We start from the raw sequence: 54,650 nt of genomic DNA on the forward strand, positions 1-54,650 counted from the left end.
CCATCGGGTCTGCCGCCGGGCCCGTGCGGGCCGCCGGGCCCTCGACCCCCCGGGGCGGATCGGGCCGACGAGGCTTCGCCGCGGATGCCGGATACCTGGATCTGGCCTTGTCGCACCGTGGCCGAGACGATCGCGCGCTCTTCGCCGGTCACCGCAACCGACAAGGCGGTTGCGGGCGTCGTCAAGCCCGACCCGAACTGCACCGCGCCATCGGCGAGCGCCACGTAATCCTCGATGGACAGCTCGGCCGGATGTCCGGCGAGGATCTGCGCAAAGGCCGGCCGCGCCCTAGCGACGACCAAGCGGCCCTCCGACACTCGGCCGTCGAGCCGAAGCCGTTGGCCGAGCAGTGTCGGGTCGAGACCGGCGATCGGCAGCGCGCCGATCCACACGGCGCCATCGGCCTCAAGGCGCGGAATGCCGGCCACCATGGCGCGCCCCGCCGGCCGCCGCGCCACGAGGCTCGCCACGATCGTGCCGTCGAGGCGGCGCAGACCGCTCACCGCCACCCACTGGCCTACGGTCAAGCGCCGGCCGGTCCGGGTCGGCGCCCAGCCGACCGGCTGGCCCAACACCGTCAACCCGTCGGGGGTCGCCGCCTCGATCGGTCCCGTGACCTCGCTGAAGGCTTCGATCGATCGCGTCGCCAGCCGTTCGCCGCGATGATGGCGGGCCAGCACATGCACCACGTGGCCGATCTCGAGATCCTGCAGCCGGGCCGGACGGTCGTCGATGCGGACCCGCACCGAACGGGGAAAGGTGATGCGCAAACCGTTCACCACGATGCTGCCGAAGCGACGGATGGTGCCGATCACGCCCGTGCCGCCGATGCCGCGATCGCCGGGCTCGGTTTCGGGTGGCAGGACGCCCGTGCCGCCCATCCCGCGATCGCCGGACGGCCGCTCCTGGGCGCTGGCCGGGCCGACGATAGCGGCTGCCCCGAGGGTCGCATGGAGGAGGCGTCGCCGCGACCAGGCCCGAGGCCGTGTCATGGGCCGGGCCTTGCGGACTGCGCGGCCTCGGCCTTCGGATCGACGACGTCCGGCACTTCGTCGGCAAAGACGTAGACGCCAAAATTCCAGCGCCAGTGTCCGCCGCCATCCTGGTCGCAGGCCTCGTGGGCGTCGCGGTTGGCTTCGCGCAAGGCCGTCAGGGCCAGGGTGCGGGACAGCGCCTCCAGTCGACGTGCCGTCGCGGCCGACAGCCGGTCGTAATGCACCGAGCGTTCCAGGAAGCGCGGTGCGTCGCCGCCGACATTGGCCACGGCGGCGGCGATATGGTCGTGCAGGTTGCGACCGAAATAATGCAGCTGTTCGTCGTCGCCGTCGCGCGGCACGAAGGCCGTCTCGACCAGCGTCACGTCCCCCTGGGGGTCGAGCACCACGATCCGGCGGTCGAGCCATTCGTCCAGAATGGCGCGGGGTCGCACGTCCCGGGTCACCGCAGTGACGAGAGTTTCGAAGGAGGGCATCCCAGGCGGCGCCACCCGGGGCAGCGCCATGGGCCCTCCGGCGTGGTCCAGGAAGGCCGCATCGGCCATCCAGCGGGCCAGGATGCGGCTTGTCTGCGACAAGCTGGCCGGAACCACATTGACCGGCGACCCGGCCCCACGCAGCCGGCGCACCTCCTTCCGGTGGATGCCGGTCAGCAGGCTGACGCGGCTGTCGGTCTGGTCCTTGCCGGCCAGGGCGAAATCATATTCGGCGACATTGACGTAGAGTTCGCGCAACACGTCGCTCAAGGCCGGATAGGTCATGCCGCGCTGCACGCAGAGACGCACGAGCGGACGCAACAGCCGAACGAGTGCGGCCTGCAGCTTTGTCCCGGGCAGGGGAGAGGATGTCGGAGACTCTGGCACGAGCGGGATGATAAGCCACAGTTTCGCAAAGCGAAAGCGCCGTGGGGCTTCGTCCCACAGCCTGCTTCGTCAAGTGTGAATCAGAGTCTCTATGCTTCGGCCTGTTGCGCCTTTGCCGGCGTCATCCGGCGACCTTGTCGGCCATTGCGGCCCCGCGGCGCCCCATGGGCTTGCCGCCGCCTTCCGTCGTATCCTGGGGCGTCTGGTGTTCCATCTCGGCATTCACCTCGGCCCCGATCAGCACCACCGTGGTGGAGATCCAGATCCACGTCATGAAGCCGATGGCGGCGCCGAGCGACCCGTAGGTCTCGTTGTAGGTGCCGAACTTCGCCACGTACCAGGAAAACAACATCGAGGCCACGACCCAGGCCACGGCCGCCAGGCCGCTGCCCCAGGTCACCCAACGCCATTGCGGCGCGCGCCGGCTGGGACCAACCCGGTAAAGCACTGCCAGTGCCAGCATGATGAGGCACAACAACAACGGCCAGCGCGCCAGGCTGATGGTGGTCTCGAGCACGCTGCCCAGCCCGACGAGATTCAACACCACCGGGATCACCACCACGGCGCCGAGCGCCAGGATCACGATCGCGAGCCCCCCGAGCGTGCAGAGAAGCGACACGGCGTTCAGCCGGATGAAGCTGCGCTTTTCCTTTTCGTCGTAGACGATGTTCAGCGCGTCGAACATGGCCTTGACGCCCGCATTGGCACTCCAGAGCGCCACCCCGAGGCCCGCCACGAAGCCGAAGCCGAGAGACCCATGCGGCTTCGAGGCGATGCGCTTCACCTGCTCGCCGATGATGTCGAGCGCGCCGCTCGGCATCAGATTTGCCAGGGAAGCGAGCTGATCCGAGATCGTGACCGGATCGGCCAGCAGCCCGTAAAGCGACACCAGCGCCGTGATGGCCGGGAACAGGGCCAGAAGCGCATAAAAGGTCACGCCCGCCGCAACCGCCAGCACGCGGTCGTTGCTGAGTTCGCCATAGACCCGCCAAAGGATGTCCTTCCAGCTCCGCGCCGTGAAGGCGGCCGGTGTGTCGGCGGCCTCGCCATGCCGGCCCTCGGCGGCTTGACCGCGCTCCTGGCCGGGAGCATCGCCCCTGGGAAGGCCGGCGCCGAGGCTGGTCCGGGGAGTGGAGGCGGCGCCCGCAGGCACGAGGGGCCGCCGGGCCAGAACCGCCACCGCCAAGCCCATGGCCAGCGCCGAACCCCAGGTTGCGGCGGCGGGAGGGCGGGTGTTGGCGGGATCTGGCATCAAGGGTTGTCCATGGTTCGAGGCTACGGCAACGGTCTTCAGGCGGCAGGTGTCGCGGCGTCACGGCCTGGGTGGGGAACGCCGCTCCCGGCTGCGACGTTGCCTGGAACGATAAAGATCTGCCGCTGGAGTGTTCGACGATGGGTTCGGAACCGATTCGCTATCACGACGGCCTCGAAACGGTGCAGGCCGACGAGGCGCAGATCCATGCCGAGATGATCGAAACGTTCAACAAAATCCAGAACATCACGGCGAAGGACTACGGACGCGCCGTGCGGGGCGTTCACGCCAAGAGCCATGGGGTGTTGGTTGGGCGGCTCGCGGTGCTGCCGAACCTGCCGCCCGCCTATGCGCAGGGTTTTTGTGCCAGCCCGGGCCAGCACGACGTGGTGCTGCGGCTGTCCACCAACCCCGGCGACATCCTGGACGACAGCGTGTCGACACCGCGCGGCCTGGCCGTGAAGGTGATGGGGGTGGAGGGCGAGCGTCTGCCCGGCGAGGACGGCACCAGCCAGGACTTTGTGATGGCCAATGCGCCGGGCTTCACGGCCCCCGATGCCAAGGCCTTCCTGCGGAGCCTGAAGCTTTTGGCCACCACCACCGATACGCCACAGATCTTCAAGAAGGGATTGTCGGCGGTGCTGCGCAACGTGGAGGCGGCGCTCGAGGCGGTCGGCACCAAGAGTCCGACGTTGATCAGCCTCGGCGGCCATCCGGAAACACATATTCTCGGCGAAACCTTCTACAGCCAGGTGCCGCTGCGCTGGGGCGACTATGTGGCCAAGGTGGCGGTGGCGCCGCTGTCGCCGGGTCTGACGGAGCTGACCGGCGCGCCGCTCGACGTCAATGGTGTTCCCGACGGATTGCGCAACGCGGTCTCGAACTTCTTCGCCGTGCATGCCGGCACCTGGGAGGTGCGGGTCCAACTGTTGACCGATCTCGACACCATGCCGATCGAGGATGCCTCGAAGGTCTGGTCGGAGGACGAAAGCCCATACGTTCCCGTGGCGCGCATCGACGTCGCCCGCCAGGACAGCTGGAGCGACGGCAAGATCAGGAGCGTCGACGAAGGCGCCTCCTTCAATCCGTGGCATTGCCTCGCGGCGCATCGGCCGCTCGGCTCCATCATGCGGGCCCGACGGGCCATCTATCCGAAGTCGGCGGCCTTCCGCGCGGCCCACAACGGCTGCCCCATTCACGAGCTTGCCAGCGCGGCGGAAGTCGGCGAGTAGCCTCCCCTGGCCTGGGGCCGCGGCCCGCCACCCTGAAAGGTTTCGCATGTCGCGTCCGCCGTTGCCGCCCTTCGTGGCCGACACTGCCGCCCGCAAGGCCCGTATGGCCGAGGACGCCTGGAACACGCGCGATCCCGAGCGCGTCGCGGGCGCCTATACGGCCGACAGCCAATGGCGCAACCGCGCCGAATTCCTGCAAGGCCACGACGAGATCGTGGCGTTCCTCCGCCGCAAGTGGAGTCGCGAGCACGAGTATCGCCTGATCAAGGAGGTGTGGGCCCATGCGGGCAACCGGATCGCGGTGCGGTTCGCCTATGAATGGCATGACGAGGCCGAACAATGGTTCCGGTCCTACGGCAACGAGAATTGGGAGTTCGATGCCGCCGGGCTGATGCGCCGGCGCATCGCCTCCATCAATGACCTGCCGATCGCGGAGCGGGACCGTCTCTACCGTTGGCCCCTCGGGCCGCGGCCGGAAAACCATCCCGGCCTCAGCCAACTGGGCCTGTAGAGCGAGGCGCGCCAGCGTCAGAGCAGGTTGAGGCTGCCGAAACGCCCATGAGCGTAGACGAGGCCTTCGCCGCTGCCGAGCTCGCCCTGCACATCCCGCACCGTGCCCAGCACGATGGCATGGCTATGCCGCTCGATCACCTCTTCGACGTCGCAGTCGATGATCGCCAGGGCGCCCTTGAGGCCCTGGGCGCCTGACCCCATCGTGATCCATTCGGCCCCGGCGTAGCGGTCCGGTCCCCGAGCGCCGCCAATGCCGGCGAACCGCGCCGCCACATCGGTCTGGTCGGCATGCAGGACGTTGACGCAGAAATGCCGTCGCCCGGCGATCACCGGCCAGGACGAGGAGGCGCGATTGACGGCGATCAACATGGTGGGCGGGTCCATCGACAGCGACACGGCCGATGTGGCGGTCAGCCCGGTGCGCTCCGGGCCGATGCCGGCCGTGATCACCACGACGCCCCCAGCCAGCCGACGCATCGCATCCTTGAGCGACAGCACGTCGCCCGGCGGGGCATCGAGGGTGCGGAGGGGCTGGTTCATCTCGGGTGATCTCGAGAGGGAAAGGATGACGCCGAGGCGACCCGATCCCGAGCCAGGCATCTCGCATCAGCCCAACATGGTCGCCCCATGGAGTCAACGGCGTTCCGGCGCCGGCGCCCGTCCGCCATCCAGCCATGCGTCCGCCGGCTGCGTGCCGCTTGGCTGCACCGATCCCCTGGCTTATCGAGCGCTGGGCCGCAGCGTCGGTGTCTTGCCGCCGTGCGGATGCCGGTCCAACTATGCACCGTCAACACGAGGCTTGTCGCGGCACCGGGCCGGTGCGGCGACGCAGGATAGAAGAACCGCGTCCCGATGAGCCAGACCAGCTACGACCCCACGCTCGTGGTGCTGTCGGTCGTGATCGCGGTGATCGCCTCCTATACGGCGCTCGACCTTGCGGGACACGTGCAGGGCGCCTCGCGGCGCCAGCGCTGGGGCTGGATCGCCGGCGCCTCGCTGGCCATGGGCGGCGGCATCTGGTCGATGCATTTCGTCGGCATGCTGGCGTTCCGCATGGGGATGCCGGTGCTCTACGACCTCGGCGTGACGGTGGTGTCCTTTGCGATCGCGGTCGGCGTGACCGCAGCGGCCTTTGCCTGGGTCAGCTTGGCGGGCCGGAGCTGGAAGGCGATTGCGATCAGCGGGCCGATGATGGGGCTCGGTGTCGCGGCCATGCACTATACCGGCATGACGGCGATGCAGATCCCCGGCAATCTGGCGTTCAGCGGGCCGGTGGTGCTGGTTTCGGTGTTGATCGCCGTCACGGCCGCCACCGTGGCGCTGTGGCTCACCACCCGTCCGAACGGCGTTTGGCAGAAGGCCGTCGCGGCCAATGTGATGGGCTTCGCGGTGGCCGGCATGCATTATACCGGCATGGCGGCCGCCACCTTCACGGCGGAGGCGCATGGCGCCAGCATGGCGGCCCACCCGGGCGGCGTCAGCCTCGGCCAGCAGAACCTCGCGCTTTATGTGGCGGGCGCCACCTTTCTGATCCTGTTCGTGGCCATGCTGGCCTCCTCGTATGACCAGCAGCGCACCAGCCGCGCCCTGAAGGCCAGCGAGTCGCGGTTCCGGGCAGCCGCCGAGGCGGTCGGCGACATCATCTGGACCAACAGCCCGGATGGACGCATGGATGGCTCGCAGCCGGATTGGCAGGCCTTCACGGGCCAGATCGAAGCCGAATATCAGGGGTTCGGCTGGGCCAAGGCGCTGCACCCGGACGACGTCGAGCCCTCGATCGCGGCCTGGAATGCCGCCGTGGCGGGGCGGCGAACCTTTGTGTTCGAGCATCGGGTGCGCCGCCATGACGGCATCTATCGGACCTTTGCGGTGCGGGCCGTGCCGGTGCTGGAAAGCGGCGCCACCATCCACGAATGGGTGGGCGTGCATGCCGACATCACCGAGCGTCACGAGTTCGAAGCCGCCCTGAAGAACGCCCGCGACGAGGCCGAACAGGCGAACCTCGCCAAATCGGCCTTCATCGCCAACATGAGCCACGAGCTCCGCACCCCGCTCTCCGCCATCATCGGTTACAGCGAAATGCTGCTGGAAGAGTTCGAGGAAGACGAGGACACGCTCGGCTTCGCGGGCGACATGCGCAAGATCGAAGGCAATGCGCGCCACCTGCTCGGGCTCATCAACGACGTGCTCGACCTGTCGAAGGTCGAAAGCGGCAAGATGGACGTCTTCGCCGAGGACCTCGACGTGGCGACAGTGGTGAGCGATGTGGCCGCGACCGTGGGACCGCTTGTCGACAAGAAGCACAACCGGCTCGTCCTCGACATCGCGCCCGATCTCGGCGGCATGCATTCCGACCTGACCAAGCTGCGCCAGATGCTGCTGAACCTTCTCAGCAACGCCGCCAAATTCACCGAGAACGGCAGCGTGACGCTGTCGGCCAAGCGGGCCAGCGACGCCGGCGCGCCCGTTCTGGTGTTCCGGGTGACCGACACCGGCATCGGCATGACGCCCGAACAGCTCACCAAGCTGTTCCAGCGCTTCACCCAGGCCGACAATTCGACGACGCGCCGCTTCGGCGGCACGGGGCTCGGCTTGTCCCTGACCCAGGCCTTCGCGGCCATGCTGGGTGGCACGGTCAGCGTGGAAAGCCGGGCCGGGGAGGGGACCACCTTCGAGCTCCGCCTGCCCGCCACCTATGTGGCGCCGGCCGTGATACCGGCGGGCGGCGACCCGCTGCCGCTGCCGGACGAGGGTGCCGAAGCGCGGCCCCTCGTGCTGGTGATCGACGACGATCCCGACCAGCGGGCCCTGATGACGAAGTTCCTGCACCGCGAAGGCTTCACGGTGCAGACGGCGGCCGAGGGCGATACCGGTCTGGCGCTGGCCCGCAACCTGAAGCCGCATGCGATCCTGCTCGACGTGATGATGCCCGGCATCGACGGCTGGTCGGTGTTGAGCGCCCTCAAGGCCGATCCGGCCCTCGATCACATCCCGGTCATCATGGTGACCTTCGTGGAGCAGCGCGCGCTGGCGGCTTCGCTGGGCGCCGCCGATTATGTGATGAAGCCGGTGCGCTGGGACCGCTTCAAGAGCGTCATGGACCGGTTCCGGCCGCCCGAAAGCGACGTGCTGGTGATCGACGACGATGCCGACACGCGGGCCCGCATCCGCAAGGCGCTGGAACGCGACGGCTGGTCGGTCACGGAAGCCGAGAACGGCCAGGACGGTCTCGCCAAGCTCGCGGGCTTACGCCCCGGCATCGTGCTACTCGACCTCACCATGCCGGTGATGGACGGCTTCACGTTTCTCGAAACCATGCGGGGCATGCCGGAATGCGCCGCCATCCCGGTGGTGGTGTTGACGGCGCTCGACCTTACCCGGGAAGACCGTCGGCGCCTTCATGGCGCGAGCCAGATCCTGCACAAGGGCGACGTCAGCCTGCGGACCCTGGCCGAGCGCCTGAAAGGATTGCCGGAAGCGGTCGCGCCCTGAGCCGCGACGGGGGCTGGCGCGGTTTCGGCCGGCTTGCCTTGTGACTGATGGCCATCCTGTCGCCCGGCTCGGGGGCCTGGCGCCGACCCTGGCCTCGGGGCCGTCCCGCAGCCTGGATGGAGGCACAAGGCGCGGCGGTGTCCCGCCGCGCCGATCGTCAGTGTTGGGGTGGGCGCCCGTCCCTGGCCAACGCCTCCTGCACCAGTTCGCCGAGCAGCGTCTCGACGACCGTTTCTTCCGGCAATTCCCCCTTCCGGGCGCAGATCACGGCTGTCTCGAACCGCACCATGACCGAGACCGCCTTTCCGGTTCCCATGACCCTGAACCGCCCTGTGAACCTCCGTCCGGCTCGTGTGACGGTCGCATCCTGCATCAGCATCGGTGGCCTCCTCTCGCTGTCGCATCGTGAGGCGGTCGGCATATCCGAGTCGCACCGCCGATGGGGTCGCGATCGATGCGTCGGGGATCAAACATCGGTGAGTTGACAGGCGTGCCGCCTGTCGGACCTCAGGGCCGACGACGTCTTCAGCTCACTGAACGGAATCGCCGACCTGATCGGTCATAGGAAGAAGATGGGGATTGTTTTGGCGGAGGGAGCGGGATTCGAACCCGCGATACGGTTTCCCGTATACACACTTTCCAGGCGTGCGCCTTCAACCACTCGGCCACCCCTCCGGCCTGCCCAGACGCGGCCGCAAGCGGCCGGTGGGGGCGGAATGGCGGCACTATAGTCGGGACGGTCGGGAGCGCAACCGCGATCGCGTCCGGCCTGGCAAAATTCGTCGCGGTGCCTGACGTCCAGCGCGGGCGTCCTTACATTGTCATCATGGCCGCGCATCGGCCGCGATGAGGAGTTCTGCCATGTTGTCGTTCTTGCGCAAATCCGCTGGTCTGCCGGCGCCCGGCCAGGCGCTGCCGGGCCGCTCCGCGCCCGTGCCGACCGCCGAGCGCAGCCGCGTCGGCGGCCACCATGCCCTGCAGGGGCCTTATCCGGCCGGCATCGAGGTCGCGTATTTCGGCATGGGATGCTTTTGGGGGGCCGAACGCCTGTTCTGGCGCCTGGGCGACGGCATCCACGTCACGGCCGTGGGCTACCAGGGGGGCGAAACCCCGAACCCGACCTATGAGGAAGTGTGCTCGGGCGGCACGGGCCACACCGAGATCGTGATGGTAGCGTTCAATCCCGCCAAGCTGTCCTACGAGGCGCTGCTGAAGGCCTTTTGGGAGAACCATGACCCGACGCAGGGCATGCGCCAGGGCAACGACGTCGGCACGCAATACCGCTCGGCCATCTACACCACCACGCCGGCTCAGGCCGAGGCGGCGGAACGCTCGCGCGATGCCTATGCGGATGCCCTGAAGAGCCGCGGCATGGGCCCGGTCAGCACCGAGATCCGGCCGGCCCCCGCCTTCTTCTTTGCCGAGGACTACCACCAGCAATACCTCGACCGGGTGCCGCACGGTTATTGCAACCTCGCCGGCACGGGCGTGAGCTGCCCGATCGGCCTCGGGGTCGCGGCCGCCTAGAAACCGGTCGGGCCAAGTGGAAACCACTTGGCCCGACCAGGCAGCCGACCACGAAGGGATGCGACAATCCGTGTGGTTCAGCGAGAGCCACATACACTCGCGCGCGAAACGCCCATGCGCCCCGCTTTCGGCTCAGGGTGCGACCAGAACCTGTCGGCACGCTGCCGGCAGGCCCGCCATGGTCAGCGGCGGTGCCGGTCGGGCATTGGGGTTCAGTCGCGGGTGCAGCACTTGCGGCCGGAACCATGCGGTCAACGAGGCATCGCAGCCGTCGCCCGGCCGGGTGGGGGCCTGGGCCTGGCAGGAGCTGTCGCCGGCCGGGCAGGCGATGCGGACGTGGAAATGGTAGTTGTGGCCGTACATGGGCCGCACCTTGGTGAGCCAGGTCCGGTCGCCCCGGGCGTCGCGGCAGATCGCCTTCTTGATGGCCGGGTTGACGAAGATGCGCTCCACCTCGGGTTGCTCGGCCGCCGCCTCGATCAGCGCCATATGGGCCGGCGTCCATTTGGCCGGATCGACGTCGAGCCCGTCGGGCCGCACAACATTGGTGGCCGACATGAACTCGCGCTCGGCCCGCGTCAGCGTGCGGTCCGGCATCGGCGACAGCCAGATATCGGCATCGAGCCCGACCTGATGGGAAGCATGACCGGTCAACATCGGGCCACCGCGCGGCTGGGAGATGTCTCCCACCAGAATGCCGGGCCAACCGTTGACGGCGGGAACAGTCTTGGCGAAGCGCTCGAGAAAGCCGATCAGGGCCGGGTTGCCCCAATTGCGGTTGCGCGACAGGCGCATCACCTGCCAGGCCTCGCCATCGACCGGCAGCGCTTGCGCGCCCGCAAGGCAACCATGGGCATAAAAGCCGATCGAGCGTGACTGCAGATCGACGGGCGCCTCGACGCGGCCGAACAATTGCTTGGCGGCGAGCTTCGGATCGGCCGGATTGGCGAGCGCCGGGAGCGGCTGCGGGTCGAGGGTGCCACGATCCTGCGCCCGGGCGGAGCCCAGGCAGGCCAGCAGGCCGAAGGCGGCCAGCAATGCTTTCGATCCCATCCGCACCCGCTTCGCCTTGTCGTCGTTGCAGCCTCTAGCTGGCCGGCATGTCGGCAAGATGGCGGAAGTCGGCCACCACGGATTCGTAGACCGCGCGCTTGAACGGGATGATGAGCTCCGGCAGGCGCTCGATCGCTTCCCAGCGCCAGGCAGCGAATTCCGGCTTGTGGCCGCCCGCGGGCGCCAGGATGTTGATCTCGGTCTCCTGGCCCTCGAAGCGGAAGGCGAACCATTTCTGCGTCTGGCCCTTGTAGCGGCCGCGCCAGCTGCGCTTGGAAATGTCGACCGGCAGGTCGTAGTTGAGCCAGCGTGGAGACTCGGCCAGCAGCGTCACCGAAGACACGTTGGTTTCTTCGCGCAATTCCCGCAGGGCCGCGTCGCGGGGCGCTTCGCCCGGGTCGATGCCGCCCTGCGGCATCTGCCATTCGTGCCCGGCCAGGGCCGGATCGAGCACGCGCTTGCTGCGCCGCCGTCCGACGAAAACCTCTCCCTTCGGGTTGAAGAGCGCGATGCCGACGCAAGGGCGGTAGGATAGGTGACGCATTGGGACCACTCGAGGTTGCCGCATTGTCGCCCGAAGGCTGTCCGCCCCCAAGAACAAAGTTCGAGCCGGTCGCGACCCTGCGGATCAAGCGCATGGGATCGTTGAAGTCGCGTTAACGTATTGAAAAGCATGTTGCATCGGGCGCCTAACGCGCGACGCCGGTGTGGGCCGCGGGATGCAATCTGCGACAGGTTTGGGCGGGCGTGCTCGGGATCGCCACTTTGGCGGGCGACGGCGCCTCCGCGTGGGCTCGGCTTATGGCGCCGCCGCCTTCGGTTGAGCCAAGCCTTCGACAAGGATGGCCGCCGCGCCTGCCTCCGCTTTGGCGTGAGGATCGGCACGCACCATCCCGGCGTCTTTGTCTGCGCGGAATGGGTCGGCGCCCTTGCCGGCCGCCGCCGTCCTGTGAAACAGACACCCGGGCCGGATCCCGCCGGCCGGGATCCTGGTTCATGCGATGCAACATCTGCGGCGGCACCGGCTTCGACGACATGCCGAAGCGCCCCGCCGTGCGCTGCCGCACCTGCGGTTCGTTGGAACGGGGTCGCGTGGCGGCGCTCTATCTCAACGGGTCGGATCGCCCGAAGCGTGGCGCCGCGGTGCTGCATTTTGCGCCCGAACGCGGCTTGTCGGGCCTGCTGGCCGAGGCGGCCGGCCCGGGCTACCGCGCCGTCGACATCGATCCGAGCCTTTACCCGCATGTGGCGGCGGAGCGCTTCGACCTGTGCCGCGACCTCGACACACTGGGGGAAGGGCGCTTCGACCTGATCGTGCACAACCACGTGCTCGAGCATATCGAGTGCAACTACACGGTTGTGCTGGCGCGGCTCGTCAAAGCCTTGAAGCCGGATGGGCTGATGCTGTTCAGCCTACCCATTCTGCCGGGCGGCTTCGGCGACGAACTGCTCGACGGCGACCACGATGCCAAGCTCGCGCGGTTCGGCCCGTCGCTGCACGTGCGGCGCTTTGGTACCGCCACGTTGCAGCAAACGCTTGGAATGGTGGTGCGCATCCCGGAACGCTACGACTTGACGGCACTCTTCCCCGAGACGCAACTCGCGGACGCCAATATTCCGGCCCACCATTGGCGGGCCTTCACGGGTGCGAGCGTCTTTCGCGTCGGACGCCGCGACCTGCTGATTTGAGCCGCGCCTACAGCTCGAGCCGGCCGTGCTCGCCGATGTTGCCGGGTTTCTGGCCGGTCAGTAGGGCCTTGGCATAGGCGAACAGGACCACGGCCTTGCCGTTCGGCGCATCCCAATATTCGGCCTCATGGATCGTCACCTTGAGCAGTGCGATCTCGGGATCGTCCGGGCCTTTCGGGAACCAGCCGCGGGCCGAAGCCGTCCAGTGCGCCTTGATGGTGTCCTTGTCGGTGATCACCTCGGTGTCGCCCCGCAAAGCGATGTAGAGCTGCTTGCCTTCGTCGGCGTAGGTCAGGAGCGTGTCCCGGTCCCGCTCGAGGTCCATCACCTTGCCGGAATGGTCGTTCGACAGGAAGTACAGCGCTCCGTCGAAGTCGATGTCGCTGGTCGCCATGGGACGGCTGTGGAAGTGGCCGTCGCCGCCGCGCGTCGACATCATGGCGATGCGCACGTCCTTCAGCAGCTCCATCAGGCGCTGCTTCGAGCCGGGTTCGGGGTCGCTCATCGGGGATCTCCGTTTGGGTGTGCGAAAGGCAATCCCAGGGCTGCGGTTCGGTTCCGGTTTCCGGCGGACCCCGAGGCGCGGCAGAGTGAACGGCACGCCACAACCCCACCCCCTGGCGCCCGACGGCAAATCACCCTAGATATTGTTTCGCGGAGCTGCGGGGCGCGTGAGGACATGTACTCCCGGGGCCTTATCGATCCTGAGGGAGCTGTCCCTGACCTCGCTCGTGGGCTTGGTTATATGGCGCCCACCTACGTTGTAGGTTCCCGGGGTCGAAATCCCACGGCCATTGTGGCCCCGCACTCGTTTCCGCTCCGACGGGCCGGGGTGTCCGGCCGTCGCCGCCGCGCCAGGCGGGAGACCACGCAAGGCCCGCTGCCCCGATGGCGCCATCCCCCAAAGTCGAGATCCGCGCCGCGGCGCTGAGCCGTCGCGCCGCCGTCCCGCCAGCCGAGCGCGAGGCCTTTGCGGCGCGCCTAGCCACTGTGGGGCCGGGCCTTGTGCGCAGCGCCGTCGACCCGACTGCCGATCCCGTGGTTGCGGCTTTTCTGCCGATCCGTGACGAGCCCGATACGGGCGCGCTCCTGGCTGTGCTGCATCGCATCGGGCTCGTCACGGTTCTGCCGGTCGCGGGCGCGCCGGGAACGCCGCTCACGTTCCGGCGCTGGGCACCCGGCGATCCGCTCGAGGTGGGGACCTGGGGGCTGCGTCATCCGCCGGCCACCGCGGACACGGTGGTGCCCGACGTTTTGTTCGTGCCGGTCGCGGCGTTCGACCGTCGTGGCGCCCGCATCGGCTACGGCGGCGGTTATTACGACGCGACCCTGGCGGCGCTGCGGCAGACCCGCCGGGTCCAAGCCATCGGCGTGGCGTTCGTCTGCCAGGAAGAACTCTACCTGCCTTGCGAAGACCACGACGAGCCGCTCGACCTCGTGGTGACCGAGCGCGGCATCATCCTGTGCGAGGCCTGAACGATGCGATTGTTGTTCGTCGGCGATGTGATGGGCCGCTCCGGCCGGGCCGCGATCGCGGCGGAGATGCCGCGCCTGCGGCGTGAGCTCAGGGCCGATGCGGTGGTGGTGAACGGCGAGAACGCGGCCGGCGGCTTCGGCATCACGGAAGCCATCTGCGCCGAGATCCTCGATGCCGGCGCCGATGCCGTGACGCTCGGCAACCACGCCTGGGACCAGCGCGAGGCGCTGGTCTTCATCGAGCGGCAGCCGCGCCTGATCCGGCCGCTGAATTTCCCCAAGGGGGCGCCCGGCCGAGGCGCCAACCTGATCGAACTCGCCAACGGCCAGCGCCTGTTGGTGATCAATGCCATGGGTCGCGTCTTCATGGACGCCCTCGACGATCCTTTCGCGGCGATCGAGCGGGAGGTGGAGATGTGCGGCCTCGGTGCGGCTGCCGATGCCATCCTGGTCGACCTGCATGCCGAGGCGACGAGCGAGAAGCAGGCCATGGGGCATTTTCTCGACGGCCGCGTCAGCCTCGTGGTCGGCACCCACACCCATATCCCCACGGCGGACCACCAGATCCTGCCGGGCGGCACCGGCTACCAGACCGACGCCGGCATGACGGGTGATTTCGACAGTGTGATCGGGGTCGACAAGGAAGAGCCGATCCGCCGTTTCCTGACCAAGCTGCCGGGCAGCCGCTACGAGCCGGCCGCAGGGCCGGCGACGCTCTGCGGCGTGCTGGTGGAAACGGACGACCGCACCGGTCTCGCCCGCCGCATCGGCCCGCTGCGGGTCGGCGGCCGGCTGGCGCCGACGATGCCGGACTTCTGAGGCGGTCGCATCCTGCGCCATGGCTGCACCCCGCGCACCCCCACGCGAGGTGCGAACCCCTGGTCCGCCGATCCGAATCGTAGGAGGGCGATGGGCCCTGGCGCAAGCTGGGACATCACGGTGCAGCCTGATTCCTCCAGGCTGTGACCCGAACGACTCAGCCGATTGGACGGCCTCCTCAGGCCGAGGCTGATATCCGCTTGCGTGCGCTGTAACCGATCGCTGCTAGGGCCAGGAGAGCCGCACCAAACATCGGCGCGGCGGCCGGGAGCGGCACGGCTGAGATGGAGCCGAAGCCCTGTAGCGAGCTGAGGCTGAAATCGACCTCGTATCCACCAGTCCCGATGCCTGCCGGACCGGACGGAACCCCGATCAGCTTGCCGAAACCACTGACGCTGACCGGGCCGAAGCTCTGCTCGGGGTCGACGGGGATGTTGGCCAGGATCGAGGCAGCCGACAGGATGAGGCCGCCGTCCGAGGCCTGCTGGAACGGTCCGAACTGGTTGAACGAGGTGCCAACGTTCACGTTGATCGACGAGGTCGTCCCATCGTTGTTGATCAGGGAGGTCACGGGATAGTCGTTCGTGAAATATCCCTTGTCGTGGCCGATCTGCGCCTGCGCGTGCTGCAGGGCGATGGCGAGGTCGGTCTGTTGTGCGCTGATGTAGAAGGCACTGGCGCTACTGCCGTCGACCGTGATCGTAATTGCGTTGTGCTTCAAGTAATCGGCAGCGACGTTTTGCGTGTTCGTTGTATCGGTCACAGTTCCGCGAAAGACATACTGAAAGGCTTCTGCCTTGCCGGTCCAACCGCATAAGCTGAGACCCATGGCGAATGCGATTGCAATTTTGGTCTTCATTTCAAGATCCCCCCAGCCAATATGCCCAGGTTGAAACGTATTTTAACGTCCTGGAAAGTCAAACCGCCATCGGGTGAGCAGCGCGTGATCCCCAACTCCTTGCCGCTTTCGGTCCCTCATGCGCTTGCGAGGCGGATCCTGACGCGCCTGTTCTGCTTGCCCTTCTTCTCGATTCCCGTGACCTCGACGGGGCCGATCTCGCCGGTATGGCCCACGTGGGTGCCGCCGCAAGGCTGCAGGTCGAGCCCGGCGATCTCGATCAGGCGGACCTGGCCGGTGCCCATCGGCGGCTTCACTGACATGGTCTTCACGAGGCCGGGGTCGGCCAGAAGCGCCGCGTCGCTGATCAAGCGAGACGTCACGGCGGCGTTTTGGGCGATCAGCGCGTTCAGGCGCACCGCGATGTCGGCCTTGTCGAGGCCCGCGTCCGGAATGTCGAAGTCGAGGCGGCCGTCGCCGTCGCCGATGGCGCCACCCGCCACTGGATAGGGCAGCACCACGGTCAGCAGGTGCAGGGCCGTGTGGATCCGCATCCGCTTCCAGCGTGTGTCCCAGTCGATGGCGGCCACCACCGCGTCGCCGACCGCAAGGGGTGGGGCGTCCGCGGCCGGGACGTGCACGACCGTTCGCTTGTCGGCGCCGTAGCGGGTGGTGGCGATCGGCACCACGCGGCCGTCGGAGGCCGTCAGGTGCCCCGCGTCGCCCATCTGGCCGCCGCCCTGCGGGTAGAACACCGTGCGGTCGAGCTGCAGCCCGCCGTCGGGCTCGACCGCGGTGACGATCGCCTCGACGCTCCGCAAGGTGACGTCATCGCGGAAGACCAGATGCGTCACAGCAGGGTGCCGATGTCGAGGGTGGGGCTGCGGGTCAGCCAGTCCGGCACTGGCAGGTTCTTTTCGCGCAGGAAAGCGGGGTTGAAGAGCTTCGACTGGTAACGGGCGCCCGAGTCGCACAAGATCGTCACGATCGTGTGGCCGGGGCCGAGCGCCCGGGCGAGCCGGATGGCACCCGCGACGTTGATGCCTGACGAGCCGCCGAGCAGCAGCCCCTCATGCTCGGCCAGCGCAAAGACGATCTCGACCGCTTCGGCGTCGCCGATCTGATAAGCATGGTCGACGCGGAGGCCTTCGAGATTGGCCGTGATGCGGCCCTGGCCGATACCTTCGGTGATGGATGAACCCTCGGCCTTCAAGGTGCCCTGCGTATAGAAGCTGTAGAGCGCCGCGCCCATCGGGTCGGCCAAGCCGATCGACACCTGCGGGTTGCGTTCCCTCAGGGCCTGGCCGACGCCCGCCAGCGTGCCGCCCGAGCCGACCGCGCAGATGAAGCCGTCGATCGTGCCGTCCGTTTGCTCCCAGATCTCGGGGCCTGTGGTGCGGTAATGCCCGTCGCGATTGGCGACGTTGTCGAATTGGTTGGCCCAGATGGCGCCGCCCGGCCGGTCGGCCAGGGTCGCGGCCAGGCGGCCCGAAAGCTTCACGTAATTGTTCGGGTGGGAATAAGGCAGCGCCGGGACCTCGATGAGCTCGGCGCCGCTCAGCCGCAGCATGTCCTTTTTTTCCTGGCTCTGCGTTTCGGGGATGACGATCACGGTCCTGAACCCCAGGGCGCTGGCCACGAGGCAGAGCCCGATCCCGGTGTTGCCGGCCGTGCCTTCGACGATGGTGCCGCCCGCTTTCAAGGTGCCGCGCGCGACCGCGTCTTCCACCATGGCGAGCGCCGCCCGATCCTTGACGGAACCGCCGGGGTTCATGAACTCGGCCTTGCCGAGGATCGTACAGCCGGTCGCCTCCGAGGCGTGCCGCAGCTTGATCAAGGGCGTGTGGCCGATGGCCTCCAGCACGTTGGCTTTGCTGTCCATGGATCGCGGTCCGGCGTGGATGGAGGTCGAACCCTAGTGGTCGGCACCGTGATCGGCAACGCCGGGCGGCTTCGAAACGTGTGAAGCCTCGCCTGACGAGCAGCCGAACGTTGCTCAAGCCGGCAAGGGTCCGTTAGGATTGGGCATGTCGATGTCTGACCGATCCGCTTCCCGTCCGCCGCTGCATTACGCCTGGGTCGTCATGGGCGTCACTTTCGCGGTGTTGCTCGTCGGGGCCGGCATCCGGGCGACGCCCGGCATTCTGATCGTGCCGCTCGAGCGCGAGTTCGGGTGGTCGCCCGCCACCATCAGCGCCGCCGTGGCGGTCAACATCCTGCTCTACGGGCTGCTCGGCCCCTTCGCGGTGGCCATCATGGAGCGCTTCGGCCTACGCCGCACGGTGGTGAGTGCGCTGGCGGTGTTGACCATCGGGGTTGCGAGCACCTCAGCCATCACCCGACCCTGGCAACTCGTCGCGCTTTGGGGCGTCGTGGTGGGCTCCGGTACCGGCATGGTGGCGCTCGTCTTCGGCGCCACGGTGGCGAACCGCTGGTTTGCCACCAACCGTGGGCTCGTGCTGGGGCTGCTGACGGCCAGCAGCGCCACCGGCCAGTTGATCTTCCTGCCGCTGTTGGCGCGCCTCGGCGAGTCCTTCGGCTGGCGTGCCGTGTCGCTGACGGTGGCCGGCGCCGCCCTGCTGCTGATCCCCTTCGTGGCGCTGTTACTGCGCGACCGGCCCGCCGATCTGGGCCTGCCGCCTTATGGTGGCACGACGGTCGAGCCGCGCGTCGTGTCGACCGTCAACCCGGCCGTGCGGGCCGTGAAGGCGCTGCGCACCGGCCTCGGCTCGCGCGACTGGTGGCTGCTGGCCGGCTCGTTCTTCGTCTGCGGCGCCTCCACCAACGGCCTCATCGGCACCCACCTGATCCCGGCCTGCGTCGACCATGGTATCCCTGAGGTGCAGGCGGCCGGGCTGCTGGCCCTGATGGGCATCTTCGACTTTTTCGGCACCACGGCCTCGGGCTGGTTGACCGACCGGGTCGACAGCCGCCTGCTGTTGTTCTGCTACTACGGCCTGCGGGGGCTTTCGCTGATGTTCCTGCCGTTTTCGTTCGACTACAGCTTCGCCGGCCTGTCGCTCTTCGCGGTGTTCTATGGGCTCGACTGGATCGCCACCGTGCCGCCCACGGTGCGGCTGGCTGAGAAAAGCTTCGGCAAGGAGAACGCCGCCCTGATGTTCGGCTGGATCGCAGCGGCCCATCAGGTCGGTGCCGCTTCGGCGGCCTGGACGGCGGGCTTCGTCCGCACCGCCACGGGCAGCTACCTCGGCGCCTTCGTAGGGGCCGGCATCCTGTGCCTCGGCGCCAGTCTGATGGTGTTGTTCGTCGGCTTCGGTCCGCAGGGCCGGGCGGCATCAGGCCGGTCGGCGTCCGGTTCCACGGCTCCGAGTCCGGCCGCCTGACGGTCAGGGCGCCCGGGAGTTCCACACCAGTCGAGGCGATCTTGCGGGCGAAGCCTGCCTGTTGTTCAAGGCGCTTATGGCACTGACCGAAGTGCAGAGGCGCGCCGGGGACGGCATCCCGACACGATTTCACCGTCCGCAGCAGCCTGCCTCAACAAAAACCCGGCCGGAGCCGGGTCGGGTTTAATGCCAGAACAGGAACAGAAGGATGATCACCGGGATCGGAACACCGATCAGCCACAGTAGAATCGAACGACCCATCACAAACCCTCCCATCATTGCTGGGAAAAGCGCCATCCGCTGCGGGAAGTTCCCAACCCGGTGCCTTCGGGAAGGCGCCTCGGATCGCTTGGTTAAAACGGATGGTACTGGAACGCCCAGGTTTCGCTCAGGCTGACATCGCCGTGCTTCAGCACGCAGCGCAACTCCACCGGTTCCGGGCCGGTCACCACCAGATCGAACTGGGCGCGCCAATGGCCCGCCACGCCGTCCGGCACCGCCTCGGTATATTGGTAATCGGTGAAGCGGCCGCGCGAACACCACAGCTCCATCTGCGGCTTGACGCCGAACGGCAACGACCCGAGCGGGCCGCCCAGGAACTCCACCATGAATTTGCGCACGCCGGCCGGGCGCGGCAGGCCGGGCTGTCCGCCACGGCCGAGCCGCGTCGCGACGCAGCGCGCCAGTGGGCCCGGATAGGGCTCCTCGGCCACCCAATGCAGCTTGTAATGGATGTCGTAGCTCTTGCCCGCCGTGGCGGGCTCGGCCGGCACCCACATGGCCACCACATTGTCGTGGATCTCGTCGTCGGTCGGAATCTCGATGAGCTGCACGGCGCCCCGGCCCCAATCGCCGAGCGGCTCCACCCAGACGCTGGGGCGTTTCTCGTAATAAACGCCGTCGAGGTAATGGTCGAAGGCGCGGTCGCGCTGCAGCGTGCCGAACCCCTTGGGCGAGGTATCCGCGAAAGCCGAGGCCATGGTGCGCGGCGGATCGTTGAGCGGTCGCCAGATCCGCTCTCCCGACCCGGTCCACAAAGCGAGGCCATCGGAATCATGCACCTCCGGGCGCCAGTCGATCGCGGTCGGCTTCGCGGTATCGGAAAACCAGTACATCGTGGTCAGCGGCGCAATGCCGAGGCGGCTCACGTCGCGGCGCAGGTGCAGCGTGTGCTCGATGTCCATCAGCACGCTTTTCGTGCGGGTCATCGTGAACTTATAGGCGCCCGTCACCGACGGCCCGTCGAGCAGCGCGTAAAGCACCAGCGTATCGGCGTCGGTCTTGGGCGTCTCGACGTAGAAGTGCGTGAAGTCCGGGAATTCCTCGTTGATGCCCGCCACCGCGACGTCGATCGCGATGCCGCGAGCCGACTGGCCATATTGGTAGAGTTCGCCGATGGCGCGGAAATAGGAGGCGCCCAGGAAGGCGGCCCAATCGTTGTTGTGCCAGTCGAGCGAGCCGCCGCGCGGCTCCTGCACCCGGAATCCCGCGAAGCCGACGCCCGGCGGCAGGTCGCGGGCCGGCGAGTCGGCCGGCATGTGGAACATGTCGCCGTTCGAGATGATGGCGCGGGCCTGGCCCTCCGCCACCACGTGCATCTCGACCGCCTTGCGGAAAAATTTGCCGATGTGGAAGAACGTCACCGGGAACCGGCCGGGGCCGTCCACGAACAGAGCCTGATCGGTGTTGAAGGTGATCTTGCCCCATTGCTCGTAGTCGATCTTGTCGACGACGGCCGGATCGGGTTCGCGCGGGGCCTGGTAGGGACTGGCCGCCATGGCGCGGGCCGTCGCCTTCAGGGTGTCGAACGAGAAATCCTCCGGGGCCCCGAGCTTGAGGGCGCTCTGGGCAAAGGCCGGCAGGCCGCCGCCGATCAGCAATCCCGCCGCGCTCGCGGCCGTCAGGGCCTTGACGAAATCGCGACGGTCGATGGAGCCCGACATAGACAACCCTGGTGGAACGAGGAGGAAAGCCGCGAACTGCCGGTCAGCCGCGGATGGGCTCGACCTTGGCGGCGGCGCGCATGAAGAAATACAGCAGCACGAAGCCCGCGAGGCCGAACAGGATCTCGACGCCACGGGCGAACGAGGCCGGCAGCTGGAACAGGCCGCCGAGCGCCCAGCCGGCCGCCCAGGACAGGCCCACGGTTTCAGTGCCAACCAAAATCGCGACGCAGGCGAGCGTCGTGAAATTCGTCCAGTTGATCGGCTTCTGCATGCGCGCGGCGGGTCCTGTGCCCGGCGGCCCTATCACGGCGCGGCCCTGGCGGGCAAGCGATGCCGGGCGGGCGTCCGACCGCGCGGAACCCGAAGCGCGGTCTTGGCCATATCGTCGCGGCCGGAACCCTGGCGGCGGTGTCAGGGTCTCCTTTGTCGAATGGCTCCGGCCCGTGGTGGCGGCGAGGGCCGGCGTTCGAGGACACACCATGCTGGACGACGACGACGCCGAGGTCCACGAGATCGTCGATCCCCGCGACGCCGCCGAAAGCGCCGGCCTCATCTATGTGACGGACGACATGCCGGGCATCAGCCGGCACAAGGTCGGCGACACCTTCGCCTTCAAGACCAGCAAGGGTGTCGATATCACCGACCCCGCCGTGATCGACCGCATCCGCCATCTGGCGATCCCGCCGGCCTACCGGGACGTGTGGATCTGTTCCAAGCCGAACGGACACCTGCAGGCGACGGGCCGCGACGACCGTGGCCGCAAGCAATACCGCTACCACCCCGCCTTCCGGGAGGTGCGCGACAGCGTCAAATTCGAGCACATGACGGATTTCGCCTCGGTGCTGCCGACCATCCGGGCGACCGTCAAGAAACACATGGGCCTGCACGGCCTGCCGCGCCAGAAGGTGCTGGCCACCGTCGTGTACCTGCTCGAGACGACGCTGATCCGGGTCGGCAACGAAGGCTATGCCAAGGACAACCAGAGCTATGGCCTGACCACCCTGCGCGACCCGCATGTCGCGGTCGAAGGGTCCAGCCTGCACTTCGAATTCAAGGGCAAGAGCAACAAGGTCTGGAACCTGCACGTGCACGACAAGCGCGCCGCCAGGATCGTGCATGCCTGCCAGGACCTGCCGGGCCAGCACCTGTTCCAATATCTCGACCACGACGGGGCGCAGCACTCCGTGTCGTCGCATGACGTGAACGACTACCTGCACGAGATCACCGGCCACGCCATCACGGCCAAGGACTTCCGCACCTGGGCCGGCACCGTGCTGGCGGCCCTGGCGTTGCATGAGTTCGAGGCCTTCGACACCGAAGCCCATGCCAAGAAGAACCTGCGCACGGCCATCGAGCACGTGGCGTCGCGGCTCGGCAACACGCCGACCATCTGCCGCAAATGCTACATCCACCCCGAGGTGGTGAAGACCTATCTGTCGGGTGAGCTGCGGCTGCAGATCCAGGAACGGGTCGAGGCCGAACTGCGCGACAACCTCGCCCACCTGACCGGCGAGGAGGCGGCCGTGCTGGCCATGCTGGAAGCGCGGCTCGAGCGAGACGCCGCCGGAAAGCCGCCGGTCGCCAAGCCCAAGCCGCCAAAGCCGAGCCGCAAGGCCAAGGCCAATCCGCCCGGCTGACGCCTTACGGAAACTTCATGGCCGGCGATGGCCCCCCGGCTTGCCGGTTTGCCGCCAACGGGCCATATTTCACAATACGATCGGATGCACCTGCGTCCTGTTCTCCGCGCCCCACACGGCGGCGCGTTTCGTGATCTGAGGGGATTTCATGTCCGACTTCGACCGCAACGGGTCGATCCGCTGGGGTGCACAGGCCCGGGCTGGCGCCGCCGAGATCGACCAGGGCCTGCGTGGCTACATGCTGGGCGTCTACAACAACATGGTGATCGGCCTCGCCATCACGGGGATGGTGGCGCTCGGCGTCAACATGCTGGCCGTGGCGCCGGCCGGCGAAGGCATTGCGGTGCGTGGCATGCACGTGGCACTGACGCAGTTCGGGGCCGCGCTTTACCTGAGCCCGCTGCGTTATGTGGTGATGCTGGCGCCGCTGGCCTTCATCTTCTTCTTCCAGTTCCGCGTCGACCGCATGTCGGCCGCGAGCGCCCGCAACATGTTCCTGGCCTTCTCGGCCACCATGGGCTTGTCGCTGTCGTCGATTCTGCTGGTCTACACCGGTGCATCGGTGGCCAACGCCTTCTTCGTGACGGCCGCGACCTTCGGTGGCCTCAGCCTCTACGGCTACACGACAAAGCGTAACCTGTCGGCCATTGGCTCGTTTCTGGTGATGGGGCTGATCGGCTTGGTGATCGCCAGCCTGGTCAACGTCTTCCTGCAGAGCTCGGCGTTCCAGTTCGGCCTGTCGATCCTCAGCGTGCTCATCTTCTCGGGCCTGACGGCTTGGGACACGCAGGCCATCAAGGAAATGTATTACGAGGGCGACGGCCACGAGATGACGGCCAAGAAGTCGGTCAATGGCGCCCTGATGCTGTATCTCGACTTCATCAACATCTTCCAGAGCCTGCTGTATCTGATGGGCAACCGGAACAATTGAGGCTCTGAAGCCCCATCGAAATCGAAAAGCCCCGGAGCGATCCGGGGCTTTTTTCGTTCAAAAATCGCTATTGGAACTCGGTTCGTAGCGAAGCATGCCGGCGACCCGATCCAGGCCACCGGGGTCTGCCGGATGGTTCTGCCCATCATTGACCGGCACCTCCCGGAATGCGAAGGGGCTGAGGCCCAGGCAGGCCACGTTGACGCCGAATTGGGTTGGGTTGGATCGCCGACGGTGATGGGTGTAGATCCCGCAGCGCGAACAAAAATGGTGCTCGGCCACCAGGCTGTTGAACCGGTAGGTCGATAGCATTTCCTGTCCGGCCAGCACGGTGAGGTCTTGCGTGGCGGCCGACACCACGACGGCGCCGCGCATGCCGCAATACGAGCAGTCGCAGCGTCGGGCAGCCTCGAGGCCGCCACTCAACCGGACGCTGAAGCGCACCGCGCCACAATGGCAGGCACCCTCAATCGAGGCGGTTCCCGTCTCGATGGTGCCCATGGCCTTGGGTTCGATGGTCATCTCACACCACGCTCAGCTTCGGCTTGCCTTCCAGCACCCGCAGCACCTGCACCAGCTCATGCCCGCGCTTCAGCACGAAGCCGGTCGCGTTGACGACCGCATAGGCACCCTGCCGGCGGGCCAGCGACGGATCCTTCTCGACCCGGTAGAGCGGCACCTCGGAAGCGCGTCGGTAGATGGAGAACACCGACCTTTGCGGCGTGAAGTCGAGCGCGTAATCCTTCCACTCGCCGCTCGCGACGCCGCGGCCATAAACGTTGAGGATGTCGCGTAACTCGTGCCGGTCGAAGGTGACGGGCGCGTTGCGCGGCGTCTTCGAGGGCGGGAACGGGTGCACGGCTGCGGGCCGCCCCTCGCCCTCCGCGCCGCCGTTCCGATCCGATCCGTTTTCAGCCATGCCTCACCTTGCCTTGCCCTGCGTGCAATGTCGCGCTTCGCGCCGGGCCGTTCAAGCGTCGCCTCTGCCTCTTGCAACCGGTGCGCCACACCGCGATATGAGCCCCGATTGTTGCAACCGGCGATTTCGAGGTGACCCTGTGCCGATGACCGACGAGGCCCAAGCCGCAACCGGCGAAAAGCCCGCCACCCATGCGTTCCAGGCGGATGTCGCCCGGCTGCTGGATCTGATGGTCCATTCCATCTATTCCGAGCGTGACATCTTCATTCGCGAACTGATCTCGAACGCCGCCGACGCCTGCGAAAAGCTGCGTTACGAGGCGATCGCCCATCCGGATCTGGTGGCGGACGGCGCCCCCTTCGGCATCGCGGTGTCGCTTGACAAGGAGCGCGGCACCCTGACGATCGCCGATAACGGCATCGGCATGGACGAGGCCGATCTCGTCAGCGCGCTCGGCACCATCGCGAGTTCCGGCACCAAGGCCTTTCTGGATCGGCTCAACGCCGACGAGGACAAGAAGGCCGAGGCCTCGAACCTCATCGGCCAGTTTGGCATCGGCTTTTATTCGGCCTTCATGGTGGCCGACCAGGTGGTGGTGGAAACGCGCCGCGCTGGCGCCGACCAGGCTTGGCGCTGGACCTCGGACGGCAAGGGCTCCTACGTCATCGAGCCGCTCGACCTCGCCGTCGCACCGGCGCGTGGCACCCGCGTCACCCTACACATGAAGGACGACGCCACCGAGTTCCTCGACGCCTATCGGGCGGAAGCGGTCGTCAAGGAGCATTCGGGCGCCGTCGCGGTGCCGATCAGCTTCCTGGACAAGCCGGACGGGGAGGGGAAGTCGCTCACCGACGGGGCGGCGCTCTGGGCCAAGTCGAAGACCGACGTGACGCCCGAGCAATATACCGAGTTCTACCGCACGCTGGCGGGCCAGTTCGACGAGCCGGCTCTGACGGTGCATTGGCGCGCCGAGGGCCGCTACGAATATAACGCGCTTGCCTTCGTGCCGGGCTCGCGGCCCTTCGACCTGTTCGATCCGGCCCGCAAGGGGCGTGCGAAACTCTACGTGCGGCGCGTGCTCATCACCGCCGACGCCGATCTGCTGCCGGGGTGGCTGCGCTTCGTGCGGCTCGTGGTCGACACCGCCGACCTGCCGCTGAATGTGTCGCGCGAGATCGTGCAGCAGAGCCCCGTCTTCGCGGCCATCAAGAAGGGCGTCACGACCCGGGTGATGAGCGAGCTGACCAAGCTGGCCGACACCGACCCGGATGCCTTCGGCAAGATCTGGGACACGTTCGGGGCCGTCATCAAGGAAGGGCTCTACGAGGATTACGAGCGCCGTGATGCGCTCTACAAGCTGGCGCGCTTCGCATCCTCGACCCATCCGGACGGGACCCGCACGCTGGCCGGCTATGTGGCGGACCTGCGACCGAACCAGACCGCGATCTATTACATTCTCGGCGACGACGCGAAGCGCCTGGCCCAAAGCCCGCAGCTCGAAGGGTTTCGGGCGCGCGGCATCGAAGTGCTGTTGCTGCCCGACCCCGTCGATGCCTTCTGGGTCGGCACTGCGGTCGGGTTCGACGGCAAGCCGTTCAAATCCGTGACCCAGGGCGCCGCCGACATCAAGCTGGTGCCGCTCGCCCAGGGTCAGGACGCCCCGAAGACTGAGGACGTCAGCCCGACGGTCGCGACGCTGCTGGCCTTCATGAAGCAGACCCTGGCCGAGGCCGTCGAGGATGTGCGTGCGTCCGATCGGCTGTCCGAAAGCCCCGCCTGCCTCGTGGCGCCCGAGAACGGTCCCGACCGGCGGCTCGAGCGCATCCTCAGCCAGCACGGTCGCGTCGAGGAACTGTCGAAGCCGGTGCTCGAGGTGAACCCCGGCCACCCGCTCGTCACCGCGCTGGCCGCGACATTCGGCCGGGACGCCGACAAGGCGGTGGTCGAGGATTCGACCTGGCTGCTGCTCGACGAGGCCCGCATCGTCGATGGCGAGGCCCCGAAGGACCCGATGGCCTTTGCGGCCCGCCTGCGCCGCGTGCTGGAACGTGCCGCTGGGTAAAGCGCCCATGAAGGTCGGGCCGGCGTGACCCGATGACAACCGCGACGCGCGCCTTCGCCTTGCCGGCGGGCCTCAGGCTCAGCGAGGCGCGGCGCCGGGTCGCGCAGGCGCTCGAAGCTGCCGGCGTGCCTGATGCGGCGCTCGATGCCCGCATCTTCATCGAAGATGCGACGGGGCTCGGCGCCGCCGCCCTGATGGCCGAGACGCCGCTCGACCCTGCGGCGACGGCCACGCTCGAAGCGTGGGTGGCGCGTCGTCTCGCCGGCGAACCGGTGTTCCGCATCATCGGTAGGCGCGAGTTCTGGGGGCTCGACCTTGCGGTCACCCCCGACGTGCTCGATCCGCGCCCCGACACGGAAACGATCGTCGAGGCAGCGCTCCGGGCACTCGGGCCACGCCGCACCGCGCCGCTTCGCATCTGCGATCTCGGCACCGGCTCGGGCGCCATCCTGGCGGCGCTGTTGAGCGAATGCCGGCAGGCTCGCGGCTGGGGGGTCGACCGCTCGCGCTCGGCCTGCGGGGTGGCCCGCCACAACCTTGCAGGGCTTGGCCTCGACGATCGCGCCCTGGTGCTGCAGGGCTCTTGGGGCGCGGCCCTGCCGGAGGGCGGCTTCGACCTCGTGGCCTCGAACCCGCCCTATATCGAAACCGCTGTGATCCCGACTCTCGCCACCGAGGTGCGCGACCATGATCCCGCGCTGGCACTCGACGGAGGTCCCGACGGCCTTGCGTGCTACCGGCTGATCGCAGCCGACCTGCCGCGGCTGCTGGCGCCGGGCGGCATCGCGGTGCTGGAGGTGGGGGCCGGGCAGGCGGCGGCGGTCGCGGATCTCATGCGCCAGGCCGGCCTCGTCGAACACGACAGCCGGCGAGACCTCGGCGGCCACGAGCGGGCCGTGCTGGCGCGTCGGGCCGGCTGAAGGCGGCCGCCCGGGTTTGCCACGCCGCGCCACCCATGGTTTAGCTGCCGCGAGCCGATGCGACGCCTTCGAGAACGGGACAACACCATGACGATCCGGGTTCATGCCGGCGACCTGCCGGCGGATCGCCACTATGGCGACAGCGTCGCCATCGACACGGAAACCATGGGGCTGAACCCGCACCGCGATCGTTTGTGCGTGGTGCAGTTGTCCGGCGGCGACGGCTCTGCCGACCTTGTTCAGGTGGCGCTCGGCCAGACGCGCGCGCCGAACCTCGAGCGCCTGCTGGCCGACCGGTCGGTGAAGAAGCTGTTCCACTTCGCCCGCTTCGATGTGGCGGTGATGTTTCATGCCTTCGGGGTGATGACCGAGAACCTGTACTGCACCAAGATCGCCTCGAAGCTGGTGCGCACCTATACGGACCGGCACGGCCTGAAGGAGCTTTGCCGCGAGCTTCTCGGCGTCGACATCTCAAAGCAGCAGCAATCTTCCGACTGGGGCGCCACGACCCTCAGCGACGCCCAGACCACCTATGCGGCCTCCGACGTCCTGCATCTGCATGCCTTGAAGGCCAAGCTCGACGTGGTGCTGGAACGCGAAGGGCGGGCCGCGCTGGCGCAATCCTGCTACGACTTCCTGCCGACCCGCTGCCGGCTCGACCTTCTGGGCTGGCCCGCGGTCGACATCTTCTCGCACGAGTGACATCCTGCCGGTCACAACTTGGCCATGCGGCCCGCATAGGAGCGGCGCACGATCTCGAACCCCGATCCCCGCCTGTCCCGCATGACCGACACCGCCCTGGATCCCGGCCCGACAGGGCGGCTGACTGCGGTATCGGGCCGCGACAGCGGCCGTGCCTTTACGCTCGCCAACCGTCATACACGCCGCGTCAAGTGGATGCGGCACGGCATCGTGCTGGGCGTCCTGGCCCTCAGCCTCGGCATCGTGGGCTATGTGTTCTTCGACCCGTTCCGTTTGGTGCTGCCCGACAACATGTCGGTCAGCGGCGCCGGGCTCAACGGGTCGCGCGTCACCATGCAGAAGCCCAAGATGTCCGGCTTCCGCACCGATGGGCGGCCTTATGACTTCACGGCCGTGACGGCCGTACAGGACCTTCGCAAGCCCAACGTGCTGGAGCTGAACCAGCTCGACGCCCACGTCACCATGCCGGACAAGACGGTGGCCCATATCGTGGCCGAGAAGGGGCTCTACGATGCCTCGAAGGACCTGATGGACCTCGAAGGCAACATCCACCTGTCGGGCGCCTCGGGCTATGATGTGCGCATGAGCCGCGCCCATGTGCAGTTCAAGGGCGGCGATGTGTCGACGCCCGAGCCCGTCACCGTGTTGATGTCGTCTGGCTCCGTCAGCGCCGATGCGATGACGATGGTGGACAACGGCAAGCAGATCACCTTCGTGGGCCACGTGCATTCCGTGATGCAGCCGCCCTCGCAGACGGCGGCAGCGGCCGGAGCGCCGGCCATGAAGGAAACGGTTCAGTGATTGCAGCCGCCATGCGGGGCCCGATGTGGGCTTCAATCGTCAGCCTTGGCCTGTTCGGGGCCGGCACGGCCGCCTCCGCCCAGGGTGCCAAGTCGCCGATGGCGATGCTGCCGGGCGCCGGCTCGCACGAGCCCATCAACATCAATGCCGGCAAGCTCGATTATTTCGATAAGGACCAGAAGCTCGTCTACACGGGCGACGTGGTGGCGGTGCAGGGCGACTCCACCCTGAAGGCGTCGCAGCTCGTCATCTTCCTGACCAAGACCGATCCGAAGGCCGGGCCGCAGCCCGCCGGCGCAGCCGCCCCGCCGCCTGCGGCCGGCGGCGCGCCCGATGCGCCGGGCGCCAACAGTTCGGTTCGCCACATGGACGCCAAGGGGCCGGTGACGCTGGTGTCGAAGGACCAGATCGGCACCGGCGACAGCGGCAGCTACGACCGCGACGACAACAAGGTGACCCTGATCGGCAACGTGACGTTGAGCCAGGGGCCCAACGTCACGCGGGGCGACCGGCTGGTCTACGACCTCACCTCCGGCCAGGCCCAGGTCTTCTCGGGCAAGACCAACGGTCGCGTCAGCAGCGTCTTCACCCCGGGGTCGCCGGAGCCTGGGGCGCCAGGCGCGCCGGCCGCCGCCCCTGCGGCCGGCAAGAAACCCGCGGCGCCAGCTTCCAGGAAGAAGGCCGCGCCGGCCCAGCCATGAGGCGGCACGGGTTTCCGCAGCTCGCCTGCGCCCCGAGCGGAACGCGCCGGCTTCCCCTCGTCGGTGCGTCGGCGTAAGGAGCCGCATGGTGTCGTTGAAACGGATCTGGGATCGCTCCGGCAAGGACGTGGCCGCGCCACGCCTGGATCCTGTCATGCCAGTGGCCGAGGACGGCGCCGCGCTGCCGCCCGATGGCGTGCCCAACCAGGAAGGGGTGCTCGGCGTCCACAACCTCGGCAAGGCCTATAAGGCTCGCCGCGTGGTGCAGGACGTCAGCATCTTCGTGCGCCGTGGCGAAGCGGTCGGCCTACTGGGTCCGAACGGGGCCGGCAAGACCACGGTGTTCTACATGATCACCGGGCTGGTGAAGCCCGACAAGGGGCGTATCGAACTCGACGGCCACGACGTGACGGCGCTGCCGATGTACCGCCGCGCCCGGCTCGGCATCGGCTACCTGCCGCAGGAAGCCTCGATCTTCCGCGGCCTCAACGTCGAGGACAACATCCGCGCCGTGCTGGAGATCACCGAGCCCGACAAGAAGAAGCGCGAGGCCGAACTCGACGAGCTGCTCGAGGAGTTCAACATCACCAAGCTGCGCAAGACGCCTTCGATCGCGCTGTCGGGCGGCGAGCGCCGTCGCTGCGAGATCGCCCGCGCGCTTGCCGGCCACCCCTCCTTCATGCTGCTCGACGAGCCCTTCGCGGGCATCGATCCGATCGCGGTCGGCGACATCCAGGATCTGGTGCGTCATCTGAAGGGCCGCGGCATCGGGGTGCTGATCACCGATCACAATGTCCGCGAAACGCTCGGCCTGATCGACCGGGCCTATATCATCCATTCCGGCCACGTGCTGACCGAAGGCACGGCCGAGGAGATCGTGGTGCATCCGGATGTGCGGCGGTTCTACCTCGGCGAGGATTTCCGCATGTAAAACCAAGCCGTCTTAACCAAGCGGGGCGTCGCGCAGCTTCGGCCTAGCAAGAACCATGCTATACGGAGTGACAGGCGGTCTGCCGTCCATGCGGGTTTGGCGCGGTGCGCCGCCCCGAGCGTTCCGCGTGCCGGGTAGGGTGAATGGCGTTATCGGCCAAATTGGTGATGCGGCAGGGCCAGACCCTGGTGATGACGCCGCAGCTTCTCCAAGCCATCAAGCTTTTGCAGCTCTCGAACGTGGAGCTTGCCTCCTTCATCGAAGAAGAGCTCGAGCGCAATCCAATCCTCGAGCGCGTCGAGGAACGAGCCGAGCCCGCGCTGCCGGCCGACGCTGTGCCGGCAGGCACTGACGAGCGCGACTGGACCACCAGCGAATTCGCGACCGATCAGCGCGACCTCGAGGCTCATCTCGGCACCGAATTGTCGAACAGTTTCGACGGCGACCGTGGCGGCGGCACCGGGGGTGAGACGCCCGACGGCCATGGCCTGTCGATGACCAGCTGGAGCGGCGGCGGGGCAGGGGGGGCGACCGGCGAGGACCCGAACGGCCCGGACCATTATCTGGCCAGCGCCCCGACCCTCGCCGACCACCTCGCCGATCAGCTGGCGCTCGCGACGGCCGACCCGGTCGATCGCCTCATCGGCCACGCGCTGATCGATGCCATCGACGAGGGTGGCTACCTGCGGGATGAGGTAGAGGCCGTCGCCGAGCGCCTCGGCGCCCCGGTGGCGCGGGTGGCGGGCATCCTCGCGGTCGTGCAGACCTTCGATCCGACCGGCATCGCGGCGCGTGACCTTGCCGAATGCCTGGCCTTGCAATTGCGCGACCGCGACCGCCTCGACCCGGCCATGCAGGTCCTGCTGCAGCATCTGCCGCTGCTCGGACGGCGCGATTTCGCGGCCCTGCGGAAGCTTTGCGGCGTCGACGACGACGATCTGCGCGACATGCTGGCCGAGATCCGCGCGCTCGATCCTAAGCCCGGGCGCGCCTTCGGGGGCGCGCCGCCCCAGACCGCGATCCCGGACGTTTATGTTTCGGCTGCGCCCGACGGGTCCTGGCACGTCGAGCTCAACACCGACGTGCTGCCGCGTATCCTGGTCAATCAGCGTTATTATGCCCGGGTCACCAAGGGGGCCACGACCGACACCGACCGCAGCTTCGTCAGCAATTGCCTGCAGACCGCCAACTGGCTGACCAAGAGCCTCGAACAGCGGGCCCGCACCATTTTGAAGGTGTCGAGCGAGATCATCCGCCAGCAGGACGCGTTCTTTGCCCGCGGGGTGCAATACCTCAGGCCCCTCAACCTGCGCAGCGTCGCCGATGTGATCGGCATGCACGAATCGACCGTGTCGCGGGTGACGTCGAACAAATATATGAGCACGCCGCGTGGCTTATTCGAGCTGAAATACTTCTTCACGGCCTCGATCCCGGCCTCGCACGGCGCCGACGCCCATTCGGCGGAGGCGGTGCGCTTCCGCATCAAGCAGATGATCGACGGCGAAAGCCCGGGCGGCATCCTGTCGGATGACGCCATCGTGGTGCGGCTGCGCCAGGCCAATATCGATATCGCCCGGCGCACGGTAGCGAAATATCGCGAAAGCCTGCGCATCCCCTCTTCGGTCGAACGGCGCCGCGAGAAGGGCGCCGCGACCGTTGGGCTGGAAGCCGCCCTCGCGCGTTGACTTCATGGCGAGGCGCTCCTAACGGTCTCGCCCCAATGACGCGATCAGGGAGCACGGCATGACGTTGCGGGTTTCAGGCAAGAACCTGTCCATCGGCGAGGCGCTTCAGGATCACGCCCGCACGCGCATCGGCGCGGCGGTCGGCCGTTACTTCGACGGCCCGGTCACGGGTCACGTCACCATCGAGACGGAAGGCTCCGGCTACCGCTCGGATGTGACGCTGCACCTGCCCTCGGGCATGACCCTGCAGGTCGATGGACGCGCCCAGGACCCTTATCCCTGCTTCGACCAGGCGGCCGACAAGCTCGAGCGGCGTTTGCGACGCTACAAGAGCCGGCTGCGGGACCGGCACCCTGTCGCGGCCGCGGCCGATCCGCTCCCGCTGATGCCCGACCGCACCATCGAGCAGCCCGGCGACGAGCCGGCCACCGAGGACTACAGCCCGTTGATCGTCGCCGAGACCAAGAAGCCGCTGCGCGGCCTTTCTGTGGCGGCCGCGGTGGCGGAGCTCGACATGTCGGGCGCGCCGGTGCTGGTGTTCCTTCATTCCACCACCGACCACGTCAACGTCGTTTACCGGCGCAGCGATGGGCATATCGGCTGGATCGATCCCTTCGACCTCGCCTCATAGGCGGTGACGGACTTTGACGAGGAGCCGAACACAAGGTCGTTCACAGGGCGGTCGCCCCGTCGGGCGACCGTCGAGCGACGGCGTTCGAACGGCATCCTCGGTTGTTTCGGCATGCGTCTTGCCTCGGGGGCGTCGATGGTCGCGGGTGGGGAGCTGAACGTGCGGGTTGGTCGGGATGCTTTGTCGCCATGCGGGGCTGTGCCGCCGGGCACGCGTGGCGTCCCGAGGGCCGCCGCCAGCTCCCCGAGGGGCGCCGCCGGTTCCGCGGCCTCGGCCGGCATCCTGACATGATCTTGATCGACCTCATCGTGCCCGAAGCCGTGCTGCCGTCGTTGCGGGTGACGGGCAAGAAGGCGCTGCTGCAGGAGATGAGCGAGCGCGCCGGTGTCGTGTCGGGCCTTGCCGGGCGGGAAATCTTCGATGCCGTGCTGCAGCGCGAGCGCCTCGGCTCCACCGGCGTGGGCAACGGCGTGGCGATCCCGCATGGCAAGCTCAGCCGGTGCGAGCGCATCTTCGGCGTGTTCGCCAGGCTGGAAAAGCCGATCGAGTTCGAGGCCATGGACGGCGAGCCGGTCGACCTCGTGTTTCTGCTGATCGCTTCGGAGATCGCCGGGGCGGATCACCTGAAGGCCTTGGCCCGCGTGGCCCGGTTCCTGCGCGATCCGAAGACAGCGGCGCGCTTGCGGATGACCCGGGGCGCCGATGCGCTGCATGCCATCCTGATGCAGGCCGGGCAGGCGTCGCACGCCGCCTGAGGGCGACGGGCGAACCCAGCCTCACTTCACCGTGCAGCCCTTGGCCTTCATCTGGCTGAGCGCCACGGCCTTGTTGTGGGCCGACAGGTCCGGGTTGCTGACGTACTTGCCGTAGAAGCTGCAAAGCTCCTCGGGCGACATCTTATCCAGCGCCTTCGGGGCGTTGTAGAAAGAATCGTCGTCGGACTGACATCCGGCCAGGAGCAGCCCTGCCGTCACGGCAGGAAGCCACCATTTCATCTGCGCCTCCTCAGGCATCATAGAAGCCGCAGCCTTAAGCATCGCGCATCGCCGTCGTCAACTCGGGTCGGGCGCGACTCAGGTCGAGGTCGGGTCGCCCATAGGCTATGGGGCTTGTCCAGTCGCATCGACGTCGTCGAGCGGCGTTTCGCGTCGATCTCGATGATTGAGCAGCGGAGTGGCATTTGCGCAACAAACAAGTAAAACCGAGCCGGCGATCACTTCCGCTGTGTAGGCGAATTCTTAGCCAGTATTGGGTTAGTAAGTAAAAAACTTGTCCACAGGTTATGTACAAGACGTTAACTGCGGGCTGTTCATCACATTGTGAACACAAAAGAAGATGAATTCGCCGACCGTTCGAAACAGGACGGGAATACAGCGTAGTGAAATTGAAGATCGTTGCTGGACTGCTTTCCATTGGATTTGTATTCGTTGCTCAGGGGCCTGCCTTGGCCAGGGGCACCGACCATCACCGCCATCGGCACGCGAGCCATCATGGTCACCCTCGAGGCATCGGCCACCATCACGCCGCTCGAAGCCATGGCGGCGCGCTTGCGGGCCTGGCCTCGTGGTATGGCCCCGGCTTCCAGGGGCACAAGACAGCCAGTGGCGAACGCTTCAACACCGAAACCTTGACGGCGGCCCACCGGTCGCTGCCCCTGGGGTGCCGGGTGCTGGTGACCAACGAGGCGAACGGGCGCTCCGTGGTGGTGCGGATCAACGACCGCGGGCCGTTCGGCAGCGGCAAGGTGATCGACCTGTCGCATGCCTCGGCCCGCGCGATCGGCATGGGGGGCTCGGCGCCCGTCCGCTTGTCCCGGCTCTAAGGCCGCTCCAGGCCAGCAACCCTCGGCGCGGCCGGACAGGTGTGCGGCGGATTTACCACCGCGGCAGCTTTCTGCCGGCCAGCCGACTGACGGAATTGCAAAAACCGAGGCTTGATCCTTAAGATCATCTGAACGGGATGGTTGAGCGATGAAGAACGGGCTGTGGGTCGTCCTGGGATTGCTGCTGTCGACCTCGGCGGTTCTGGCACAGCCTAACCGTTACGCGCTGACGGGCAGCAAATACCAGATCACCGAAGAAGAGCGGAACGCCTGCCAGAACGATGCCGTGATGTTCTGCAGCGCGGCCTATCCCGACGAAGACGCCTTGCTGGCCTGCATGAAGACCGTGCGGCCCCAATTGACCCAGTCCTGCCGGGTCGTGTTCGAGGCCGGCATGCGGCGGCGGCACATCGAATTCTGAGCGGGTTCAGCCCGTGTGGGAGATGGGCGCCACGGCCTGTCGGTCGAGGTCGGGCCCGAACAGCCCGTAGCCGCGCGCCAGGGCGGCTTCCAGCAGCGCACGCTCGCGTGCGGCGCAGATCGGCTGGTTCTCCGGCGTCGGGGCCATGCCGTCCCAGGCCCTGCTGTGGCACAACTCGCGCAGGAACAGGTTGGCCTTGAACCGGGAGTTGAGGCGCGTCGAGGCATCGGCATCGCGCCAGAACTGCGCGTCGCCTTCCGGCGGCATGGCGGCATCGACGAAGCGGAAGCGTGGTCGCAAGGAGCGGTCTCCGGGGCTGGGATACGCCGGACGCTAGGCCGAGATGGCTGACGAGGCCTTAACGTCCTCCTTGGAGCGCGTGCTGTTCTGGAACAGCGCCGCAGGCTGCGCCCGTCCGATCAGGGCAGCAGGTGGTCGAGCAGCGCATCGCGCCAAAGCGCCACATCGCGATACGCCGTCTGGGAGCGCGCCAGCAGCGAGGGCGCTCCGGCACCATCCGCTTCGAGATGTGGCAGGGCCGCCATCACGATGGTGCCGGCCTGGCGGTCTTGCGACCGCGACGCGATGCCGGACGTCTGGGCGAGGTGGCGGGCTTCTCGCTTGACCATGGTGCCGTGGACTGGCCGTCCGGCCTGGTCGGTTGTTGCAATGAAAGCCATGGCCGTGTCTGCCGCCTGGGCCGCCGCCGCCGGCGCTTCGGTTGTCAGCGGCGGCACCGCCGCGGCCGTGAACAACGGCAACAGGATCGGCAGGCTGGTCAATTGCACGAACGGTTGCGGCTCGTCACCCGCGAGTGCGCGCGAGGCATATTTGCCGCCACTGGTCAGGATCGGCAGGCTGCTGATCGATGCGGGATCGCTCCTCGGCACCGGCGGCCGCTCCGGCGCGAGCCCGCTCACCAGTGCCGTGGCCACGACGGTGCCGAGCACCGACAAGCCGAGTTGGTGCGCAAATGTCAGGACGAACCGCGTTGCACGGGTGTGGGTGACGATCATGCCGAACCTCCGCTTCGAGCCTCGATCCTGGAGGTCGCAATACGGCGGGCTTAAGGCGTGGGATATAATCCCACGACAAGAAGGGGAGAAGGCCGTCGATTGACACCGCGGTCGGCGGCTCGCCAGAGTGGTGCCCCAGGCTGAACAGGAGTGCGGTGGTGTTTCCCTATCCGGTGGTTGTATGCGACGTGGGCGGCACGAATTGCCGGATCGCCGGCCAGGCGATCCCCGGCGGGCCGCTGTTGTCGCTGGGATCGCTCAAGACGGCCGATTTCGCCGGGCTCGCGCCAGCCATCAGATCGGTTACGTCCGACAGCTTCCGGCCGCGCTCGGTGATCGCCTGCGGGGCAGGGCCGGTCGAGGATGGGCGGGTGCTGAAGCTCACCAACGCGCCCTGGATCATGGATGGGCCGCAGATCGCCCGCGATCTCGGCCTCGCGGCGGGTTTGCTGCTGAATGATTTCGAGGCGCAGGCGCTGTCGCTGCCGGCGCTGCGTCCCGAATGGCTGCATCCGATCGGCTCGCCGGTGGGCTCCGTCGGGGGCGTGCGGGTGATCCTGGGGCCCGGCACGGGTCTCGGCATCGGCGGCCTGATCGAGGCCGGCGGCCGGCTCGTGCCGCTCGCCAGCGAAGCCTGCCACATCGGCTTCGCGCCCGAGGCGGATGACGAGGTCCGGCTGTGGCCACACCTCGAGCGGGCGCATGGCCGCATCACCACCGAGAGCGTGCTGTCGGGCGCCGGTCTCGAACGGCTGCACCGGGCCCGCCTCGTATCGGATGGCAAGGCTCCGCAGGACATGACCGCGGCCGAGATCACCAACGCCGCCCTGGCCGATCGGGCCTCGGTGGCGGCCGGCACCGTGGCACTGTATTGGCGGCTGATCGGCCGCTTCGCAGGCGACATGGCCGTCACCTTCAAGGCGACGGGCGGCGTGACCCTGGCGGGCGGTATCCTGCCCCGCGTCGTCGACCTGCTCGATCCCTTGGCGTTCCGCGCCGCCTTCGAGGCGAAGGCGCCGGTGGGCCGATTGGCCGAGTCGATCCCGACCCAGCTGATCGTTCACAGCGATTCCGTGCTGGGCGGCATGGCGGCTATCGCCGAGGTGCCCGACCGGTACGCGCTCGACTACAAGCTCACCGCCTGGGCCTGACGGCCGTCACCGCGCCCGCAGGGTGGCGGCCGGCTTCTGGCCGAGGATGCGCCACGTGCCGGCGAGGCCCAGCGCCACCGTGACCAGCAGCGCCAGCGACGCCGCCCCGAAGGCGGCGCCCCAGGCGAAGCGGAACTCCATGTGCATGACGCGGCCGACGATGAACCAGGCCGCCCCCGTGCCGGCCGCGACGCCGAACAAGGCCGTGGCGGCCCCGAGCAGCCCGTATTCGATCAGATAGGTGGCGAGCAGCCGGCCACGCGTTGCGCCCAGCACCTTCAGCACCACCGCCTCGTAGACGCGCGTGCGTCGCCCGGCCGCCACGGCGCCGGCCAGCACCAGCACCGAGGCCGCGATGGCGATGCTGGAAGCACCGCGGATCGCCAGGGCCAGGCGGCCCACCAGCGCGCTCACCGCATCGAGCGCATCCTTGACCCGCACAGCCGTGACGGTCGGAAAGGCGGTGGCCACCGCCTTCAACAACGCCAACTCCCGGGTCGGGTCGGAGCCATGCGGGAAGCCCGCCGTGGCCAGCACCATGTGGGGCGCGCCCCGGAACGTGTTCGAGGAGAACACCATCACGAAATTGATGCCGAAGCTTTCCCAATCGACGGAGCGCAGGTTGGCGATGCGGGCCGTCACGACGCGGCCCAGCACGTTGACCGAAACGCTGTCGCCGAGATGCAGTCCGAGCCCGTCGGCGAGCTTGCGGTCGAAGGACACGAGCGGCGGCCCGGCATAATCGCGCGGCCACCATTGGCCGGCCACGACGGTCGAGCCGTCAGGGGGGGCGTCCTGAAAGGTGATGCCACGGTCGCCTTCCAGCACCCAGGCGGCATCGCCGGTCGCCTTCACCTTTTCGACCGGCACCCCGTTCAGCGCGGTGATGCGGCCGCGCATCATCGGCACTTCCTGGATAACGGCATCGGGTGCCTCGGTCCGCAGGAAGCTGTCGAAGGCGGGTTGTTGTGCGCTGGGGATGTCGATGAAGAAGAAGCTCGGCGTCTTGGCCGGGTCGGTGTGGGAGAGCTGGTCGCGGATGTTGGTGTCGATCAACGCCAGGGTAACCAATAGCGTCAGCCCGAGGCCGAGCGACAACACCACGGCCGGCGTCAGCGCGCCGGGCCGGTGCAGGTTCGCCACCGCGAGGCGCAGCGGCAGCCAGCCGGCATGCGGGGCCGCGCGGGCCAGCCGGGTCAGGGCGAAAGCCACGCCGCGCAGGAGCGCGAAGGCCGCCAGGGTGGCGCCGACGTAGAGCAGGGCCAGGCGGTGATCCGCCGCGAAGCCGACCGTGACGCCCACCAGCGCCAGCAGCGCCGCCGCCACGGCGACGCGGTAGCGGAGGCGCAGCCGGTACTGACCCGGCTCGACCGTGTCGCGGAACAAGGCCGAGACCGGGATATCGTGGGCGCGGCCCAGCGCGCCGAGCGAGAACGCCAGGGCGGTCAGCACACCGTAGAGCGCCCCGAGCCCGAGCGCAGAGGGCACCAGTGTGGCGACGAGCGGAAAGGGAATCAGGGCGCCAAAGGCCGCCACCACCCCGAACGGCATCGCGGCCCCGATGCCGAGCCCGATCGCGACCCCGAGAAGCGCCACCGCCAGCACGGCCAGCAGGCTGACCGCGAAAACGGTGCCACCCGTGGCGCCGAGCGCCTTCAACACCGCGAGGCTGGCGCGCTTGCGCTCCACCGTGGCCTGCACCGCATTGGCGACCCCGACGCCGCCGACGATCAGCGCCGTCAAACCCACCAGGGTCAGGAATTGGGTGAAGCGCTCAAGGTTGCGGTCGAATTCCGGTGATACGGCCTTGCGGGTGCGGATATCCCAGCCAGCCTCGGGGAAACGCGCCTTGGCGTCCTGCACGACGCGATCGAGTGCCGCGTCCGAGGCCGGCTGGCCGTTCTGGCCGGGTAGCACCACGCGGGTGCTCCAGCGCGCCAAGGAGCCGGGTTGCAGCAGGCCGGTCGTGTTCAGGGCCGCGTCCGACACGATCACCCGCGGCCCGAGCGCGATGCCGCCGGCGAGACGGTCCGGCTCGCGCCGCAGCAAGGCGCGCAACTGGAAGGTCGCGGTGCCGATCGTCACCAGATCGCCGAGCGTCGCGCCGATCCGGGCCGGCAGTTCGGCGTCCGCCACGAGGCCGTAGCGGCCATCCTTGAGCGCCAGCGCATCGCCCAGGCTCGAGGGCGGGTCGAGCGCAACCGCGCCCAGCAAGGGATAGGCGGCATCGACGGCCTTCAGATCCACAAGGCCCGGGGCCCCGTCGCCGGCCCGGGCCATCGCCCGAAGGGTCGCGACCGTGGATGTGCGCCCCAGGGCCGCCAGGGCAGCGGCGGGCCCTGGCGCCAGCGGAACATTCATCACCGCAAAAGCGGCGTCGCCGCCCAGGATGGTGGCGCCTTCGCGGGCGAGGCCGGCCTTCAGGCCACCCGCCACCGATCCCACACCGGCGATGGCCGCGACACCGAGCGCGATGCAGGCGAGGAAGATGCCGTAGCCCCGCAGGCCGCCGCGCAAATCGCGCCCCGCGAGGCGCAACAGGATCGCGAGCCGCCGCAGCGGCGAGGGCGTCGCGCTCAAGCGGGGCCGGCCGCGGCGCGGGCCTGTTCGTCGAGCGCGGCGAAATCGGCGTCCAACAATGTGAGTGCCGCGGCCGCGACGTTCTCAGCCAGATGGTCGGGCTTCGAAGTGCCGGGGATCGGCAGCATCACGGGGGCGCGCTTCAACACCCAGGCGAGGGCGACCTGGGACGGCGTCGCGCCGAGCCTGCCGGCGATCGTCGACAGGCTCGAGCCCGGCTTCGCCAGATTGCCGGCCGCCAAGGGATACCACGGGATGAACCCGATGTTCTGCCGGGCGCAATGGTCGAGCACCGCCTCGCTCTTGCGGGTGATCAGGTTGTATTCGTTCTGGACCGTCGCGACGGTGAAATGCTTCGACGCGGCCTCGATCTCCTCCACCTTGACCTCGCTCAGCCCCAAGTGACGGATGAGGCCTTCCTTCTGCATCGCCGCCATGACGCCGAACTGCTCGTCGCGCGGCACGGCCGGGTCGATACGGTGAAGCTGCCACAGGTCGATACGCTCGACCTTCAGGCGACGCAGGCTCATCAGCACGCATTGGCGCAGATATTCAGGGCGGCCGACCGGCTTCCAGATGTTGGGCCCATGGCGGGTGAGGCCCCCCTTGGTGGCGATCACCTGGCCCTCATAGGGGTACAAGGCCTCGGCGATCAGGTCCTCGCTGACGAAGGGCCCGTAGCTGTCGGCCGTGTCGATCAGGGTGACGTTGAAGTCGCGCGCGGCCCGCAGCGTTGCCAGCGCCGCCGCCTTGTCGGCCGGGGCACCCCAGATGCCCGGGCCGGTAATCCGCATCGCCCCGAAGCCGAGGCGGTGCACGTCAAGGTCACCGCCGATGCGGAGATGACCGGAGGCATGGGCGGAAGGAGCGTCGGGCATGAGGCGGAACCGGGCGTGCAGGTGCGGAGACCTCAATGTTGGGCGCCGCCGCGGCGTTGCAACCGCTGTGGCGCCGAAGCGCGGTAGGTTCGCGTCGGTCGCTTGGGGCGCTGTTGGCAGGACCGCGATCCGCCTCGCCCGTTCGTCATTGCGAGCGGAGCGAAGCAACCCAGGAGCGCGGCGCCCTGCTGGGTTACCGCGGCGGCATCGCTTCGCAAGCACAGAGGCTGGCCCAGATAGGCCCGATCCCCGGCGTCGATGCGGTCGTTCCCCCGCCCACTCTTGTGCTCCGCCGCGATCGGACCTATGTTGGTTAGGACGCTTCGGCGCCTATGGTGATAAACGGCATCTGGAATAAACTCTGCGGACCCCGGGGCAGCACCGGGCGGGTCCACCCAAGTGCTCCTGTTGAGCATTTCGGCGGGCCCGAAACAGGATCGACGCGGGTGTAAAGAGATGGCTTTTGCTCGGCATTGTACCACCGTTATCGGGCTGACTCTATAGTTGCCAATGACAACTATGCTCCGGTGGCCCTCGCCGCGTAATGCGGTGATGGTACTGGGAATCAAGTCCTAGGGGGGTCGCACCTTCTAGGCGGGGTTCGGAGGCACCTGGCAACAGAAGCCTCCACTTTCCCAAGCTCGGCCTTTGGCCTCACACCATATATTGCCCGCCGTTGATGCTCAGCGTGGCGCCCGTCATGAAGGCGCCGGCATCCGAGCAGAGGTAGCGCACCAGTTCACCGATCTCCGCAGGCTCGCCCAGGCGTCCGGCCGGGATCTGGGGCAGGATGCGGCGCTGCAGCACGTCCGGGTCGATGGCCCGCACCATCTCGGTACCCACATAGCCAGGGCAGATCGCATTCACGGTGATGTTCTTGCCGGCGCTTTCCTGGGCCAATGCCTTGACGAAGCCGATGTCGCCCGCCTTGGCGGCCGAATAGTTCACCTGGCCCATCTGGCCCTTCTGGCCGTTGATCGAGGAGATCACCACGATCCGGCCCCAGCCGCGGGCCCGCATGCCCTCGATCACCGGCCGGGTCATGTTGAATAGTGAATCGAGGTTGGTGGTGAGAACCGCCCGCCACTGGTCCCGGGTCATCTTGTGAAAAAAGCCGTCGCGGGTGATGCCGGCATTGTTGACCAGGATGTCGATCGGCCCGAGGTCGCGCTCCACCGTGGCAACGCCCGCCGCGCAGGCATCGAAGTCGCCCACATCCCACCGATAGGCCTTGAGGCCGGTTTCCGCGCTGAACCGTTCAGCCGCTTCCGCATTGCCGGCGTAGCTCACCGCCACCTGATGGCCGTCGGCCTGCAAGGCCTTGGCCACGGCAGCGCCGATGCCGCGCGTGCCGCCCGTCACGAGTGCCACATGCCCCATGCGTCGTCCCCCTGGATCGTTCAGCCGCGTTACCCGGCCATCCGATCATTGTGCATGGATTTGGGGTCGCGGGACCAGTCGAAACGACGCGTGGCGGTCAGAAAGGCCCAGGCGCTTCGCAGAGGCGCCGATCAAGCCGGCGGTTGCGTCATGCTGCGATCGATGAACAACAGGGCGTCACCGAGCGAGGCTTTCCAGCAATCCCAGTTGTGATCGCCGTCCGTCACCCGGAAGTCGATCATGCGGCCGTCCATCCGCATCGTCTCGAAGAACGCGATGGCGCCGCGCCACAGCAGATGGCTGTCGTCGTCCCCCACCGTCAGATAGACGCTCGGCAGGTTCTTCTTGGTTTCCACCGCCCGCTCGAGCAGGGTGAAGACATTCGAGGCGTTGAAGCGGCGCGCATCGAAGGGCGTTCCGAAGGCGCCGCCGAAGTGGGCACCGTCCGGCGGCATCACGGGGCCGGCCGTCACGGTGTTGTTATCGGCGCGTTGAAAGTAGCCGGCCCGCAGGGCGTCGAGTTCGGCGGCCGATTTCTCCACCAGCCCGGTCGGGATATTCTGCCAGATCGCCGGCGACAAGGCCGCGACGGCGCTATAGCGCGCCGGGTCCGACAGGCCGAGCCGCAGCGCTCCGAAGCCACCCATCGAGATGCCCGCGATGGCGCGATGCGCCCGGTCCTTGCCGACCGGAAAGGCCTGTTCGACCGCCTGCTCGAGGTCGCGCGAGATCGCGGTGGCGTAATTGCCGGGCCCCTTCACGTCGGCCGAATCGACGTACCAGGAATTGCCGCCGGCCGGCATGACGATGAGCAGCGGCTTCAGGGCGTCGTCGGCGACCATCCGGTCCACGGTGGCACGCAGCTTGCCAAGACGATCCCAGTCTGTCGCCGCGCCGTTGAGACCATGCAGCAAATAGAGCACCGGCCAGCCGCCCTTGGGCGGCGTCCCGGACGGAACATAGATCTGCGCGGTCTGGTCCTGATTCAGGGCAGCCGAATGATATTGGAAGGACTGAAGCGTGCTGGCCAGGGCGGGCGTGGCAGCACAAAGCGCCAGGGCCAAGAGGCACCCCCTCAAAGCCGCCGCATGGCGTCGCATGTTCGACGCGATCAGAAGGCGGCGTCCCAGTTCAGCCATCGTTCAGGTCCAGGGGTCCTTCTTAAGCCCGATCGTTGCCGATCCGTGCCGCTCCAACCTTGGAGACGTTATAAATGATAAGGCGGGATTGGGGCACAGGTTTGTTCATGAACGACAGCCTGCGAGGCGTAGACGCTTGAAAACCCATGGGGCGAAGCCGGCCATCGACGCGTCGACCCAGCCTCTGCCTGCGAGGCGCCGCACCGACGTCGATTTCTGGCGCGGCGTCGTATTGTGCTGCATCTTCATCAACCACATTCCCGGCAACGCCTTCGAGCGGTTGACGCCGAAGAATTACGGCTTCTCGGATTCGGCCGAGGCCTTTGTGTTCTTGTCGGGGCTGTCGTTGGCCTTCGCCTATGTGGGGCGCTTTTCGGACGGGCGCGCCGGCCAGGTGATGCAGAGCCTGCAATGGCGGGTCGCCAAGCTCTACGGCATCCACCTGTTCCTGTCGGTGGCCGCCATCGCGATCTTCGCCGCCGCGGCCAGCTTCGGGGGCGACGATGCCCTGATGAACCAGCACGGCCGCGCGCTGTTCACCGACGATCCCGCGGCAGCCTTGCTGGGTCTCGCGTCGCTCGGGCATCAGCTCGGCTATTTCAACATCCTGCCGCTCTACATCGTGCTGATCGCCATCCTTGTGGTCCAACTCGTGATGGTCCGCATGGCGGGGCCATGGCCCATGCTGGCCGTGTCGGCCCTCTTTTATGCGGTCGTGCGGGTGTTCGACATCAACATCCCTACATGGCCCATGAAGGGCAGCTGGTTCTTCAATCCGCTCGCCTGGCAATTATTGATGGCGGTCGGCATCGTGGCGGCCTTGTTGTTGCGAGACGGGCGGCTGCGCAGTCGTCCGGTGCCGCTGGCGCTGGCGGGCCTTGTGGTGGCGGCCGGTGCGGTCAGCGTCACGGACGGCTTCTCGCTGTTGCCCGGCTTGTACGACTGGACGCGCAACTGGGCCGATCTCGACAAGACGACGCTCGGCCTCGGCCGCCTGGTGCATTTTATCGCCCTGGCCTACCTGCTGTTCGGCCTGGGCGTGGCGGCGCGACTGCGTCGCACCTGGTCATACGCGCCATTCTGCCGACTGGGTCGCAACAGCTTGACGGTGTTCGCGCTGTTGTCGCTGCTGGCAGCCGTAGGGCAGGTGGCCGAAGACCTGATCGGCACGTCGTTCGGCCTCGATCTGCTGCTGATTGTCGGCGGCCTCGCGATCCTTTACGCCACCGCCTGGGCGTCCGAAACGCTGCCGCAGCCGGGGGCCGAGCGGCGCGCCCGGCTGGATGTCCGGCAGCGCTGAACCGGAGCGGTCACCCCTCGGGCCAACGCGACCGGGCGGCGTCGTCACCCGGCTTGGCCGCCACCCAGCCGTCGGGGCTTGTCGGGTCGGCCACCTGATCCCGCCGATGTTCGCGCTTCCAGAACGGCGCGTCGGTCTTCAAGAAATCCATGATGAATTCGGCGCCCGCAAAGGCCGCCGCCCGGTGGGCCGAAGCCGTTGCCACCGCGACGATCGGCTCTCCGGGCCGCACCAGCCCATGCCGGTGCACGATCGCCACGCCGAGGAGCGGCCAGCGCCGTTCCGCTTCAATCGCGATGCGCTCCATCTCGGCTTCAGCCATGCCGGGGAAATGTTCGAGTTCGAGGGCCGCCAGGGTGCCGGCTTCGCCCCGGCAATAGCCGACGAACGACACCGTGGCGCCGACGTCGACACGGCCGGCCTGCAGGGCTTCAGCCTCGGCGGCCGGGTCGAAACCGTCGCCCACGACACGGATGCGCCGCACCCCTCAGCCGCCCGTCATCGGCGGGAAGAAGGCGATCTCGCGGGCCCCCGCGATAGCGACGTCCGGCTTGGCATGCCGCCGGTCGAGCGCCGCCCGCACCGTGCCGGGCTGGGCGAAGGCCGCGGCGTAATTGTCGCCGCGACCGCTCAGCCAGGCCATCACGGCGCCGACCGTGTCGACGCCGGGCGGTGGCGCGATCTCTTCCTCGGCCAGCCCGACGCGCTCCCGCACCCAGGCGAAATACAGGGCCCGCATGCTCATTCCACCACGTGCTTGATGCCGGCCCGAAGATAATCCCAGCCGGTGTAGAAGGTCAGCAGCGCCGACACCCAGAGCAGCGTCAGGCCGATAGTCAGTGTGCCGGGCAACACGGCCTCGCCGGCCGGGCCGGCGATCAGGAAGCCGACCGCCACCAGCTGCAGGGTCGTCTTGTATTTGGCCACCTTGGTGACCGGCACCGACACATTGAGCTCGGCCAGGAACTCGCGCAGGCCCGACACCAGGATCTCGCGGCACAGGATCACGATGGCGGCCCACAACGACCAGCCCGTGATGCTGCGGTCGTTGACCAGCACCAGCAGCGAGGCCGCCACCAGCAGCTTGTCGGCGATCGGGTCGAGCATGCGCCCGAGCGAGGATTGCTGCTGCCAGGCGCGCGCCAGGTAGCCGTCGAAGAAATCCGAAATGCCGGCCAGGATGAAGATGGCGAGCGCCACCCAGCGCACCGAAAAGCTGCTCGACGCCATCAGGCAGCCGGCCACGACCGGCACCGCCAGGACCCGCCCGTAGGTCAGGATGTTCGGCAGGTTCCAGGCCGGATTGGAACGCTGGACGGTGGAGGAAGCCATGGGGTGAGGGAACATGGCGGGCGGGGCGGCGTCAAGCGCCGAGGTGGGGTGGGGCCCGTGCGGATGGCTTCACGGCGGCTGACGCCCTTCATTCCGGCCGCAGCGCCAGCGCAGAGCCGGAACCGGGGCGCCTGGGCGACGGAGGTTGAGGCGCCCCGGTTCCGGGTTCGGCTCTGCCGCCCCGGAATGAGGAATTGCCGCGATCAGTGGCAAAGGGATCGCTGAGCCATTTCCCAGGATTGCGGGCTCACCCCGCCTTTTCATGGAAATATTCATAGATGCGCTTGGCGGTGGCAGCATTGACGCCGGGCACTCGGGCGAGGTCGTCGAGGCTGGCGCGGCCGATCGCCTTGGCGGTGCCGAAGGCGTGCAGCAGCGCCCGCTTGCGGGCCGGCCCGATGCCGCCGATCTCGTCGAGCGGGCTGCGGGTGATGTCCTTCTTGCGCCGCGCCCGGTGGGTGCCGATGGCGAAGCGGTGCGCTTCGTCGCGCAGACGCTGCACGAAATACAGCGCAGGGTCGCGGTCGGCGAGCTTGAAGGGGTCGCGGCCGGCGGCGAAAAAGGTTTCGCGTCCGGCATTGCGCTCCGGCCCTTTGGCGATGCCCACCACCGCGACCCCCTCGGGGTCGCCGTCGGAGCCGAACAACACCGGCACGCCGAGCTCGCGCAGGATCGTTCGCACCGCTTCGAGCTGCCCCTTGCCGCCGTCGATCAGGATCAGGTCGGGCCACAATGGCGCTTCGTCGGGGTCGGGCTCAGTGGGCGGCGCGTCGGGCGCGGCCTCGGCCTTGGCGCGGCTGTCCTTCATCAGCCGGCTGAAGCGGCGGCCCAGCATCTCGCGCATCATGCCGAAGTCGTCGCCCGGCGTCAGCGTTTCGTCCTTGATGTTGAAGGTGCGGTATTGGGTCTTCATGAAGCCGGTCGGCCCCGCCACCACCATGGCGCCGATCGCGTTGGTGCCCATGATGTGGGAGTTGTCGTACACCTCGACCCGGCGGATCGGGCGCGGGATCGCGAAGGCGCCCGCCAGCGCCTGCAGCAGTTTCTCCTGGCTGGCCGTGTCGCTGAGCTTGCGGGCCAGGGCCTCGCGGCCGTTGCGGGCGGCGTGGTCGACGAGCTCGCGCTTTTCGCCCCGTTGCGGCACCGACACCTCGACCCGGTGGCCGGCACGTTCGCTCAAGGCGGCTTCGAGCACCTCCCGGTCCTCGATGTCGTGGCTCAGCAGGATCAAGCGTGGCGGCGGCTTGTCGAGGTAGAATTGCGCCAGAAAGCTGTCCAGCACCTCGGCCGGCCCAAACGTCTTGTCGGCGCGGGGGAAGAAGGCGCGGTTGCCCCAGTTCTGCGCGGTCCGAAAGAAGAACACCTCGACGAAAAACTGCCCGGCCTCCTGGCCGACCGCGAAGACGTCCGCCTCCTCGACCGACTTCGGGTTGATGCCCTGCGTGCCGACGATCGCCGACAAGGCCGCGATGCGGTCGCGTAGCCGTCCGGCACGCTCGAACTCGAGCAGTTCGGCGGCCCCCACCATCTCCTCGGCGAGACGGTTGCGCACGAGCCCGCTGCGGCCCGACAGAAAGCCGCGCGCTTCGCCCACGAGGCCGCCGTAATCCCCGTCGCTGACCTCATGGGTGCAGGGGCCGGAACACCGCTTGATCTGGAACAAGAGGCAGGGCCGGGTGCGGTTGTCGAAATAGCTGTCGGTGCAGGAGCGCAGCAGGAAGGCGCGCTGCAGGGCATTCAGCGTGCGGTTGACGGCCGACACGCTGGCGAAGGGGCCGAAATAATCGCCCTTCCGGTTGCGGGCCCCGCGGTGTTTGACGAGCTGCGGCGCCCGGTGGTCGCCCGTGATGAGGATATAGGGAAACGATTTATCGTCCCGCATCAGCACGTTGAAGCGCGGCCGCATCTGCTTGATATAATTGGCCTCGAGCAGCAGCGCCTCCGTTTCGGTGGCGGTCGAAACGAACATCATCGAATGGGTGGCGGCGATCATCCGGGCGATGCGGTTGGTGTGGCCGGCCGCGCGGGTGTAGCTCGCCACCCGCTTCTTCAGGCTCTTGGCCTTGCCGACATACAGCACGGCCCCGTCCTGGCCGATCATCCGGTAAACGCCGGGGCCGAGCGGCAGGGTGCGCCAATGCTGGCGGATGATGGCGGCGCCGGTGCGCACGGAGGCGGGCGCTGCTTCGTCGTCGAGCCCGAGGTCGACCCCGGATTCGGCTTCCGCGACATCGTCGTCGAGATCGATGTCGAACCCGTCCTGGTCGGCGTCCGCGTCCTCGGGCAGCGCGGCGTCGATGGGGTCAGGCAGCGACTTCAGGTTCTGGCGGCTCATCGACGAAGGTTTAGGGGGCCGCGATGGCGGAAGGAAGATGGCATCTTCACGCTTCGTTCAGGGGAGATGCGGTGTAACCGCATCCGAGTGTGGCGCGCTTGTCCAGCAGGCCCGCGCCGCCTTAAGATGTTTCGCCGATGCGCTTGTTTCAGATCGGCCGCCCGGCCGTCTGTTGCGGCACCTCGGTCCGAAGCGGCACCTCCGCCGCGCCTCGAACGGGAACCCGAATGGCCAATGTCGACCGCCGGACGTTTTGCGCCGCTGCTGCTTTCGGGGCTGCGGCCATGATGGCGGAAGCGCCGTCCGTGCAGGCCCAGCAGCCCAGCGGCCAGCCCACGGCTCACTTCGGCTATGACGACGTCATCAAGCGCGCGCGGGACCTGGCGTCGGCGCCGTTCCAGGCCACGCCGCCGGCGCTGCCGGCCGTGCTCAACAACCTCAGCTTCGACGCCTGGCGGGATATCCGGTTCCGCCGCGACAAGGCGTTCCTGGGCGGCGACGGCGGCCCGTTCCGCATGGAGATGTTCCACCTCGGGCACCTTTACCCGCAGCCCGTGACGGTCAACATCGTGCGCGAGGGCATCGCCACGCCGATCCCTTATTCGGCCTCGCTGTTTGATTTCGGCCGCACCAAGCTCGACGGGCCGCTGCCGGTAAACCTCGGCTTCGCGGGCTTCCGGCTTCTGTCGCCCTTGAATCGGCCGGACGTGCTCGACGAGGTGGTGGCCTATCTCGGGGCGAGCTACTTCCGCTTCCTCGGCCGCAACCAGCGTTATGGCATCTCGGCGCGCGGCCTTGCGGTCGGCACCGGCCTGGCCGACGAGGAGTTTCCCTTCTACCGCGAATTCTGGGTCGAGACGCCGGGCCAGCAGGCCGGTCGCATCACCGTTTATGCGCTGCTCGACGGCGCCGCCGCCACGGGCGCCTACCGGTTCGACCTGTATCCGGGCGTCGACAGCGTGATGGAGGTGGGCGTCACCTTGTTTCCGCGTCGCGCCGGCGCCAAGCTCGGCTTCGCGCCGCTCACCTCGATGTTCTTCACCAGCCAGAACGACCGCCGCATCAAGGGCGATTTCCGGCCGGAGCTGCACGACAGCGACGGCCTGCTGATCCACACCGGCACCGGCGAATGGATCTGGCGCCCGCTGCGCAACCCGGAGACGATGGAAACCTCGGCCTTCCTGGACAAGGCCGTGCAGGGGTTCGGGCTGCTGCAGCGCGACCGCAACTTCGAGGATTACCAGGATCTCGACCTCAGCTACGAGCTCAGGCCCAGCTATTGGGTCGAGGCCAAGGCCGGTTGGGGCGACGGCCGCGTCGAACTCGTCGAGCTGCCGACCGCGGACGAAACCAACGACAACATCGTCGCCTTCTGGGTGTCGAACGAGCCCGCCGAAGTCGGCAAGCCGATCACCTTGTCCTACACCATCACGGCGAGCCTCAACCTGTCGCGCTTGTCGCCGGGCGGCCGGGTGGCCCACACGTTCCAGACGCTGGCGCGCTCGCTCGGCTCGGACGAGGTGGTGGTGCCGGGCTCGCGCCGCTTCCTGATCGATTTCACGGGCGGCGACCTCGCTTATTTCGTGCCGGACCCCAATCTCGTCAGCGTCGTGCCGACAACCACGGCCGGCAAGATCACCCGGTCGTTCCTGGTGCCGAACCCGCACATCAACGGCTTCCGGGCCGCCATCGACATCGAGCTGCCGCCCGGCCAGTCGACCGATCTGCGCGCCTTTCTGCGCGCCGGCAACCGGACCTTGACCGAGACCTGGACCTTTCCCTGGAAGGCGCCCGCCTGAGCGGCGCAGATGGCTGAGGGCGCCCGCATCCGCGACGCCGTGCCGGACGACCTCGACGCCGTGGAGGCGCTCGAGGATCGCGTCTTCACCAGCGACGAGCTGTCCCGCCGCAGCTTGCGCTATTACCTCGGCGCCCGAACGGCCCATTTCCTGGTGCTGGAACAGGAAGGGGCGATCATCGGCGACGCCATCGTGGCGTTCCGGCGCGGGTCCCGGGCGGCGCGGTTGTATTCCGTGGCGGTCCATCCCGATCATGCCGGCCACGGCCACGGCCGGCGCCTGTTGGCCGCGAGCGAGGCCGCCGCGATCGCACGCGGCGCCACGCTGCTGCGGCTCGAGGTGCGGGCCGACAACGCCCCCGCGATCGCGCTCTACAGGGCCGACCGCTACCGCGAGTTCGGCCGCTACGAGGATTATTACGAGGACGGCACCGCCGCGCTGCGGTTCGAGAAGGCGCTCGCGGCTGCTCCGCAGGAGAGCGCCTGACGCCCCGCCGCCCTCATTACGGGCGGCGCGAAGCGGAGACTAGGGGACCGGGGAGCCCGGGCGGCCAAGGATGGAGCATCCCGGTTCCGGGCTCGGCTGCGCCCCCTCCGCTGGCCAGCCCGTCCCGCTTTGCGAGCCGTGGGCCCCTGCGGTATCATGGCGCAAACGCCACAAGCGATCTCGCCAGAACAATTGGCGGCATCTTGACTCGATCTGCATTTGTAATGCAGCCGGCCATTCCCTGGCCGTCTTTCGGCACCATGTATGAGTGGACGAAAACTGAGCATAAGCCGGCAATGCGACATTTTGCCCTGTGGACAGGCCGAATCAGCAGATTGTCCGTTGCTTGCTACTCAGGCGGTAACTACAGATCCCACTTAACGAATTATTAACGAAATTTTAGCCTCGCGTTAACCGTGACGGCTCAGAACGGGACGAAAACGCTAACGTGGCTGATGTAAAGATGTCTGATCAGGCTTACGCGGAGTTCGTCCGCGGCCGCTTCAACGAAGCGGTCGCCGGTACGGCTCCGATCATCTTCACCAATCGCGGAACATCCCTCGCCAAGACGGTGTTGGAGCAACTCGTCACGCGCGCAAACATTTCGCTAGACATTTTCACAGGATGCCTCAGTGCGACCGTCTATGACGCCGCTTTGCTTGCCACTGCGGCTGATCGTCTGAAGAATATCCGCGTGTTGGTTGGTGATGCCGACCCAAGAGGCAGTACAGCGCTTTCTGGTCTAACCAAAGAAATCAGTGAAGGCGACGTAAAAGCTTTATATTGCCAGGCAAAGCGTACCATTGACGGAAAACAGTTTGACATGGGGCATTTTGCCATTTGTGACGGCATGCACGTACGTGTAGAAGAAAATGCTGCTGATAGGTCTGCAACGGTTATACTTAATGCCCATCTCGGCACAACACATAAGATAGCTGATGCTTATAAAAGAGTCTTTCAGACGCTGTGGGACATAGCCGAGCCTTTGCCGAAAGAATATAAGCTCTGACCCTGTAAGTGATTGCACAGCCTTGTTTAGATCTATTCTTTTTGTTTTAGGTTGTGCTTTTCTTTGTTCACTGGCAGTTGCCCTAGTCTATTTTAGATTTGAGCATAGCAAAAGCTATGCCGATGCGACGACTATAAAGTCATTCGCGGAGTTTGATTTTTCAAGTTATGCATTTGGCATAGTAGCTGTCGCGGTATCATTTGCTGGTGTTTATGTTTCGGTCGTTCCAGATAGATGCAGCGATCAGATCGCCAAGCTGTTGCAGGTGCATTTAACGCCTGACCCCTTTCAAGATCTTGGCGAGATTGAAAGCAAGTGTCATCCAAAGCAAGGCGTACAAGGTTATATCCAGACTGAAGGAGTAAAAAGCACTTATGCGCTTGTTGTTCTTTCGCGTTGGGTGTCGCTTGAGCCATCTGTTCGTAAAACGTTGCTTGGTGTGGATGGTATTAGCTCAAACCGAAGGTGGCTTGGAACTGCATTTGAGTTCTTTCAGTCGCAAAGGGATCGTTTTTTTGTCACAGTGCTAGGTGCCTGTACGTCAGTACTGTATGCGAGCGTGCCGATTGCTTACTGGTTGAACTCGGAACGGTTAGCAGTAGCGGTCCTTAAGGTAGTCTACTTACTCTGCCTTATTGAAATGATTTGTTGCGCCGTTCTCTATTTAATTAGAATTTCCTTCTTGGGAGTATTCGAAGATAGAATGGCTCCATGGCGCAATGAGATCAGAAACCATTTGTTGCTGATCGAAGAGAAGAAGATCGAGAAAGTCGGCATATAAACTTAGATATCACCGACATGAACCACTTCGACACCGATCTCTGCCAGCGCTGCCAAAAAGAAGGTGGCCGTGAATGCACCACGCGCGAGCTTACTGACGATAGACGCCATTGCGTGCGTTCGCCAGCCTCGCGTTGAGGCCCGCGATATGCTGCTCAATCTCGGCGCGTTTGGCGCGGAGGCTGGTAAGTACAAGAGGGTCGGTCGTACACCAAAATCTGGTGCGAACTGCTGGAAAATGCTTGTGGCGCTTGCGCCATCATACCGGGCCCCTGGCCAGCTCCGCCCCGGAATGGGGCGTGTCGTGGCGTATCTCAAAATAGGCCGTCAATCCTGCGCCTTGCCCGGGCTGCCGGCTTGCGTGTCCTTTGCCCGGCGCAGGTCCCAGGCTAGGATGCTGCCGGGGAGCGCCAGCGGCGCCGGGGAGGATCCATGCCATATCGCAACCTGCTGGTGCCGGTCGAGGACCACTCCCGCACGGCCTCGGTGCTGGCGACCGCCACCCTGATCGGCCGCGCCTTCGAGTCGTTTTTGCAAGGGGTGCCGCTGGCGCCCGATATTTCCGACATCGTGATCGCGGATATCTCGATCGGCGCCACGGTGTTCGATGCCCGCGCCCGCGAGGTGCTGTCGAGCCGGGCCGCGAAACTGTTCCAGGCCGCCATGGCGCTGCATGACGTGCCGCATTACGAGGCGGGATCGCAGGATTTCGCCCATCAATGGATGCCCACCATGATGAGCGACAGCGCGCTCGGGCCCTATGGGCGCATCTTCGACATGATCGTGGTGGGCAAGCCTGGATCGGGCAACCTCGACCCCCGACAGGCTACCTTCGAATCCGTGCTGTTCGAGAGTGGCCGTCCGGTGCTGATCGCACCCACCAAGCCGCCCGAAACGCTTGGTGAAACGATCCTGCTGGCCTGGAACCGGTCGTCCGAAACGGCGCGCACGCTGCATTTCGCGCTGCCCTTGCTGCGGCGGGCGAAGCGCATCGTCATCCAGAGCCTCGACATCCATTCGGTGCCGGGCCCCTCGGGCGACCAGCTGGCCCAGGCGCTGGCCCGCGACGGCATCATGGCCGAAAGCAATACGGTGACGGGCAAGACCGACAACGAAGGGCCGGCCATCCTGGCCAAGGCGGCCGAGATCGGGGCCGACCTCGTCATCAAGGGCGGCTATACCCAGAGCCGCCTGCGGCAGATGATCTTCGGCGGCGCCACGAGCCACGTGCTGGCTTATTCGGAGCTGCCGGTCTTCATGGCCCATTGAGGGCCGGGCCCGGGGGCCCGCCCTCGAAGGGGTGTCAGGCGACCGGCACGCCGGGCTGGGTGTTCCCCTGCGCGATACGCTGCTGGTAAAGACCGGCGAAGTCGATCGGGTCGATGTAGAGGGGCGGGAAGCCGCCGTTGCGCACCGCATCGGCCACGATCTGCCGCGCGAAGGGGAAGAGAAGCCGCGGGCACTCGATCATCACCACGGGATGGGTCTGCTCGGCCGGGACGTTGACCACCCGGAACACGCCGGCGTAGTTCAGCTCGAACTTGAACAGCGTGCCGGCCCCCTCGCCAGCCGACCCCTCGAGCATCAGGCTGACTTCGAAGTCGGTGTCGGACAGCTGCTGAGCGTTGACGTTCACCTGGATCGAGATGTTGGGGCCCTTTTCCTGCGGCCCGAGCGAGCGCGGCGCGTTCGGGTTCTCGAAGGACAGGTCCTTGATGTATTGAACAAGGGCGTTCAGCTGAGGCGTGGCCGCGTCCGCCGTGCCGTTTCCGTTTGCTTCAGCCATTCTGGTCTCCCGGCCTCACCTGCGAGGCGCTCGATCGTGCCGGGCGCGTAGCATGGAAGCCCAGGAGGAACAACCGCGGAGGGGTGCTGGCGCAAGGCGATCCCATTCAGCTGCGCCGGAGCGATCTCTCCGTCTAAGCGCGGCCGCTCTTATCCACCACGCGCCAGTCGTCGGGCGACAGGTCGATGACATCGGGGTTCGGCCGGCGCACCGAAGCGGGGGAGCCGGGCAGGGGACCCTGCTTCAGCAGGCGCGCCGCAAGCCCCTGGCGCAACGACGGTGTCGACAACGCGAGCCCGGCGGCATCGGACACGAAGCCCGGCAGGATCAACAGCACGGCGCCGAGCGCCGTCAGCGTGCCATCCACAAAGCCGTCGCGCGCCACATCGGGGGCCATCATGCGACGGCGGAGCTGTTGGGCCGCATCGAGGCCGATGCGTCGCAGCATCGCCATGCCGAGCAGGCTCGTGCCGAACA

At 67.2% G+C, this 54,650-nt stretch carries 56 protein-coding genes, 1 tRNA gene and 2 other RNA genes (1 of these 59 running past the window's edge); 30 read left to right on the top strand and 29 right to left on the bottom strand.

Translation table 11 applies throughout. The features are described 5' to 3' along the window. The 3 genes from P7D22_RS09405 to P7D22_RS09415 all read right to left on the bottom strand — a co-directional run. Nucleotides 1-992: DUF5666 domain-containing protein (locus tag P7D22_RS09405; protein WP_319933969.1), on the bottom strand; the 992-nt coding region annotated here is incomplete at its 3' end. Next, the gene (locus tag P7D22_RS09410; RefSeq protein WP_319933970.1) at nucleotides 989-1,858 is read right to left on the bottom strand and encodes a DUF6502 family protein; all 870 of its coding nucleotides are present in this window, start codon (nucleotides 1,856-1,858) and stop codon (nucleotides 989-991) included. The genes P7D22_RS09410 and P7D22_RS09405, both read right to left, overlap by 4 nt. Nucleotides 1,859-1,979: 121 nt before the next feature. Continuing rightward, nucleotides 1,980-3,110 (bottom strand): YihY/virulence factor BrkB family protein, encoded by a 1,131-nt coding sequence (locus tag P7D22_RS09415; RefSeq protein WP_319933971.1) that lies wholly within the window; start codon nucleotides 3,108-3,110, stop codon nucleotides 1,980-1,982. Nucleotides 3,111-3,250: 140 nt separating this feature from the next. On the opposite strand from P7D22_RS09415, the gene P7D22_RS09420 reads away from it, so the two are divergent. Further along, a complete protein-coding gene (locus tag P7D22_RS09420) occupies nucleotides 3,251-4,342 on the top strand; it encodes a catalase family protein (RefSeq protein ID WP_319933972.1) in 1,092 nt (363 codons plus the stop codon). A 46-nt stretch (nucleotides 4,343-4,388) separates the two neighbouring features. Then, nucleotides 4,389-4,853, top strand: a complete 465-nt coding sequence (locus P7D22_RS09425) for a nuclear transport factor 2 family protein (protein WP_319933973.1) — start codon at nucleotides 4,389-4,391, stop codon at nucleotides 4,851-4,853. Between the two features lie 17 nt (nucleotides 4,854-4,870). Here P7D22_RS09425 and P7D22_RS09430 read toward each other — a convergent pair whose 3' ends face one another. Further along, a complete protein-coding gene (locus P7D22_RS09430) occupies nucleotides 4,871-5,395 on the bottom strand; it encodes a flavin reductase family protein (protein ID WP_319933974.1) in 525 nt (174 codons plus the stop codon). A gap of 312 nt (nucleotides 5,396-5,707) precedes the next feature. Here P7D22_RS09430 and P7D22_RS09435 point away from each other — a divergent pair, with 312 nt between their 5' ends. Beyond that, a complete protein-coding gene (locus P7D22_RS09435) occupies nucleotides 5,708-8,347 on the top strand; it encodes a response regulator (protein ID WP_319933975.1) in 2,640 nt (879 codons plus the stop codon). Between the two features lie 157 nt (nucleotides 8,348-8,504). Here the strand turns inward: P7D22_RS09435 and P7D22_RS09440 are convergent, their stop codons facing one another. Both P7D22_RS09440 and P7D22_RS09445 read right to left on the bottom strand, forming a co-directional pair. Continuing rightward, nucleotides 8,505-8,663, bottom strand: coding sequence for a hypothetical protein (locus P7D22_RS09440; RefSeq protein ID WP_319933976.1), 159 nt, complete (start codon nucleotides 8,661-8,663; stop codon nucleotides 8,505-8,507). A 269-nt stretch (nucleotides 8,664-8,932) separates the two neighbouring features. Further along, nucleotides 8,933-9,022, bottom strand: a tRNA-Ser gene (locus P7D22_RS09445). Between the two features lie 189 nt (nucleotides 9,023-9,211). On the opposite strand from P7D22_RS09445, the gene msrA reads away from it, so the two are divergent. Further along, nucleotides 9,212-9,874 (top strand): peptide-methionine (S)-S-oxide reductase MsrA, encoded by a 663-nt coding sequence (msrA, locus tag P7D22_RS09450; RefSeq protein WP_319934023.1) that lies wholly within the window; start codon nucleotides 9,212-9,214, stop codon nucleotides 9,872-9,874. Between the two features lie 132 nt (nucleotides 9,875-10,006). Here msrA and mepA read toward each other — a convergent pair whose 3' ends face one another. Together mepA and P7D22_RS09460 are read right to left on the bottom strand one after the other, a co-directional pair. Continuing rightward, nucleotides 10,007-10,927 (bottom strand): penicillin-insensitive murein endopeptidase, encoded by a 921-nt coding sequence (mepA, locus tag P7D22_RS09455; RefSeq protein ID WP_319933977.1) that lies wholly within the window; start codon nucleotides 10,925-10,927, stop codon nucleotides 10,007-10,009. 34 nt (nucleotides 10,928-10,961) lie between these two features. After that, complete coding sequence (locus P7D22_RS09460) at nucleotides 10,962-11,471, bottom strand: RNA pyrophosphohydrolase (protein ID WP_319933978.1); 510 nt, start codon at nucleotides 11,469-11,471, stop codon at nucleotides 10,962-10,964. Between the two features lie 452 nt (nucleotides 11,472-11,923). Between P7D22_RS09460 and P7D22_RS09465 the strand changes: the two genes are divergently transcribed. Next, a complete protein-coding gene (locus tag P7D22_RS09465) occupies nucleotides 11,924-12,616 on the top strand; it encodes a class I SAM-dependent methyltransferase (RefSeq protein WP_319933979.1) in 693 nt (230 codons plus the stop codon). A gap of 7 nt (nucleotides 12,617-12,623) precedes the next feature. Here P7D22_RS09465 and P7D22_RS09470 read toward each other — a convergent pair whose 3' ends face one another. Then, nucleotides 12,624-13,121: a pyridoxamine 5'-phosphate oxidase family protein gene (locus tag P7D22_RS09470; protein ID WP_319933980.1), complete on the bottom strand. Its 498-nt coding sequence runs from the start codon at nucleotides 13,119-13,121 to the stop codon at nucleotides 12,624-12,626. A gap of 149 nt (nucleotides 13,122-13,270) precedes the next feature. Between P7D22_RS09470 and ssrS the strand changes: the two genes are divergently transcribed. The 3 genes from ssrS to P7D22_RS09485 all read left to right on the top strand — a co-directional run bounded on the left by ssrS (nucleotide 13,271) and on the right by P7D22_RS09485 (nucleotide 14,911). Continuing rightward, nucleotides 13,271-13,423, top strand: a non-coding RNA gene (ssrS, locus tag P7D22_RS09475) — 6S RNA. A gap of 81 nt (nucleotides 13,424-13,504) precedes the next feature. Continuing rightward, a complete protein-coding gene (locus P7D22_RS09480; protein WP_319933981.1) occupies nucleotides 13,505-14,092 on the top strand; it encodes a 5-formyltetrahydrofolate cyclo-ligase in 588 nt (195 codons plus the stop codon). Between the two features lie 3 nt (nucleotides 14,093-14,095). Continuing rightward, a complete protein-coding gene (locus P7D22_RS09485) occupies nucleotides 14,096-14,911 on the top strand; it encodes a TIGR00282 family metallophosphoesterase (protein ID WP_319933982.1) in 816 nt (271 codons plus the stop codon). Nucleotides 14,912-15,089: 178 nt separating this feature from the next. Here the strand turns inward: P7D22_RS09485 and P7D22_RS09490 are convergent, their stop codons facing one another. The 3 genes from P7D22_RS09490 to P7D22_RS09500 form a co-directional block, all read right to left on the bottom strand. Further along, entirely contained in the window at nucleotides 15,090-15,770 is a 681-nt protein-coding gene (locus tag P7D22_RS09490; protein WP_319933983.1) for a hypothetical protein, read from the bottom strand. 116 nt (nucleotides 15,771-15,886) lie between these two features. Then, on the bottom strand, nucleotides 15,887-16,603 hold the full coding sequence (locus tag P7D22_RS09495) for an alanyl-tRNA editing protein (RefSeq protein ID WP_319933984.1): 717 nt from the start codon (nucleotides 16,601-16,603) through the stop codon (nucleotides 15,887-15,889). Beyond that, nucleotides 16,600-17,631 (bottom strand): cysteine synthase A, encoded by a 1,032-nt coding sequence (locus tag P7D22_RS09500; protein ID WP_319933985.1) that lies wholly within the window; start codon nucleotides 17,629-17,631, stop codon nucleotides 16,600-16,602. Before P7D22_RS09500 ends, P7D22_RS09495 begins: the two co-directional genes overlap by 4 nt. A gap of 145 nt (nucleotides 17,632-17,776) precedes the next feature. Between P7D22_RS09500 and P7D22_RS09505 the strand changes: the two genes are divergently transcribed. Further along, nucleotides 17,777-19,093 carry an MFS transporter gene (locus P7D22_RS09505; RefSeq protein WP_442916069.1) on the top strand — a complete coding sequence of 439 codons (1,317 nt, stop codon included), beginning with the start codon at nucleotides 17,777-17,779 and terminating at the stop codon, nucleotides 19,091-19,093. 353 nt (nucleotides 19,094-19,446) lie between these two features. Here the strand turns inward: P7D22_RS09505 and P7D22_RS09510 are convergent, their stop codons facing one another. Next, nucleotides 19,447-21,036 (bottom strand): glucan biosynthesis protein, encoded by a 1,590-nt coding sequence (locus P7D22_RS09510; protein ID WP_319933986.1) that lies wholly within the window; start codon nucleotides 21,034-21,036, stop codon nucleotides 19,447-19,449. Between the two features lie 43 nt (nucleotides 21,037-21,079). Then, nucleotides 21,080-21,310, bottom strand: a complete 231-nt coding sequence (locus P7D22_RS09515; RefSeq protein WP_319933987.1) for a hypothetical protein — start codon at nucleotides 21,308-21,310, stop codon at nucleotides 21,080-21,082. A gap of 208 nt (nucleotides 21,311-21,518) precedes the next feature. Here P7D22_RS09515 and P7D22_RS09520 point away from each other — a divergent pair, with 208 nt between their 5' ends. Together P7D22_RS09520 and P7D22_RS09525 are read left to right on the top strand one after the other, a co-directional pair. Continuing rightward, nucleotides 21,519-22,676 (top strand): DNA topoisomerase IB, encoded by a 1,158-nt coding sequence (locus tag P7D22_RS09520; protein WP_319933988.1) that lies wholly within the window; start codon nucleotides 21,519-21,521, stop codon nucleotides 22,674-22,676. Nucleotides 22,677-22,824: 148 nt separating this feature from the next. Beyond that, nucleotides 22,825-23,607 (top strand): Bax inhibitor-1/YccA family protein, encoded by a 783-nt coding sequence (locus P7D22_RS09525; protein ID WP_319933989.1) that lies wholly within the window; start codon nucleotides 22,825-22,827, stop codon nucleotides 23,605-23,607. A gap of 57 nt (nucleotides 23,608-23,664) precedes the next feature. Here the strand turns inward: P7D22_RS09525 and P7D22_RS09530 are convergent, their stop codons facing one another. Next, nucleotides 23,665-24,129, bottom strand: coding sequence for a GFA family protein (locus P7D22_RS09530; RefSeq protein WP_319933990.1), 465 nt, complete (start codon nucleotides 24,127-24,129; stop codon nucleotides 23,665-23,667). Between the two features lies 1 nt (nucleotide 24,130). After that, on the bottom strand, nucleotides 24,131-24,526 hold the full coding sequence (locus P7D22_RS09535) for a DUF2794 domain-containing protein (protein ID WP_319933991.1): 396 nt from the start codon (nucleotides 24,524-24,526) through the stop codon (nucleotides 24,131-24,133). A 145-nt stretch (nucleotides 24,527-24,671) separates the two neighbouring features. Here P7D22_RS09535 and htpG point away from each other — a divergent pair, with 145 nt between their 5' ends. The 9 genes from htpG to P7D22_RS09580 all read left to right on the top strand — a co-directional run bounded on the left by htpG (nucleotide 24,672) and on the right by P7D22_RS09580 (nucleotide 33,714). Then, entirely contained in the window at nucleotides 24,672-26,588 is a 1,917-nt protein-coding gene (gene htpG / locus P7D22_RS09540; protein WP_319933992.1) for a molecular chaperone HtpG, read from the top strand. A gap of 32 nt (nucleotides 26,589-26,620) precedes the next feature. Further along, on the top strand, nucleotides 26,621-27,508 hold the full coding sequence (gene prmC / locus P7D22_RS09545; RefSeq protein ID WP_319933993.1) for a peptide chain release factor N(5)-glutamine methyltransferase: 888 nt from the start codon (nucleotides 26,621-26,623) through the stop codon (nucleotides 27,506-27,508). A gap of 87 nt (nucleotides 27,509-27,595) precedes the next feature. Continuing rightward, nucleotides 27,596-28,210 carry a ribonuclease D gene (locus tag P7D22_RS09550; protein ID WP_319933994.1) on the top strand — a complete coding sequence of 205 codons (615 nt, stop codon included), beginning with the start codon at nucleotides 27,596-27,598 and terminating at the stop codon, nucleotides 28,208-28,210. 81 nt (nucleotides 28,211-28,291) lie between these two features. Next, nucleotides 28,292-29,011, top strand: coding sequence for an LPS export ABC transporter periplasmic protein LptC (gene lptC / locus P7D22_RS09555; RefSeq protein ID WP_319933995.1), 720 nt, complete (start codon nucleotides 28,292-28,294; stop codon nucleotides 29,009-29,011). Beyond that, nucleotides 29,008-29,712: an LptA/OstA family protein gene (locus P7D22_RS09560; protein WP_319933996.1), complete on the top strand. Its 705-nt coding sequence runs from the start codon at nucleotides 29,008-29,010 to the stop codon at nucleotides 29,710-29,712. Before lptC ends, P7D22_RS09560 begins: the two co-directional genes overlap by 4 nt. Before the next feature lie 85 nt (nucleotides 29,713-29,797). Continuing rightward, nucleotides 29,798-30,643: an LPS export ABC transporter ATP-binding protein gene (gene lptB / locus P7D22_RS09565; protein WP_319933997.1), complete on the top strand. Its 846-nt coding sequence runs from the start codon at nucleotides 29,798-29,800 to the stop codon at nucleotides 30,641-30,643. A gap of 143 nt (nucleotides 30,644-30,786) precedes the next feature. Continuing rightward, entirely contained in the window at nucleotides 30,787-32,328 is a 1,542-nt protein-coding gene (gene rpoN / locus P7D22_RS09570) for an RNA polymerase factor sigma-54 (RefSeq protein ID WP_319933998.1), read from the top strand. A gap of 58 nt (nucleotides 32,329-32,386) precedes the next feature. Next, complete coding sequence (hpf, locus tag P7D22_RS09575; protein ID WP_319933999.1) at nucleotides 32,387-32,959, top strand: ribosome hibernation-promoting factor, HPF/YfiA family; 573 nt, start codon at nucleotides 32,387-32,389, stop codon at nucleotides 32,957-32,959. Nucleotides 32,960-33,246: 287 nt separating this feature from the next. Then, on the top strand, nucleotides 33,247-33,714 hold the full coding sequence (locus tag P7D22_RS09580; RefSeq protein WP_319934000.1) for a PTS sugar transporter subunit IIA: 468 nt from the start codon (nucleotides 33,247-33,249) through the stop codon (nucleotides 33,712-33,714). Nucleotides 33,715-33,735: 21 nt separating this feature from the next. Here P7D22_RS09580 and P7D22_RS09585 read toward each other — a convergent pair whose 3' ends face one another. Further along, entirely contained in the window at nucleotides 33,736-33,954 is a 219-nt protein-coding gene (locus tag P7D22_RS09585) for a hypothetical protein (protein WP_319934001.1), read from the bottom strand. Nucleotides 33,955-34,466: 512 nt separating this feature from the next. Here P7D22_RS09585 and P7D22_RS09590 point away from each other — a divergent pair. Further along, on the top strand, nucleotides 34,467-34,781 hold the full coding sequence (locus P7D22_RS09590; RefSeq protein ID WP_319934025.1) for a septal ring lytic transglycosylase RlpA family protein: 315 nt from the start codon (nucleotides 34,467-34,469) through the stop codon (nucleotides 34,779-34,781). Nucleotides 34,782-34,929: 148 nt separating this feature from the next. Next, entirely contained in the window at nucleotides 34,930-35,202 is a 273-nt protein-coding gene (locus P7D22_RS09595; protein WP_319934002.1) for a hypothetical protein, read from the top strand. Between the two features lie 6 nt (nucleotides 35,203-35,208). Here the strand turns inward: P7D22_RS09595 and P7D22_RS09600 are convergent, their stop codons facing one another. After that, nucleotides 35,209-35,502: a hypothetical protein gene (locus P7D22_RS09600; RefSeq protein WP_319934003.1), complete on the bottom strand. Its 294-nt coding sequence runs from the start codon at nucleotides 35,500-35,502 to the stop codon at nucleotides 35,209-35,211. 119 nt (nucleotides 35,503-35,621) lie between these two features. Then, the gene (locus P7D22_RS09605; RefSeq protein ID WP_319934004.1) at nucleotides 35,622-36,218 is read right to left on the bottom strand and encodes a hypothetical protein; all 597 of its coding nucleotides are present in this window, start codon (nucleotides 36,216-36,218) and stop codon (nucleotides 35,622-35,624) included. Nucleotides 36,219-36,376: 158 nt separating this feature from the next. On the opposite strand from P7D22_RS09605, the gene P7D22_RS09610 reads away from it, so the two are divergent. After that, complete coding sequence (locus P7D22_RS09610; protein WP_319934005.1) at nucleotides 36,377-37,369, top strand: glucokinase; 993 nt, start codon at nucleotides 36,377-36,379, stop codon at nucleotides 37,367-37,369. Nucleotides 37,370-37,375: 6 nt separating this feature from the next. On the opposite strand, the gene P7D22_RS09615 is transcribed toward P7D22_RS09610, so the two are convergent. Both P7D22_RS09615 and P7D22_RS09620 read right to left on the bottom strand, forming a co-directional pair. Continuing rightward, on the bottom strand, nucleotides 37,376-39,949 hold the full coding sequence (locus P7D22_RS09615) for an ABC transporter permease (RefSeq protein WP_319934006.1): 2,574 nt from the start codon (nucleotides 39,947-39,949) through the stop codon (nucleotides 37,376-37,378). Next, nucleotides 39,946-40,827, bottom strand: a complete 882-nt coding sequence (locus P7D22_RS09620; protein WP_319934007.1) for an aldo/keto reductase — start codon at nucleotides 40,825-40,827, stop codon at nucleotides 39,946-39,948. The genes P7D22_RS09615 and P7D22_RS09620 overlap by 4 nt, the downstream gene beginning before the upstream one ends. 278 nt (nucleotides 40,828-41,105) lie before the next feature. Between P7D22_RS09620 and ssrA the strand changes: the two genes are divergently transcribed. Then, nucleotides 41,106-41,459, top strand: a transfer-messenger RNA (tmRNA) gene (gene ssrA / locus P7D22_RS09625). A gap of 22 nt (nucleotides 41,460-41,481) precedes the next feature. Here the strand turns inward: ssrA and phbB are convergent. Together phbB and P7D22_RS09635 are read right to left on the bottom strand one after the other, a co-directional pair. Continuing rightward, a complete protein-coding gene (phbB, locus tag P7D22_RS09630; RefSeq protein WP_319934008.1) occupies nucleotides 41,482-42,207 on the bottom strand; it encodes an acetoacetyl-CoA reductase in 726 nt (241 codons plus the stop codon). A 131-nt stretch (nucleotides 42,208-42,338) separates the two neighbouring features. Next, nucleotides 42,339-43,346 carry an alpha/beta hydrolase gene (locus P7D22_RS09635; RefSeq protein ID WP_319934009.1) on the bottom strand — a complete coding sequence of 336 codons (1,008 nt, stop codon included), beginning with the start codon at nucleotides 43,344-43,346 and terminating at the stop codon, nucleotides 42,339-42,341. A 136-nt stretch (nucleotides 43,347-43,482) separates the two neighbouring features. Here P7D22_RS09635 and P7D22_RS09640 point away from each other — a divergent pair, with 136 nt between their 5' ends. Further along, the gene (locus P7D22_RS09640; protein WP_319934010.1) at nucleotides 43,483-44,646 is read left to right on the top strand and encodes an OpgC family protein; all 1,164 of its coding nucleotides are present in this window, start codon (nucleotides 43,483-43,485) and stop codon (nucleotides 44,644-44,646) included. A gap of 10 nt (nucleotides 44,647-44,656) precedes the next feature. Here P7D22_RS09640 and P7D22_RS09645 read toward each other — a convergent pair whose 3' ends face one another. From P7D22_RS09645 to uvrC, 4 genes are all read right to left on the bottom strand, one after another. Further along, nucleotides 44,657-45,130 carry a molybdenum cofactor biosynthesis protein MoaE gene (locus tag P7D22_RS09645; protein ID WP_319934011.1) on the bottom strand — a complete coding sequence of 158 codons (474 nt, stop codon included), beginning with the start codon at nucleotides 45,128-45,130 and terminating at the stop codon, nucleotides 44,657-44,659. Between the two features lie 3 nt (nucleotides 45,131-45,133). Continuing rightward, nucleotides 45,134-45,385 (bottom strand): molybdopterin converting factor subunit 1, encoded by a 252-nt coding sequence (gene moaD / locus P7D22_RS09650; RefSeq protein WP_319934026.1) that lies wholly within the window; start codon nucleotides 45,383-45,385, stop codon nucleotides 45,134-45,136. A 2-nt stretch (nucleotides 45,386-45,387) separates the two neighbouring features. Beyond that, entirely contained in the window at nucleotides 45,388-45,978 is a 591-nt protein-coding gene (pgsA, locus tag P7D22_RS09655; protein WP_319934012.1) for a CDP-diacylglycerol--glycerol-3-phosphate 3-phosphatidyltransferase, read from the bottom strand. A 247-nt stretch (nucleotides 45,979-46,225) separates the two neighbouring features. After that, nucleotides 46,226-48,313, bottom strand: coding sequence for an excinuclease ABC subunit UvrC (uvrC, locus tag P7D22_RS09660; RefSeq protein ID WP_319934013.1), 2,088 nt, complete (start codon nucleotides 48,311-48,313; stop codon nucleotides 46,226-46,228). A gap of 227 nt (nucleotides 48,314-48,540) precedes the next feature. On the opposite strand from uvrC, the gene P7D22_RS09665 reads away from it, so the two are divergent. The 5 genes from P7D22_RS09665 to P7D22_RS09685 all read left to right on the top strand — a co-directional run bounded on the left by P7D22_RS09665 (nucleotide 48,541) and on the right by P7D22_RS09685 (nucleotide 53,656). Next, on the top strand, nucleotides 48,541-50,112 hold the full coding sequence (locus tag P7D22_RS09665; RefSeq protein ID WP_319934014.1) for a glucan biosynthesis protein: 1,572 nt from the start codon (nucleotides 48,541-48,543) through the stop codon (nucleotides 50,110-50,112). A 9-nt stretch (nucleotides 50,113-50,121) separates the two neighbouring features. Then, nucleotides 50,122-50,598: a GNAT family N-acetyltransferase gene (locus P7D22_RS09670; RefSeq protein ID WP_319934015.1), complete on the top strand. Its 477-nt coding sequence runs from the start codon at nucleotides 50,122-50,124 to the stop codon at nucleotides 50,596-50,598. 448 nt (nucleotides 50,599-51,046) lie between these two features. Next, entirely contained in the window at nucleotides 51,047-51,607 is a 561-nt protein-coding gene (locus tag P7D22_RS09675; protein ID WP_319934016.1) for a hypothetical protein, read from the top strand. A 22-nt stretch (nucleotides 51,608-51,629) separates the two neighbouring features. Continuing rightward, nucleotides 51,630-52,388 (top strand): hypothetical protein, encoded by a 759-nt coding sequence (locus P7D22_RS09680; RefSeq protein ID WP_319934017.1) that lies wholly within the window; start codon nucleotides 51,630-51,632, stop codon nucleotides 52,386-52,388. 431 nt (nucleotides 52,389-52,819) lie between these two features. After that, nucleotides 52,820-53,656, top strand: a complete 837-nt coding sequence (locus tag P7D22_RS09685) for a universal stress protein (RefSeq protein ID WP_319934018.1) — start codon at nucleotides 52,820-52,822, stop codon at nucleotides 53,654-53,656. Nucleotides 53,657-53,690: 34 nt separating this feature from the next. Here P7D22_RS09685 and secB read toward each other — a convergent pair whose 3' ends face one another. Both secB and P7D22_RS09695 read right to left on the bottom strand, forming a co-directional pair. Beyond that, nucleotides 53,691-54,173: a protein-export chaperone SecB gene (gene secB, locus P7D22_RS09690; RefSeq protein ID WP_319934019.1), complete on the bottom strand. Its 483-nt coding sequence runs from the start codon at nucleotides 54,171-54,173 to the stop codon at nucleotides 53,691-53,693. Nucleotides 54,174-54,306: 133 nt separating this feature from the next. Next, nucleotides 54,307-54,650, bottom strand: the 3' portion of a protein-coding gene (locus P7D22_RS09695; RefSeq protein WP_319934020.1) for an FxsA family protein. 139 nt of this gene lie beyond the right edge of the window; 344 of the gene's 483 nt are visible here — the last part of the coding sequence; its start codon lies off the right edge, out of view; the stop codon is at nucleotides 54,307-54,309.

The organism is Lichenihabitans sp. Uapishka_5, from assembly GCF_033947565.1.
In the GTDB taxonomy this organism is placed as follows: domain Bacteria; phylum Pseudomonadota; class Alphaproteobacteria; order Rhizobiales; family Beijerinckiaceae; genus Lichenihabitans.

What these genes read in the sequence shown, in the direction of transcription:
- P7D22_RS09480 (WP_319933981.1), top strand. Translation starts at nt 13,505, where the DNA reads ATGGCGCCATCCCCCAAAGTCGAGATCCGCGCCGCGGCGCTGAGCCGT.
- P7D22_RS09485 (WP_319933982.1), top strand. Translation starts at nt 14,096, where the DNA reads ATGCGATTGTTGTTCGTCGGCGATGTGATGGGCCGCTCCGGCCGGGCC.
- P7D22_RS09460 (WP_319933978.1), bottom strand. Translation starts at nt 11,471, where the DNA reads ATGCGTCACCTATCCTACCGCCCTTGCGTCGGCATCGCGCTCTTCAAC.
- P7D22_RS09520 (WP_319933988.1), top strand. Translation starts at nt 21,519, where the DNA reads ATGCTGGACGACGACGACGCCGAGGTCCACGAGATCGTCGATCCCCGC.
- P7D22_RS09685 (WP_319934018.1), top strand. Translation starts at nt 52,820, where the DNA reads ATGCCATATCGCAACCTGCTGGTGCCGGTCGAGGACCACTCCCGCACG.
- P7D22_RS09420 (WP_319933972.1), top strand. Translation starts at nt 3,251, where the DNA reads ATGGGTTCGGAACCGATTCGCTATCACGACGGCCTCGAAACGGTGCAG.
- lptC (WP_319933995.1), top strand. Translation starts at nt 28,292, where the DNA reads ATGACCGACACCGCCCTGGATCCCGGCCCGACAGGGCGGCTGACTGCG.
- P7D22_RS09500 (WP_319933985.1), bottom strand. Translation starts at nt 17,631, where the DNA reads ATGGACAGCAAAGCCAACGTGCTGGAGGCCATCGGCCACACGCCCTTG.
- P7D22_RS09440 (WP_319933976.1), bottom strand. Translation starts at nt 8,663, where the DNA reads ATGGGAACCGGAAAGGCGGTCTCGGTCATGGTGCGGTTCGAGACAGCC.
- htpG (WP_319933992.1), top strand. Translation starts at nt 24,672, where the DNA reads ATGACCGACGAGGCCCAAGCCGCAACCGGCGAAAAGCCCGCCACCCAT.
- P7D22_RS09635 (WP_319934009.1), bottom strand. Translation starts at nt 43,346, where the DNA reads ATGGCTGAACTGGGACGCCGCCTTCTGATCGCGTCGAACATGCGACGC.
- P7D22_RS09435 (WP_319933975.1), top strand. Translation starts at nt 5,708, where the DNA reads ATGAGCCAGACCAGCTACGACCCCACGCTCGTGGTGCTGTCGGTCGTG.
- prmC (WP_319933993.1), top strand. Translation starts at nt 26,621, where the DNA reads ATGACAACCGCGACGCGCGCCTTCGCCTTGCCGGCGGGCCTCAGGCTC.
- uvrC (WP_319934013.1), bottom strand. Translation starts at nt 48,313, where the DNA reads ATGAGCCGCCAGAACCTGAAGTCGCTGCCTGACCCCATCGACGCCGCG.
- P7D22_RS09525 (WP_319933989.1), top strand. Translation starts at nt 22,825, where the DNA reads ATGTCCGACTTCGACCGCAACGGGTCGATCCGCTGGGGTGCACAGGCC.
- moaD (WP_319934026.1), bottom strand. Translation starts at nt 45,385, where the DNA reads ATGCGGGCCCTGTATTTCGCCTGGGTGCGGGAGCGCGTCGGGCTGGCC.
- P7D22_RS09580 (WP_319934000.1), top strand. Translation starts at nt 33,247, where the DNA reads ATGATCTTGATCGACCTCATCGTGCCCGAAGCCGTGCTGCCGTCGTTG.
- P7D22_RS09605 (WP_319934004.1), bottom strand. Translation starts at nt 36,218, where the DNA reads ATGATCGTCACCCACACCCGTGCAACGCGGTTCGTCCTGACATTTGCG.
- P7D22_RS09465 (WP_319933979.1), top strand. Translation starts at nt 11,924, where the DNA reads ATGCGATGCAACATCTGCGGCGGCACCGGCTTCGACGACATGCCGAAG.
- P7D22_RS09490 (WP_319933983.1), bottom strand. Translation starts at nt 15,770, where the DNA reads ATGAAGACCAAAATTGCAATCGCATTCGCCATGGGTCTCAGCTTATGC.
- rpoN (WP_319933998.1), top strand. Translation starts at nt 30,787, where the DNA reads ATGGCGTTATCGGCCAAATTGGTGATGCGGCAGGGCCAGACCCTGGTG.
- pgsA (WP_319934012.1), bottom strand. Translation starts at nt 45,978, where the DNA reads ATGGCTTCCTCCACCGTCCAGCGTTCCAATCCGGCCTGGAACCTGCCG.
- P7D22_RS09425 (WP_319933973.1), top strand. Translation starts at nt 4,389, where the DNA reads ATGTCGCGTCCGCCGTTGCCGCCCTTCGTGGCCGACACTGCCGCCCGC.
- P7D22_RS09430 (WP_319933974.1), bottom strand. Translation starts at nt 5,395, where the DNA reads ATGAACCAGCCCCTCCGCACCCTCGATGCCCCGCCGGGCGACGTGCTG.
- P7D22_RS09470 (WP_319933980.1), bottom strand. Translation starts at nt 13,121, where the DNA reads ATGAGCGACCCCGAACCCGGCTCGAAGCAGCGCCTGATGGAGCTGCTG.
- lptB (WP_319933997.1), top strand. Translation starts at nt 29,798, where the DNA reads ATGGTGTCGTTGAAACGGATCTGGGATCGCTCCGGCAAGGACGTGGCC.
- hpf (WP_319933999.1), top strand. Translation starts at nt 32,387, where the DNA reads ATGACGTTGCGGGTTTCAGGCAAGAACCTGTCCATCGGCGAGGCGCTT.
- P7D22_RS09595 (WP_319934002.1), top strand. Translation starts at nt 34,930, where the DNA reads ATGAAGAACGGGCTGTGGGTCGTCCTGGGATTGCTGCTGTCGACCTCG.
- secB (WP_319934019.1), bottom strand. Translation starts at nt 54,173, where the DNA reads ATGGCTGAAGCAAACGGAAACGGCACGGCGGACGCGGCCACGCCTCAG.
- P7D22_RS09505 (WP_442916069.1), top strand. Translation starts at nt 17,777, where the DNA reads ATGTCGATGTCTGACCGATCCGCTTCCCGTCCGCCGCTGCATTACGCC.
- P7D22_RS09585 (WP_319934001.1), bottom strand. Translation starts at nt 33,954, where the DNA reads ATGAAATGGTGGCTTCCTGCCGTGACGGCAGGGCTGCTCCTGGCCGGA.
- mepA (WP_319933977.1), bottom strand. Translation starts at nt 10,927, where the DNA reads ATGGGATCGAAAGCATTGCTGGCCGCCTTCGGCCTGCTGGCCTGCCTG.
- P7D22_RS09530 (WP_319933990.1), bottom strand. Translation starts at nt 24,129, where the DNA reads ATGACCATCGAACCCAAGGCCATGGGCACCATCGAGACGGGAACCGCC.
- phbB (WP_319934008.1), bottom strand. Translation starts at nt 42,207, where the DNA reads ATGGGGCATGTGGCACTCGTGACGGGCGGCACGCGCGGCATCGGCGCT.
- P7D22_RS09515 (WP_319933987.1), bottom strand. Translation starts at nt 21,310, where the DNA reads ATGCAGAAGCCGATCAACTGGACGAATTTCACGACGCTCGCCTGCGTC.
- P7D22_RS09670 (WP_319934015.1), top strand. Translation starts at nt 50,122, where the DNA reads ATGGCTGAGGGCGCCCGCATCCGCGACGCCGTGCCGGACGACCTCGAC.
- P7D22_RS09665 (WP_319934014.1), top strand. Translation starts at nt 48,541, where the DNA reads ATGGCCAATGTCGACCGCCGGACGTTTTGCGCCGCTGCTGCTTTCGGG.
- P7D22_RS09550 (WP_319933994.1), top strand. Translation starts at nt 27,596, where the DNA reads ATGACGATCCGGGTTCATGCCGGCGACCTGCCGGCGGATCGCCACTAT.
- P7D22_RS09415 (WP_319933971.1), bottom strand. Translation starts at nt 3,110, where the DNA reads ATGCCAGATCCCGCCAACACCCGCCCTCCCGCCGCCGCAACCTGGGGT.
- P7D22_RS09620 (WP_319934007.1), bottom strand. Translation starts at nt 40,827, where the DNA reads ATGCCCGACGCTCCTTCCGCCCATGCCTCCGGTCATCTCCGCATCGGC.
- P7D22_RS09510 (WP_319933986.1), bottom strand. Translation starts at nt 21,036, where the DNA reads ATGTCGGGCTCCATCGACCGTCGCGATTTCGTCAAGGCCCTGACGGCC.
- P7D22_RS09535 (WP_319933991.1), bottom strand. Translation starts at nt 24,526, where the DNA reads ATGGCTGAAAACGGATCGGATCGGAACGGCGGCGCGGAGGGCGAGGGG.